The following is a 55336-nucleotide window of genomic DNA, read 5'->3' on the forward strand; positions in this document are numbered from 1 at the left end:
GCACTGCACCGCCGGGCCGTCGCATGGGCCATGCCGGTGCCATTGTGGCGGGCGGCAAAGGCGGTGCCGATGACAAGATCGAGGCAATGCGCGCCGCCGGTATCGTGGTGGCCGACAGCCCCGCGACGCTGGGTGAGGCGGTTCTGGAAGCCATCGGGTGAGCCGGTCGGGGATGTGATGCAAACTCACGTGTCAAATGTGCCGTTGGACCTGCGCCGCCCTTTGCGGCTGCGCGGGCCGATGTCACGCCGGGCCTTTACGAGTCCGGCTAGTTTGACAGGCTTGCGCGCACGGCTCCCACTTCACATCGCTGCGGTTCTCACGGGTATGGTGGCCGTGGCGTCGCTGTTCAATCGCCCATTCGCGTCGCCCCCTGGCAAGGACGCGGTGGCATGACGTTCGGGGAGGCCATATCCCACAATATCCGGAACATGTTCCGGTTCGCCGGGCGTGACCCGCGCTCGTCCTTCTGGTGGTTCGTGCTGTTCGTGTTCCTGGGCTCCATCGTGGCCAACATGATCGACGGCATCTTCTGGCTGTTCCGGGCGGAGTCCGTGCTGGCACGGCTGGAGCAGCCAGAGGAATTCTTCGCGATGTTCGTGGGCAACCCGTGGATTTATTTCCTGTTCGCGCCAGTTTCGTTGATCTGGATGCTCGTGACGCTGGTGCCGCTTTTTTCCTGCGGCATCAGGCGCAGGCACGATTGCGACAAATCCGGAACGGGGTTCGTTCTGGCGTGCCTCGTCGCTCTGGCCGCGAGTGTGGTGGCGCTCGTCTACATGTTCCAGTTCTTCTCGATCTTCGCCGACTATATCCTCGCCTCCGCCCAGAACCCGGGCGCTTCCGGCTCTCCGTTCGATGACCCGGAGACGTTCGCGATGGTCACGCGGTTCATGGGGATTGTGTCCATCCTGTCGCTGCTGCAATTCGCAGCCGGTATCGTGATCCTGATCATGATGGCCACCAAGGGCACGGCTGGCCCGAACCGGTATGGGGACGACCCGCTGGCCGCTTTACCCCCCGATATTCCAGTGCAGAGTATTTGAGATGACATTCACAGAATCCATTCGACACAACATCGTCCATTGCACCAATTTCAGCGACCGCGATCCGCGCTCCGCCTATTGGTGGTACGTGCTGTTTGTCTCTCTCGGCGCGCTCGTGGCCATGGTCCTCGATTTCATCATTTTCTGGCCCGCCGCCGGCGAAGGGCGGATCGCCGCGTTCCTGTCGGAAAACTTCCAGTCGATCACCGATTTCTACATCAACGTCATGCCGATCACGACGTTCTGGTATCTCCTGAACTACCTGCCGGTCCTTGCCTGTGGCGTTCGACGGATGCGGGACCAGAACAAGCCCGCCTGGTGGTTCATCGTGACAATCATCTTCGTCACGATCATGTCCGTGGTCGTATTCAACGTCACCGGCCCGCAATCGGCGGAGCTGATGATGGTGGCCTTCAACCCCAATGCGACCATGTCCGAGCTGAACCGCGTTCTGGCCGATGCGGAGCAGTTGAACCGCACCTCCACGATCCTGTCGGGCATCCAGACCTTGCCGAGCCTGCTCATCATCATCTGGATGGCCACCCGCGGCACCGTCGGACCCAACCCCCATGGGGAGGATCCGTTGGGATGACATTCGACGAACCCACCCCCATCTGTTGCGACACCCACGCGCAACGTCCGGGCGGCGCGGCGCAGGCCCCCATTCTCCAGGTAAAATTCAGGAGCGATCTGAATGACTGACCAATCCCCCAACGACCAGTTCCACGCCTCCAGCTTCATGCAGGGGCACAATGCGGAATATCTGGAGCAGCTTTACGCGCAATATGCCCGCGATCCGTCGGCGGTCGACGCGGCTTGGGCGGAGTTCTTCAACGCTCTCGGTGATGCCGAAGCCGCCGAGCAGGAGGCCGAGGGGCCGTCCTGGGCGCGCAACGACTGGCCGCCCGTGCCGGGTGACGACCTGACCGCCGCGCTGACCGGCGAATGGCCCGCCGTGCCGGAGGAGGGGAAGGCCGCCGGTAAGAAGATCAAGGCCAAGGCGGAAGAAAAGGGCGTCGAGCTGACCGACGACCAGGTGCAGCGCGCCGTGCTGGATTCGATCCGGGCGCTGATGCTGATCCGCGCCTACCGTATCCGGGGCCATCTCGTGGCGGACCTCGACCCGCTGGGGATGCGCGACCAGACCCCGCATCCGGAACTGGACCCGGCATCCTATGGCTTTGAAGAGGCGGACATGGACCGCCCGATCTTCATCGACAATGTGCTGGGGCTCGAAATGGCCTCCATGCGGCAGATCGTGGAAATCGTGCGCCGCACCTACTGCGGCACGTTCGCGCTGCAATACATGCACATCTCCAATCCGGTCGAAGCCTCCTGGCTGAAGGAGCGGATCGAGGGCTACGGCAAGGAGATTGCCTTCACCAAGAACGGGCGCAAGGCGATCCTCAACAAGATGGTCGAGGCGGAGGGGTTCGAGAAATTCCTCCACGTCAAATACATGGGCACGAAACGCTTCGGCCTGGACGGTGGCGAGAGCCTGATCCCCGCGATGGAGCAGATCATCAAGCGCGGTGGCCAGCTGGGCCTGGAAGAGATCATCATCGGCATGCCGCACCGGGGCCGGTTGAGCGTCCTGGCCAACGTGATGCAAAAACCCTACCGCGCGATCTTCAACGAATTCCAAGGCGGCTCCTTCAAGCCGGAGGACGTGGATGGCTCGGGCGATGTGAAATACCACCTCGGTGCGTCCAGCGACCGGGAATTTGACGGCAATACCGTCCACCTTTCGCTTACTGCCAACCCTTCCCACCTCGAGGCGGTGAACCCCGTCGTGTTGGGCAAGGTTCGCGCCAAGCAGGATCAGAAGAACGACGACGATCGTACCAAGGTCATGGGCATCCTGCTGCACGGTGATGCGGCCTTCGCCGGGCAAGGGGTCGTGGCCGAGGGGTTCGGCCTGTCCGGTCTGCGCGGCCACAAGACCGGCGGCACGATCCACATCGTCGTCAACAACCAGATCGGCTTCACGACCGCGCCGCATTTCAGCCGCTCCAGCCCCTATCCCACGGATATTGCCCTGATGGTGGAGGCCCCGATTTTCCATGTGAACGGTGACGACCCGGAGGCGGTCGTCCACGCCGCGAAGGTCGCCACGGAGTTCCGGCAGATGTTCCACAAGGACGTGGTCATCGACATCTTCTGCTATCGCAGGTTCGGCCATAACGAGGGCGATGAGCCCATGTTCACCAACCCGATCATGTATAAGAAGATCAAGACCCAGAAAACGACCCTCGCGCTCTATACCGAGCGTCTGGTCGCGGACGGCCTGATCCCCGAGGGCGAGATCGAGGACATGAAGGCGTCCTTCCAATCCTACCTCAACGACGAATTCGAGGCGGGCAAGGATTACAAGCCCAACAAGGCCGACTGGCTTGACGGTCGCTGGTCGCACTTGGATCGCGATGACGGGGATGATTACCAGCGCGGCCAGACCGCGATCAAGCCCGAGACGTTCGAGGAGGTGGGCAAGGCCCTGACCACCGCGCCCGAGGGGTTCGCCCTGCACAAGACGGTCGGGCGCCTGCTCGACGCCAAGGCGGAGATGTTCAAAAACGGCAAGGGCATCGACTGGGCTACGGGAGAGGCGCTCGCCTTCGGTTCGCTGATGACGGAAGGTTATCCGGTGCGGCTCTCCGGCCAGGATTCGACGCGCGGCACCTTCTCCCAACGTCATTCCGGCCTGATCGACCAGACCAACGAGGAGCGCTACTACCCGCTCAACCACATCCGCAAGGGTCAGGCCCACTATGAGGTCATCGACTCGATGCTGTCTGAATACGCGGTGCTCGGGTTCGAATACGGCTATTCCCTGGCCGAACCCAATGCCCTGGTCTTGTGGGAGGCGCAGTTCGGTGATTTCGCCAACGGTGCGCAGATCATGTTCGACCAGTTCATCTCGTCCGGTGAGCGCAAGTGGCTGCGGATGAGCGGCCTTGTCATGTTGCTGCCCCATGGCTTCGAAGGGCAGGGGCCGGAACATTCCTCCGCCCGCCTGGAACGGTTCTTGCAAATGTCGGCGGAGGATAACTGGATCGTCGCCAATTGCACGACGCCGGCCAATTACTTCCATATCCTGCGCCGTCAGATCCACCGCGATTTCCGCAAGCCGTTGGTCCTGATGACGCCCAAGTCCCTGCTGCGCCACAAGATGGCCGTCAGCGAGGCGGAGGATTTCACCACCGGGTCCAGCTTCCACCGCTGCCTGTGGGACGATGCGCAAAAGGGCAATTCGGACACGGAATTGGTGGCTGATGACAAGATCAAGCAGGTCGTGATCTGCTCCGGCAAGGTCTATTACGATCTGCTGGAAGAACGCGACGCGCGCGGGATCGACGACATTTATTTGCTGCGGATCGAGCAGTTTTATCCGTTCCCCGCGCTGGCCCTCGTGAAGGAGCTGGAACGCTTCAAGCAAGCCAAGATCGTCTGGTGCCAGGAAGAGCCGAAGAACCAAGGCGCGTGGTCGTTCATCGAGCCGAACCTCGAATGGGTCCTGACCCGTATCGGCGCCGACACGACCCGGCCACGCTATGCCGGGCGTAACGCCTCGGCCTCGCCCGCGACGGGCCTGGCCTCTGCCCATAAATCCCAACAAGCAGCACTCGTCGACAGTGCGCTGACCATCGAAGGGTAATTGAAGATGTCTGTAGAAATTCGTGTGCCCACCCTGGGCGAATCCGTGACCGAGGCGACCGTCGCGACCTGGTTCAAGAAGCCGGGCGACACCGTCGCGGTCGACGAGATGTTGTGCGAGTTGGAGACCGACAAGGTCACGGTGGAAGTGCCTTCCCCCGCCGCAGGCACGTTGGGAGAGATCGTGGCCGCCGAGGGTGAAACCGTCGGTGTCGATGCCCTGCTGGCGACGTTGAGCGAGGGGGATGCAGGATCGACCGCGGCCCCCAAGGGCAAGGAAACTGCCGAAGATGACGGTGCCGCCTCCGCCGCCGCGCGCACCGCGTCCAAGGATGACGGCGGGGACGCGGTTGACGTGATGGTGCCGACCCTTGGCGAGTCCGTGACGGAAGCCACCGTATCCACATGGTTCAAGAAGGTGGGCGACAGCGTCGCGCAGGACGAGATGCTGTGTGAGCTGGAAACGGACAAGGTCTCGGTCGAGGTGCCATCGCCTGCCGCGGGTGTCCTGTCGGAGATCCTGGCTGAGGAAGGCACCACCGTGGAGGCCAGCGCGAAACTTGCCGTGATCGGCGGAGCATCGGGTGCGCCCGCAGTCGCGCCGTCCTCCACCGGCGATGGGGTCACTGGGGGCGATCAGTACACGGCCCCTCCCGCCGGCAGGGACGCGGCCGATGTCGAAAACGCGCCATCCGCCCAGAAGATGATGGCAGACAAAGGGATCAGTGCCGATCAGGTCCAGGGCACGGGCCGCGATGGCCGCATCATGAAGGAAGACGTGATGAAGGCCGCGTCCCAGCCCGCATCTGCGCCCGCCCCCGCCGCACAGGCACCCCGCGCGCCGGTGGCCGCCGATGACGAAGCGCGGGAGGAGCGGGTGAAGATGACCCGCCTGCGCCAAACCATCGCGCGCCGCCTGAAGGACGCCCAGAACACCGCCGCGATCCTGACCACGTATAACGAGGTCGACATGGGCGCGGTGATGGAATTGCGCAACGAATACAAGGATCTGTTCCTGAAGAAGCACGGCGTGAAGCTTGGCTTCATGTCGTTCTTCACCAAGGCCTGTGTCCACGCGCTGCGCGAGGTGCCCGAGGTGAACGCGGAAATCGACGGCACGGATATCGTCTATAAGAACTTCGTCCATATGGGCATCGCCGCAGGCACGCCCCAAGGCCTTGTGGTGCCCGTGATCCGCGACGCCGACGCGATGAGCTTTGCCGATATCGAGAAAGCGATCGCCGAGAAGGGCTCCAAGGCGCGCGATGGCAAGCTGTCCATGGCGGAGATGCAGGGCGGCACCTTCACGATCTCCAACGGCGGGGTCTATGGCTCGCTCATGTCCTCGCCCATCCTCAACCCGCCGCAATCCGGTATCTTGGGGATGCACAAGATCCAGGACCGCCCGATGGTGGTGAACGGAGAGATCGTGATCCGCCCGATGATGTATCTGGCTCTGTCCTATGACCACCGGATCGTGGACGGCAAAGGGGCGGTGACGTTCCTTGTCCGCGTGAAAGAGGCGTTGGAGGATCCGCGCCGGTTGCTGATGGACCTGTGAGCCGGAATTCGGCGCGCGATGCAGCCCTTGCGGCCAACATCGCGCGCCGGCGCGCCTTCGCTTTGCCCGGATATGCCACATTGGCGGAATGCGGGTTCGACGGGGCGTATGTCAGTCCGATCCAGATGAGTTCCGGGTCAGCCGATGGCCCGCTTCTCATGAGCAAGGATTGGCTGGATGCGCCCACGGCCCGCGCGGCCCCTGCGCCGCTTCGCGACATCGGCTATCTGCCGTCCATGCCGTTCAACAAGGTTCTGGATGCGGCCTTGAATATGGCGGGGCTTCGACGGGGTGACATCTATATCGCGCCGGTCTTCTGCCTATTGCCGCCTGTCCGCTCCCACGCGCTGCCCCTGGGCGATGCTCTCGCGTCCTTCGATGCCGTGACACGCCATGAAATCCTCGGGCGTCGGCCCATTGCGCTGGGTCGCGATGCCGCCGCCGTCCTGTCGCGGCGCGGGGTCGATCATATCGCAATCCCGCATCCGTCGGCGCGCGGCAGGGCCTTCGCGGACCGTGCGGCCCTCATCGCCGATGCGCTGCGCCGTGTCGCTAGGTCCTGACACACACGCTCACATCCCCGGCACCTCCCGCGCTCGTGTTTTCCCAGTGATCGCCGCCGCGTGCCACCTTGCTCGCAGGACAAGGAGTAACGGGACATGACACATCACCCCAACCGCCGGGCGTTCCTCGGCACCGCTGCGGCGACCGCGCTCGCCGCTCCCATGGCGCAAGCACAGACGCTCGCATCGGGCAATGACGCTTTCACCTACGAAGTCACGCGCACCGACGCGGAATGGCGCGCGATGCTCAGCGAGGATGAATACCGCATCATGCGGGAGTTCGGGACGGAGCCGCGCTTTTCCTCCGACTTCTGGGATACGGAAGACGCGGGCCATTACCATTGCAAGGGCTGCGATCTGACGATCTACGACAGCGACCAGAAGACCCTGCGCCTGATCGGGTGGGTCTTCTACTACCACGCGCGGCCCGACAGCGTGCTTCTGGGTATCGACGAATGGCCCGCCCAGATGTCGGAGGCCGAGGAGATGGGCGAACCCCGGCAGGTCACGGAGGTACATTGCCGCCGCTGCGGAAGCCATCTGGGCCATCTTTTGCAGGTCCAGGGCGACATGCTGCATTGCATCAACGGCGCCAGCCTGACCTTCGCGGCGGACGAGGCCGGTTGACCGGTTGAGGCCCGCCCTTCGCCCGGCCATAGTCGCCGTAGCAAAGGGAGCCCTGCGATGACGCCTGAACTGACCGCCCTGGCCCTGGCCGGATTGCTGCAAGTCGGGCAATTCGTTTTGATGGCCGTGCCCGCCAACCTCGAGATCGGGACGGGCAAGACGCTGTCGCCCCGGGACCGGGACCGGTTGGGTGGCGACATGCAAGACCTGCTCAGCCCCCGCACCGCGCGGCTCTACCGGGCGATGAACAACCATTTCGAAGGGTTGATCCTGTTCACCATCGCGGTGGTTGTGGTCACGCTTGGCGATGGCTCAACACCGGTGACGGCGGCCTGTGCCTGGCTCTACCTGGCCGCGCGCGTGCTCTACGTCCCGGCCTACGCCTTTGGCTGGACACCTTGGCGCAGTTATATCTGGTTTGTCGGATTTGCTGCCACGACCGTGATGCTGGTCGCCGCCCTGATCCCCGCCTGACCGCGCCGCACCCGCTTTGTGATCACACTGCCCGCCTGCGACCTTGCGCGCGGTGAAATATCCGCTGAAATCCGTGCTAAAGACCCGCAAGCTTGGGTTGTGCGCCCGTCCTGGCACACATACCTTCGCCCCTGAGAAGCAGCGCCGACGGAGGCCCCATGTCCAGCTATGACGTTATCGTAATCGGCTCCGGCCCCGGCGGCTATGTCTGCGCCATCCGCTGCGCGCAACTGGGGCTGAAGACGGCCTGTGTGGAGGGGCGCGAAACGCTCGGCGGCACTTGCCTGAACATCGGCTGCATCCCGTCCAAGGCACTGCTCCACTCCTCGCACATGTTGCACGAGGCGGAGCATAACTTCGCCAAGATGGGCTTGAAGGGCAAATCACCCTCCGTCGATTGGAAGCAGATGCTGGCCTACAAGGACGACGTGATCGGCCAGAACACCAAGGGCATCGAATTTCTTTTCAAGAAGAACAAGATCGACTGGCTGAAGGGCTGGGGCTCCATCCCCGAAGCGGGCAAGGTCAAGGTGGGTGAAGAGGTTCACGAGGCCAAGCACATCATCATCGCGTCGGGCTCCGAGCCGTCGAGCCTGCCGGGGGTGGAAATCGACGAGAAGGTTGTCGTGACCTCCGAAGGCGCGCTGAGCCTGCCGAAGATCCCCAAGAAGATGGTGGTGATCGGCGCGGGCGTGATCGGGTTGGAGCTTGGGTCGGTCTACGCGCGCCTCGGTGCGGAGGTTCAGGTGATCGAATTCCTCGACCACATCACTCCGGGCATGGATGCGGAGATTTCCAAGGTCTTCCAGCGCACCCTCAAGAAGCAGGGGCTGGACTTCACCATGGGCGCCGCGGTGCAGAAGGTGGACGCCACGAAGACCAAGGCCAAAGTCACATACAAGCTGCGCAAAGACGACAGCGAACACGTGATCGACGCCGATGTCGTGTTGGTCGCCACGGGCCGCAAACCCTATACCGACGGGCTGGGGCTCGACGCACTTGGCGTAAAGATGTCCGACCGCGGCCAGATCGAGGTCGACACCCAATACAAGACCAACGTGCCCGGCATCCTTGCCATCGGCGATGCCATTGACGGCCCGATGCTGGCCCACAAGGCCGAGGATGAGGGCATGGCAGCGGCCGAAGTCGTGGCGGGCAAACATGGCCACGTCAATTACGGCGTCATCCCCGGCGTGATCTACACCCATCCCGAGGTCTCCAATGTCGGCGCGACGGAGGAGCAGTTGAAGGAAGCGGGCCGCGCCTACAAGGTCGGCAAGTTCTCCTTCATGGGCAACGGACGGGCCAAGGCCAACTTCGCGGGCGACGGGTTCGTGAAAATCCTTGCCGACGCCGAAACCGACCGCATCTTGGGCGCCCATATGATCGGCCCGATGGTGGGCGATCTGATCCATGAGGTCTGCGTGGCGATGGAATTCGGTGCGTCGGCCCAGGACCTCGCCATGACCTGCCACGCCCACCCCACCTATTCCGAAGCCGTGCGCGAAGCGGCGCTGGCCTGCGGCGACGGGGCGATCCACGCCTGACACGCACATTGCATTCTGACAAGCGAAACGGCCGCGGGATCACGCCAGATCCCGCGGCCGCTTGTTTCAGGTAAGGGCGCTCATTCGGCGGGGATCTGCGCGACCTCCTCGCCCCGATCTTCCGGTACGGGCTGCGCATCCGCATTATCCTTTTTCGGCACGAACAGGCGGAAGGCATCGCGGAACGGTATGAGGTAGAGGTTCAACACGCTGTCGAGGTTGCGGCCCTCCTCCTCCGGGACACCGAACTTCACGTCGCGGTTGTCGTCGGGCATCGTGTAGGTGCCGAAGATCACGTCCCAGACCGGGAACATGAACGCGAAATTCTTGTCGATGTGATCGGGATGGCAGGAATGGTGCACGTGGTGATGGGCGGGCGAGGGGAAGATCGCCGACCAGATGCCCGGCCAGCGCAGCCAGACATGGCTGTGGCGCAAATTGTAGCCCACGATATTGAACACGAACATCGCAAGGGGCACGCCGAACAGCGTCGGCATCGACGGCGTGAAGCCGAAGAATTGCACCGCCAGGCCATAGGTCGCGCCGAAGCCAAGGCTGATGAAGAAGGCATAGACAAGGTTGTCGACCGGATGCTCCCGGAAATTGGAGATCGGGTGCATCACCTCCGCCGAATGGTGGACCTTGTGGAATTGCCACAGGAGCGGCACCTTGTGTTGCAGGTAATGTAGGCCCCAGGCGATGAAATCGCCCACCAGCATCAGCAGCATCATGAAGCCGAATGCGATCGCGAAATCGCCGTAGGTCCAGATCGTCTCCTGCCCGGCGACATCGGTGATCGACAGGCCATCACTGGCCAGGCGGAAGCTGAACGTCAGGGCAAATGCGCCAAGGGCCACCACCGCCGCGTTGGAGACGACCTTGTGAAACAGCGCGTAGCGCAGATCGAGCCAGGCGGACGGGTGGCTCCACACCGATTTGGGGAACAGGAAGCGCAGAAAGCTGCCCTTCGCGGCTTCCGCATCCTTTTCGGTGGCGTGATCGCCCTTTCGACGGATCGCCAGATAGACGAAATAGGCCGCCACGACAGAGGTGATCAGGTACAGCCAGAAAATCCGGTTTCGGGGGTCGGTCGGGAAAAGGAAAACCTCGATGATGCGATCGAGGACGGCGCCTACACCTGTGAAAATCTGGTCCATCTGCTCTGTCCGTTCTGGCGTGTTTTCAACGGACATGACCTTGAAACGAGGCAAGACTATGGCGGATTGATGCTGTTTCAGTACGCAAAGGGTGATTTTGCGCGCAATTGTAGCGGATAGGCCGGGGCTCAGTTCGCCAGAAGCCGCAGCCCCTGGGTCACATCGGCACGCAGGGCCAGCCGCAGGCCGGGTTCGTCGCCTGCATTGAGTGCCGCAAGGATTAGGCGGTGGTGCGGCGGCGATTCCGTGCGCCCCAACCGCCCGTAAAGCGCGCGCATCGTCGGGCCCAATTGCAGCCAGACCGTTTCCGCGAGCGCCAGCATCGCGGGGGCCTGCGCGCGAAGGTAAAGGGTGCGGTGGAATTCAAGGTTGGCGCGGATGTAACCCACCGCATCGCGGCGCGCGATCACCTGGGCGATCTGGCCGTTGATCGCCTCCATCCGTTCGATCAGGGCGGGGTGGGCGCGGGGCAGGGCGCGGGATGCAAGTTCCGGCTCCAACAACGCCCGGATCGCGGCCAGTTCCTCGATCCGCTCGTTCGACAATTCGGGGGTGGAGACGCGGCCGCTGGCCGACAGGAAGAGCGCACCTTCGCTGACCAACCGCCGCACCGCTTCTCGTGCCGGGGTCATGGAGACGCCGAATTCCTTGCCCAGACCGCGCAGCGTCATCGCCTCACCGGGGTTCACCTCGCCATACATGATGCGTGAGCGCAGGGCGCGGTAGACCCGGTCATGGGCGACGGCGGCGCCGGTTTCGGTGGGGCGGGGGTTCATCAACATGATCTATCCCTCTGGCTCGAAACGCCAAGCCAGAAGCTCCGCGCCATGACGGCGCATCCAGGCGCGGTGGGTGTCGGTGTCGGGGCACAATCGCCGGCAGAGGTCCCAGAACCTGTCGGAGTGGTTCATCTCCACCAGATGTGCGACCTCGTGGGCCACCACGTAGTCCAGCACGGCCGGTGGGGCCATGATCAGGCGCCAGGAAAACATGAGGTCCCCCTTCGAGGAACAACTGCCCCATCGGGACCTTGGATCGCGCAGGGTCATGCGCCCCGGCACTTTACCGATGCGTTCCGCATGAAGCGCCACCGATTGTGACAGGCTGTCACGCGCCATCGCGGTCAGAAGCGCCTTGAGCCGCGGGCCCTGGCGCGGGCCGGGCGGCACTTGCAGGGCGCCGCCGACGAAACGGGCCGCGCGCCCCGTGCCCTCGATCACCGGTCGGGCGATGCCGCAGACCGGAATCTCCGCCCCGATCCGGGCCTGCTGAACCTCTGCCGCGCGGTCGAGATGTCCACGCACCCAATCCTCCCGTTCGCGCAGGAACGCCACCGCCTCCGATGTCCGCGCCCATGTCGGCAAGCTCAACGTGACACGCCCGTCGGCCCGGCTCACCCGGAGCGAGAATCGCTTGGCCCGGGCGTTGCGGCGCAAGAACACCTCCACCGGCGGCTCCCCCGGCAGGACATGGCGATCCGAGGGGGTTGAACTGAACAGACGAGGAGCCAAGTATGGGCCTCCGATATGCGGTCCGGGGCAAGCGCCCGGAAAGGCTTTACAGTCCTACGACTGTATGGCAGACGACCGCATCTCGCCATACCGATGATTGAAGGGGGTGTTATGCCCAAAGAGGAATGGGGCGTTAAGCGCGTCTGTCCGACGACTGGAAAGCGGTTCTACGATATGGGGCGGACCCCGATCGTCAGCCCGTATACTGGCGAAACCGTCGTGCTTGAAACCGGCAAGGGCGGGGCGCAGAGCCTTGTCGCCGACAAATCCGCCGCCCGCGCCAAGGAAGCGGAGACGGAGGAAGAGGATCTGGTCCTCGACGACGATATCGACATCGAAGACGATGACGATGCCGACCTGCCCGATGACGACGTGCTGGACGACGATGATGACGAGGATACCGTCGCATTGGACGATCTGGCCGATGTTGCCGCCGAAGGCAGCGACGACGATTGATCCGGCGGATGGCCGGGGGAAATGCGCCGCTCGCGGGTGATGGATTTTTCACTTGCACGGCGCGCGACCCGGCCTTACACCGCCACCTCGATGGGGCCTTAGCTCAGCTGGGAGAGCGCCTGCATGGCATGCAGGAGGTCAGCGGTTCGATCCCGCTAGGCTCCACCAAGCGCCTTTTCACAGGGTGAAAAGCGCGGGACCCGTAAGGGTATTTTCGACTGAAACGTGTCTCGAACCGCCAGCAGTCGAAACAAGACAGCTTTCAGGTCATGCAACGATGTGGAGATAGGTCTACGCCGGACCGTCTCGTTCGACCGCAATCCCGCCGCTTGAGCGCCCCGGCGACCGCAAGCGGATCGCCGGGCGCGCATGTCATTCGCCGGACAGGCTTTGCGCCAGGCGCATCAACTGCACCGCTTCCTGCCGGTAGCCGAATTCATCCGCGCCGCGATTGGCATTGGCCAGAGCGATCGCCTCCGCATATCCCCAATCGCCCAGGAAGTCGCTGCCGCGCAGAAGCTGGCCGAAGCCCGCGATGGCGGCGGCGAATTGGGCCTCCGTTCCCGGCTCCGACGCGGTGGCGGGGATGGCGAAATCGACCAATTGGCTCTCCTCCGCGCCCGGCTCTTTCCAGCGGAGCGATATGAAGCCCAATTCGTCGCCAAACTCCGTCTCCGCCCCGTCATCAGCGGCATAGCGCAGCGGCGCGACCAATGTGGCGGGGGAGCCTACGGGCGTGACCTCGTAGATCGCCGTCACCGAATGGCCCGCGCCCAATTCGCCCGCATCCACGGCATCATTGGCGAAATCCTCGCGCGCCAGGGCGCGGGTCTCGTACCCGATCAGGCGGTATTCGGCGATCACCTCGGGATTGAATTCCACCTGCACCTTCAGATCGTCGGTGATGGGGAAAAGCGCCCCGGCCAGTTGATCGACCAGCACCCGCTGCGCCTCGTGCAACGTGTCGATGTAGGAGGCCGTTCCGTTGCCGTTCTGGGCCAATGCCTGCATCGTGTCGTCTTGCAGATTGCCGCGCCCGAAGCCCAGAACCGACAGGTAGATCCCGGTCTCGCGCTGGTCGCTGATGTAATCCTCCAAGGCCGTCGGATCGCTGATCCCGACGTTGAAATCCCCATCGGTGGCCAGCAGAACGCGGGACACTTCGCCGTCTTCCGTCATCTCGGCGGCCAGATCATAGGCCGCCTGCAAGCCACCCACGCCATTGGTCGACCCGCCCGCCTGCAACGCCGTCAGCGCGGCAGAGATCGTGGCCGTGTCACTGGCCGATGTCGGCTCCAACGCCACACCGGCGGACCCGGCATAGGTCACGATGGCGACCTGATCCTCGGGGTTCAGCCGGTCCAGCATCAGCCGGAAGGACTGGATCAGCAGCGGCAGCTTGGCGGGGTCATTCATCGACCCGGACGTGTCGATCAGGAAGACCAGGTTGAGGGCCGGGCGATCCTCGATCACGGGCAATTCCCCCTGGATGCCGATATGGACAAGCTGCGTGTCGGGGTTCCACGGGGTTGCGAACACCTCCACCGTTGGCCGGAACGGGCTGACGTCGCCGTCGTCGGGCGTCGGGTAATCATAGGGGAAGTAATTCACCATCTCCTCGATCCGCACGGCGTCCGGCGCGGGCAATTGCCCGCGGTTCAAGCTGGAGCGCAGCAGCGCATACGATGCCGTGTCCACATCGATCGAAAAGGTGGAGACTGGGTTTTCCGCCACTACGCGCAGGGGGTTGTCATCGGCGTTGGCGAATTCCTCGGTCACCGGGGGCGGCGGGGCAAGCACGTCCCGCGGCTGCTGGATCACCGCAAGCGGAGCGGACGACGGCGCAATGACGCCGCCGAAATTTCTGGCCCCGTCCTGAATGATTGCGGCACTATTGCCGGGGTTGATGATGGGGCTGTTCTCCGCCCCGAATTGCTCTGGCGTGGGTGCCGCCGGCACGACCTCCTGATCCGCCGCGACGACGCCGCGCAACTCTGGCGCCTCTCCGCTCTGGGGTTCGACCACTTCATCAAGGTCTGCCAAGGGCGCTTCGGCTCGATCCTCCAACACGACGGGCTCGATGGTGGGGGCCATGACACCCTGCGGGCCGCGCAAGATCTCCTGCCCCTGGGGGCTGAGGAAAAGGAAACCCACGGCGACGAGGGCGGTGGTGGCGGTCAATGCGCCGGTGGTCTTGGTCATGATCATGTCAAATACTCCTGCGAAAAATCCCCGTTTGTCCGGGGTCACAGAGCTTTGACGGGCGCGCATCCGCGTTTCTTGGGTCGCATCGAAATTTGCCTGTGCGCGAGCCAGAACCTCGGCACGCCGCGCCGCGTCCGGGGCGGGCGTGGCCGCCTGCATCGCGGCCTTCAGATCGTGCAATTCATCGCGGGAGGTCATTGTGCCTCCTCCTTCTCTCTCATTTCGCGCAGCTTCTTCCTGGCTTCGGCCACCCGCCACGAAATCGTGCCTTCGCTCACATCCATGATCTGCGCGACCTCCGCATGGGTCAGGTCGTCCAGCACCAGCGCCAGGGTGTCGCGCAAGCTGGGCGACAAATCGGCCATGGCGCGGGTCAGCCAATCAAGCCCTTCGCGCGCCTCGATGGCGCTGGCCTGCCGGTCGACTTCCCAATCGCCCCAACCCTCCGTCGCGCGCCCGTAGCTGGCGGCGCGGCGGCGCCTGTCATGGGCCGCATTGACCGCCACGCGAAAGAGCCACGTCGTGACCTTGGCGCGGCGCTGGTAACCGGCCAGCTTTCCCGGCAGGGCGAGGCAGATGTCCTGGGTCAGATCCTCCGCCTCCGCGCGGCTGCCGGTCAGGCGAAAGCACAGCGCGAAAAGGCGGTCATAGCACCGCTCCAGCAACAGCCCGAAGGCCGTGCCATCCCCGCCCGCGGCGGCCTCGGCCAGATCCTCATCACTCACGTTCATGCGCATCTCATACAATAGGACGGCCCTGCGTGGGCGATCCTTGGGTCCGACAATGAAACTTTTTTCGACAGGACGGTCTTGAGGGCTCCAAGCGTAAATGAGACCAGAATTCTCATTTATCTGCGGAAGATTTCACCGTGTCCGCGCCGGATCGCGGCGTTCCAACGGCCCGTGGCCGCGAACGTGACGCAATTGCCAAAGGGCAAACCGCGCGCTAAAGCGAGCGCAATCCAGCACAAGGCCGCTTCCGACATGCAAATCTACCTGCCCATTGCCGAGGTGAGCGTGAACGCGTTCCTTCTGTTGGGTCTGGGCGGTCTGGTCGGCGTCCTGTCGGGCATGTTCGGGGTCGGCGGCGGTTTCCTGATGACGCCGCTTCTGTTCTTCATCGGCATCCCCCCCGCCGTGGCCGTCGCGACGGAGGCGAACCAGATCGTTGCCTCCTCTTTCTCCGGCGTCCTGGCCCATTTCAAACGAAAGACCGTCGATCTCAGGATGGGCCTGGTCTTGCTTGTGGGTGGCCTGATCGGGGCTGCCATAGGGGTGCAGGTCTTCGCGGCGCTCACCGCCATCGGGCAGGTCGATCTGCTGGTGCGGCTTTGCTATGTGGTGTTCCTCGGGATCATCGGCGGGCTGATGTTCTTCGAGAGCCTCAACGCGATCCGCAAGGCGCGCAGCGCGGGCGGCGTGGTGCCGCCCAAGCGGCGGCAGCGGGGCTGGATCGACGCGCTGCCCTTCAAGATGCGGTTCCGGACCTCGGGGCTCTACATCTCCGTCATTCCCCCGCTCGTCGTGGGCCTGTTCGTCGGCGTCCTTGCGGCAATCATGGGCGTGGGCGGCGGCTTCATCATGGTGCCCGCGATGATCTATCTTCTGGGGATGCCCACGAAGGTCGTGGTCGGCACGTCGCTGTTCCAGATCATCTTCGTGACCGGCTTTGCCACGCTGATGCACGCCACCACGAACTATACCGTCGACATGGTGCTGGCGGTCCTGTTGCTGGTCGGCGGGGTGATCGGGGCGCAGATCGGGGCGCGGATCGGCACCCGGCTGAAGGCGGAGCAGTTGCGCATCCTTCTGGCGATCATGGTCCTTGCGGTCTGCGGCAAGCTGGCCTTCGATCTGCTGGTCATGCCGTCGGAACTCTACTCCCTCGGCGACGGGGCAGGGCATTGAAGCGCGCCGCGCTCCTTCTGCTGGCGGGGATTCTCGCGCTGGTGACGCCCGCATCGTCGGAAACCGTCGTGGCGGGGTTGAGCCGGAACGCCATCAACATCACCGCCAATTTTGAGGGTTCCGAGATCCTGATCTTCGGCGCGGTCAGCCGCAACGCCCCCGCCCCCCAGGGCGCGCCGTTGGAGGTGATCGTGACGGTGGAAGGCCCGTCGTTGCCCGTCGCCGTGCGCCGCAAGGACCGCCGCTTCGGCATCTGGGTCAATACCGACGCGATCGAGGTGGACGCCGCGCCGTCCTTTTACGCGGTGAACACGACCTCCCCGTTCGGGAACGTCATCACGCAGACCGAGGATCTGCGCCACCAGGTGTCCATCCCCCGCGCGATCCGTGCCGTCGGGATCGGCGTGGAGGACGGGGAATCCTTCACCGACGCGCTGATCCGCATCCGCGAGGCCGCCGACCTCTACCAGCTGAACGAAGGCGGCGTGACCCTGCGCGACGAGACATTGTTCGACACATCCGTTCAACTCCCCGCGAACCTGGTTGAAGGCGACTACCGCACGCGCATATTCTTGACCCGTGGCGGCGTCGTGATCGACGTCTACGAGCAGGATATCGCAGTGCGGAAAGTCGGATTGGAACGGTTCATCTACAATCTCGCCCATGATCGGCCCCTGGTCTACGGCATCATGTCGTTGGCCATTGCCATCCTGGCGGGGTGGCTGGCCTCTGCCGTTTTCCGCTACATCCGCACGTGAGCGCCCAGGCCCAGAAAGTCGTGCGCGCATTCTGGAAAGCGATGGCCACCAATGATTTCCACGCCGCAAGCCTCTACCTGACCGAGGATTTTCGCCTGCAATGGCCCCAATCGGGCGAGATGATCGAAGGGCGGGAGAATTTCGCGACGCTGAATACCGAATACCCCTCCAGCGGGCCCTGGACCTTCGATCTGCGCCGCATCGTCGGAGAGGGCGACCAGATCGTAACCGAGGTTGGGGTCGGCAACGGGGAAGTCCGGGCCACCGCGCTGACCTTCCACACCGTGCGCGGCGACCTGATCGCGCTCCAGCGGGAATTCTGGCCCGACCCGTTCGAGGCGCCGGAATGGCGCGCGCAATGGGTGCGGATGCCCGACGCGTGAGTCCTTTCGAAGATCGGGGGGCGCTGCCCCCGCCTGCGGCCCGTAAGGCCACAGCCTCCCCCGAGGTATTTTCGAAGCAAAGAGGGGCGGGCGCGTTAACCTTAACGATGGTTCAGCCGCGGCCCACATAGGGCATGTTCGTCGCCAGAACGGTCTGGAACAGGACATTGGCGCTCAGCGGCATATCGGCCATGTGCAGGACGGATCGCGCGGCCTCGGCCACATCCATCATCGGCATCAGCGGCTTGCCCTCCGCGACCAGCTTGTCGTTCAGGCGATCCACAAGCTCCGTCCGGGCGTTGCCGATGTCGATCTGTCCGGCGGCGATGTTGAACGTGCGACCGTCGAGGCTGAGCGTCTTGGTCAGGCCGGTCACGCCATGTTTCGTGGTGGTGTAACAGACCGAACCTTCACGCGGAGTATGGGCCGAGAGCGAGCCGTTGTTGATGATCCGCCCGCCTTGGGGGTCCTGGGCGCGCATCTGGGCAAACGCGGCGCGCGCGGTGTTGAACATGCCGGTCAGGTTCACGGCAAGGCTGTTGTGCCAATCGGCGGGATCAATCTCGTCGATCGTGCCCTGCGGCGTGAAGATGCCCGCATTGTTGAACACGGCATCCAGCCGCCCCCAAGCCCGCGCGACCTGCGCCACCGCGCCCTCGACCTGCGCCAGATCGGTGACGTCGCCCGCGATGGGCAAGGCATCGGGCCGGTTCCGGGCCACGTCCTCCAGCATCTCCGCCCGACGTGCAAACAACGCCACGCGCCAGCCGCTGTCCAGGAACATCTCCGCCGTGGCACGGCCAATGCCGGAACTGGCCCCGGTGATGAGAATGGTTTTCATGGGCGATCCTCCCTCGGACAACGTGATCTCATGGCGCGGTGCTATCGGGCTCGGGGGCAAGCTCCAGCGGCGCTGTCTTGACCTCCAGCTCGTCGATCCCAAGCGACGCTTCGGGGCGGGAGAGCATGTAGCGCGTGACCCAGATCAGCCGCTCCTCGGCGCGCGTGATGGCGACATAGGCCAGCCGCTTCCACAACGCCTGACCGGCCTCCATCCGTCCGGCACGCGACGCGGCGTAGAGATCGGGTGCAAACACCTGCACCTGCGGCCATTGGGAGCCTTGCGCCTTGTGGATCGTGACCGCAGCGCCGTGCAGGAACGCGGCCCCCATGCGCGCGGCGAAGGGCAGGAACGGCTCCTCCTCGCCGGGCTTTTCGATCTTGACGATGGACGCGGCGGAAAAGCGGGGCGTATCGGCCCCGATCACGTGCAGGCGCGAGAAGCCGGGCCGGTTGCCGGGGCCCAGATAGATCACCGGCGCCCCCTTTATCAGCCCCCGCGCCTCAAGGTCGATGCGCTTCTTGCGGTGCTTCATGGGCAACTCGATCCCGTCGCAGATCAAGGGCTCGCCGGGCAGCATTTCGTCATCGCTGGCCCCGAAAGCGCCGCGAAAGGCCTGGATCAGGCGGATGCGCGTGGCATTGCGCCAGACCAGCACGGGGGAGCGTGCCATCATGTCGGAATTGGCCCGCGGGCTGAGTTGCACGCGGTCATCGCGCGCCGCCGCGTCTTCGATCATCCGCTCGAAATCTGAAAATTCCAACTGCGGATCGCCGAGCGCATGAGCCAGGTCGAGGATCGGATTGTCCGCATCCTGGCGGTGGACACGGCCCAGATGCATCAGGTTGTCGCCCTTGAAGCGGTCGAACACCATCTCTCCCGACTGACCCACCGGGGCGAGCTGCGCCGGATCGCCGAAGAGGACGAGAACCGGAAAGATCTCCTTGAGGTCCTGGAATTGCTTATCATCGAGCATGGAGGATTCGTCGATCAACCCGATGTCGAGCGCATCTTCCCGGCGTTTCCAGCCGGTGATGAAATCCGATCCGCGCAGGCCCGCAGATGCCAAGGCGGCTGGCACGGATTTGTGCGCGTCATAGACCTGCTTGGCGCGGTCCAGAGCCACATCGGTCAGCGCCTCGATCGTCGGGCGCTCGCCCTGACCGGCCAGCCATTCCGCGACCTTCTCGAATTCCGGGTCATAGACGGGGGTATAGAGGATGCGGTGGATCGTGGTGGCCGGCACACCGCGATTGCGCAGGACCGATGCGGCCTTGTTGGTGGGCGCAAGCACCGCCACCGTGCGCCGATCCTTGCGCCGCTTACCCTCCCAATCGCCGGAGATGATGTCGACACCGGATTTCTCCAGCGCTTTCACCAGTTCCGCCAGCAGCAGCGTCTTGCCCGACCCGGCCTTGCCCGTCACGGCCAGAACCGCGCCCTTGCCCTCGGCGGCGGGGGTGATCGTTTCCGCGTCGATGTCCACGCCCATGTCGCGCAAGACTTCCGCGATGCGGTCATGGGCCTGCGCCTGATCGTCGGAGAAGGTGGGGGTGAGGGTGGCCATGGGCCGACCCTAAGGGAGAATTGGGGGGAGGTGAATCGAAAGCGGACAGGTCAGAGTGCCAAATCACGCAAGGTGACGGGGCGGGTCGGGTTTTCGCGCGCCTCATGGGCCTCCGCCACCTCCGCGAGGGTCAGGGCGAAGCCGCTTGCAAGCGCTGCATCGGCGCGTGCGGGGGCATTGCCGTTGAACGTGTCCCGGATGACCCGATCGGCGCTCAGCAGGGCGTGGATCAGTGCGATCACCCGCGCCTCTGGTACTGCGCTGCGCAGATGCATCGCAAGGGTCAGCGCGTCACTGTCGGGTTGCATGACGGCGTGCAGCACGTGTTCGAGAAGCTGTTCGGTCTCGGGTCGCATGATTATCCGGGCGGCAAGGTCGCGGGTTGATCGAGAGAAGGGGGAGACCGGATTTCTTCCGCCATGGCCGCGTTCAACGGCGTCTGCGCAATGCGCGCCCGAGCGATAGCGTGCGCCGCCGGGGCCGCGCAAGTGCCGCTCCGGAAACAGACAATTCGAAACAAAGGGTTAACGGTATACAGGCTCAGGTGAAATCGAGTGGCCCGCCATCGGTGCCGATCACGAACGCGCAATCGCCCGGCTTGATCAGGCCCGGAACATGGCGGGCCGCGATAAGGCCGGGGCGCTGGGCATGGATGGCTTTGCGGACAGTCTGCATGTCGTTGATGTCGTAGATATGGGCCAGCGGCTGGTGGTGTTCGACCGTATCCCCCAACGCCACCTTGGGATGAAGCAGCCCGCCATGGGTGGCGAAGTGGAATCCGTCCGGGTCCGACAGGTCCAGTGCGCGCGATGGTCGTGGCGCATAGGGCCAATCGTAAATGCCGTGGAAGGCGAGCGCGCGCCGCAGACCTGAAATCGCGATCTCAGCGCTTTGGAATGTGGCCGTTCCCCCGCCCCCCAGCTCCGTCGTCACGAAGGTCTTGCCGGCCCGTTCCGCCGCGCCATCCAGCATACCGGTATCGTCGATCTCCCTCAGGCGGGCGGTGTAGGGTGCGGAAAAGGCGCGTGCGGCACTGGCGCAACGATGATCCTGCTCGGCATCGTCGAGGATGTGGCTCACCGCCATCGGCAGGAAATCCAGCGTCTTGCCGCCGGAATGGATGTCGATGATCAGATCGGATTGCGGGATCAGGTGATCGTTCACGAAGGCGGCGATCTTGCGCGTGATCGTACCCGACGCCTCTCCCGGAAAGGCGCGGTTGAGGTTCACGCCGTCGATGGGCGAGGTGCGCGTGGCGGCCATGAAAGCGGGCGTGTTGAGATAGGGGATCGCGATCAGGCGACCCAGGATCGTCTCCGGTTCGGCCGCGTCGATCAGGTGGCGAATGGCAATCGGCCCCTCATATTCGTCGCCGTGATTGCCCCCGATCACCAGTGCCGTGTCGCCGGACCGCGTGCCGTTTACCACCACGATCGGCACCATCACGTGGCCCCACGCGCTGTCATCGGCGGAATGGGGCAGGCGGATATGGCCGTAATGCTTGCCCGGCGCGTCGATATCGAAGGTGAGGGTCATTTCACGAAGACCTCGCGCGGCAGGTTGGACAGGCACTCATGCCCCGTTTCGGTGATCAGGATCGGCTCGGTAATCTCGATCCCGCCATCCTCTAGCCAAAGCGCGGGCATGAAATGGAAGGTCATGCCTGGTTGCAGAACGGTCGTATCCCCGCGCCGGAAGGACATGGTTCGCTCCCCCCAATCGGGCGGGTAGCTGAGGCCGATGGCATATCCGGTGCGGCTGTCCTTCTCGAACCCCAGCGCGTTGAGCGTGCCGTTGAACGCATTGGCGACATCCTCGCAGGTCTGGCCCGGCTTGGCCTGTTCCAGCGCCTTGTGTGTCGCCTCCAAAACCGCCTTCTCCGCCTCCGCGAAATGGGCGGGCTTGTGGCCAAGAAACAGGGTACGGGATTGCGGGCAATGGTAGCGGCGGAAAACGCCCGCGATCTCGAAGAACGTGGCCTCCCCCTCCTGCATCGGCTTGTCGTCCCAGGTCAGGTGCGGGGCGGTGGCGTCCATGCCGGAGGGGGTCAAGGGAACGATGGCGGGGTAATCGCCCCAAGCCTCGTCCACGCCAAGCACGGAGCTGCGCAGGATTTCGGCCACCAGATGATGTTTCGGCAAGCCCGGTTCCGCGACCTCAAGGATGCGTTTGTGCATCGCCTCCACGATCTTCGCGGCCTTTCGCATCCGGTCGATCTCGGCCTCCGACTTCACGGCGCGTTGCCAATTCACGAGGCCGGTCGCGTCCACGAATTGCGTGTCGGGCAGGTGCTGGAGCATCGTCTGGTGGGCGGCGGCGGAGTAATAGTAATTGTCCAGCTCCACGCCCACGCGCGTGCCGGACCCGCCACGCCGCCGGATCAGGTCGGCAAGCGTCTCGTGCGGGTGCTTGGCGGGGTTCTGCACGAAGGTATCGTCGTAACCGATGACGTGATCGTCGGGCATGTAGACGGTCCTGAGCGCGCCGAGCCCGTCCATCGCGCGCCCCCACCACAAAGGCAGGCCCGTGGGCGGGACGATGACCGCCTGGTGCACGTAGAACGACCATCCGTCATATCCGGTCAGCCACGCCATGTTCGACGGATCGGTGACGATCAGCCATTCGGCATCGGCGGCCGCCATCGCTTCTCGCGTCTTGGTGAGGCGGGCGGCGTATTCCTGGGACGAGAAATTCGGGATGCGGTCGGGCATGGGGCTCTCCTGTCGGGGAGCAACGTTGCCGAGGGGGGCGGCTGCGTCCAGTCCCTTTGCGAGGTTGGCCCCCGGACCGGAATCAAGGCCGCAGGCCGCCGGTCCATCGCCGACACGCCCCCCGGGGCGGCGATTTTTCTGGTCGGGTACGCCGCTCATTCATGCAGGAAGGACTTGGCGACCATAAATCGCCATTAATCGACGCGCACCCGCCACCCCGCGTGTCGGCGATCGACCGGCTCGACGTCCGAACCCGCACCTCGGTCCGGGGAGGCTTGAAGGCGGACCGACCTTGCGCCGCGATAATCGGCTGTTAGCCTGCCGCCACCACGCCCCGAACCCGGAAGGCTCCTGCCATGCTGACGAACGACCAACTCGACAAATGGGACCGCGACCATTTCTTCCACCCCTCCACCCACCTGGGCCAGCATTCAAGGGGTGAGGCGCCGGGCCGTATCATCCAGACGGCGGAGGGATGCTGGATCACCGACCGTGACGGCAACCGGATGCTCGATGCCTTCGCGGGCCTGTATTGCGTCAATATCGGCTACGGGCGGCAGGAAGTGGCCGAGGCCATTGCCGATCAGGCGCGCGAACTGGCCTATTACCATTCCTATGTCGGCCACGGGACGGAGGCGTCCGTCACCCTGTCGCGGATGATCGCGGAACGCGCGCCCGAGGGCTTGAACCGGGTTTATTTCGGGCAGGGCGGCTCGGACGCGAACGAGACGAACATCAAGCTTGTCTGGTACTACAATAACATCCTCGGGCGGCCCGAGAAGAAGAAGATCATCTCGCGCTGGCGCGGCTATCACGGCTCGGGCCTGATGAGCGGCTCGCTCACCGGGCTCAGCCTGTTCCACAAGAAATTCGACCTGCCCCTCGACACCGTGCGCCACACCACCGCGCCCTATTACTTCCAGCGCGCGGATGAAAGCCAGGGCGAGGCGGACTTCGTCGCCCAATGTGCCGCTGATTTGGAGGATTTGATCGCTGCCGAAGGGGCCGACACCATCGCCGCCTTCATCGCGGAGCCGGTGATCGGGACCGGCGGCATCGTCCCGCCGCCCGAGGGCTATTGGGAGGCGATCCAGCCGATCCTGAAGGCGCACGACATTTTGCTGATCGTGGACGAGGTCATCACCGGCTTCGGGCGTCTGGGCGCGATGTTCGGGTCCCCGCTTTTCGGGCTGGAGCCGGACATCATGACCATCGCCAAGGGCCTGACCAGCGCCTATGCCCCGCTCTCGGGCTCCGTCGTACATGACCGCGTGTTCGAGGTTCTGGCGCGCGGCACGGACGAAAACGGCCCGCTTGGCCATGGCTGGACCTATTCCGCCCACCCCATCGGCGCGGCGGCCGGGGTCGCCAACCTGAAGCTGCTCGACAGCCTGGGACTGGTAGACAACGCCGCATCGGTCGGCCCCTACCTGACGCAATCCATGGCCGAGGCGATGGCGGATCATCCCCACTTGGGCGAGGTGCGCGGGATCGGCATGTTGACGGCATTGGAACTGGTCAAGACGCACGGCACGCGGGACGGCTTCGATCCTGCCGACAAGATCGTGCCGCAGATCGTGGCCGCCATGGCAAGGCGCGGGGTGATCGCGCGCGCGATGCCCCAGGCCGATATCGTCGGCTTCGCCCCGCCGCTGTGCCTTACGCGGGCCGAGGCCGATACCATCGTCTCGGCAACCCGCGACAGCGTGGCAGAGATCCTGGGCTAGCCCGCGCCCTGATAGGGCAGGAACGCCTCCACCGCCGCCGACGCGATGACCAGCACCTTGCCGGTGTCGGGGTTGGTGACGTCCAGCCCGCCGAAGACCGCCGCGACGCTGGCATTGCCCCTTGGTAACCGGTCCGCCAACGCCTCGCAATCCACCCGCTCGGGTGCCTGCACGCCGATCGTGACCTGCACGCGCATCTCCGAATGGGGCAGACCCGTCGCCTCGAAAAGCGGGATCGCGGAATGGCGGATCGCGTCCTCGATCGCGCGGGCGGCGGCCTTGGTGTAATCCTGCCCGTATTGGTCGTTGCCCATTCCCATCTCGATGATGAACCGCTGGTCACTCATGTCGCCGCCTCCTTCAGGTCCAGCGCCACTGAAATCGCGACATTGGCGATGACCGTGGGATTTCCGCCATCCGTCCTCGGCACGTCCAGCCCGCCGCGCACCGGTCTCACCTCGATCTGGCCGTAGGGAAAGATCGCGGCCAGCGCGTCGCAATCCACGGCATCGGGGTCCTGAACGCCCACCTCTACCGTGATCCGCATCTCCGCCTTGTCCATCCCGTAAAGCTCGGCCAGGTTGATCGAATTGTGCCACAGCGCATCCTTCACCGCTCGGGTCGCCGCCCCGGTGTAATCCTGCCGCCTGAGCGAGGCGCCCATACCAAACTCCGTCAGCAATCGTTTCACGGCCATGGCATCCTCCCTCCGTCCGCAATTTGCGCCAACCTAAGGCGCGCGCCCGCCCCTTGGCCAGAGCGCACCGGGGGAACCCCCGTCGCGGCTTCCCCCTTTACGGCCCCGTCCCGCGGCGGCTAGGGTCAGGCCATTGAATTTCGCATGACTTTTCGCGCACTGACCGCAGACCACAGGCCCCGATGAACGACACCCATGTCACCTGCCCGAATTGCGGATACGGATTTGAAAACCTCCGCAAATCAACGCGGATGTTCGACTGCCCGTCCTGCGACACAACCCTGTTCCGGGAGGCCGACGCCATCGCACAGATCGGCCGGAACGGGGAAATGCACGATTATCCCATGCTCCTCTCCCTCAACGACACTGTCACATCGGAAGGCTCCAAATACACGGTCGTGGGCCACGCGCGTTACGATTACGGGCGTGGTACCTGGGATGAGATGTATGCCGAGAATGCGCAAGGGCAGGGCGTGTGGATCTCCATCGACGAGGGCGACGTCGTCGTACAGCACCCCTATGACGGCAATGCCGGACCCAGGCGCAGCGATCCCGCCGCCATCGGCGAACGGATCAGCTACCAGGGCCGCGACTACATCGTGACGGAGGCCGATACCGCCACCTGCATCGCCGTGCGAGGGCAATTCCCGGAACTGGTGCAGGTTGGCGACGGGCATTACTTCCTCAACGCCTCCGGTCCGTCCGGGCAACTCCTGTCGGGCGAATTCTGGGAAGGTGGCCACAAATGGTACGAAGGTGTGTGGAAGGACCCCTTCTCCCTGAAGGTTGACCGCGCCCATGGGGGAAGTGGACGATGACCGCATCCCATGGCCTGTCCTCCATCAATTGTACGTCCTGCGGTGCGGGCCTGTCTGTTCTGGGCGGCGGGCGCGTGCTCAGCCATGTCTGCGGCTATTGCGGCGCGGTGCTTGACACCCAGGACAATTACAAGGTCCTCGACAGTATCGGAAAGCGGAACCACCCCGCCAGCCCCGTGCAAATCGGCCAGACCCTCAATGTGGACGGCGTGGACTTCACCGTGATCGGGACGCTGGGCATCGTGGAACGCTATGGCGGGCGGGTCTGGAAATGGGTGGAGCATCAGATTTTCTCTCCCACCCACGGCTACCTCTGGCTGAACGTGGAAGACGGCAACCTGACCTTCACGCGCAAGGTCCGTGATTTCAACATGCAGCATTGGCTGAGTTCCTCGACGGTGGAGCGCTCGGAAACCCCGCCGCGGCGCAGCTACAAGGGCGAGACCTACAAATACTACGACAGCGCCGTGACCGAAATCGACTTCATGGAAGGCGAATTCAACTGGGTCCCGAAACTGGGTGAGAAGAAAGAGGTCGTGAACCTGCTTGGCCCCGACGGAATGCTCGGCCTCGTGAAATCGCAGACGGAGCGGGAGGTGGAGCTCACGCGTCTTCTGCCCCGCGCGGAAACGGCGCGCGATCTGGGCTTCGACGAAAGCGCGTTGGGCACGGCCAGCCCGCATCCGCTGGCGCCCTATCTCGCCTGGCCGGAGGAAGGGTTCCTGCGCCGGGCGCTTGCCGTCACGGCGCTTGTGGCGTTGGTCCTGGGGCTGGCCTTCATGTTCAACTCTGGCCGCAACATCCTGACGACGCAGGCGGTTGATGTCGCCTCCCTCCCCGCGAGTTTCGAGTTCGACGTGACCAACACCGCGCAACTGGCCCGGCTGGAATTCCGCACCAATTTCAACAACCAATGGGCGTCCTTCGCGGCCGAAGTGCTCGGGCCCGACGGGGAACCTGTGGTCGCGGGCGCGCGGGCGATCTCCTACTATTCCGGGCGCTCTGGCGGTGAAAGCTGGTCCGAAGGCAGCCGCAGCGGCAATTTCCGCTTCCGCCCCGGCACCGAAGGCACCCACCGGGTGCGCCTGGAATTGATGGAAAGCTCCGCCACCCCGCCCACCGGCACCGTGCAATTACGCGTGGCCCAGGGCAAGCCGACCGCGTTCTGGCTCTTCGTATTGGCGGGGCTTTCGGCCATCGGATACGTCATCGTGCGCGGGCGAAAGTCCGTCCACGAATCCCGCCGTTTCGCGGGTTCGGATTGGAGTGATTGAGACGCCATGACGCCCATTAGACTGATCATCATCGGCGGTTCCGTCGTGGCCCTTCTGGGCGCGGGATACCTGTCCTATTACGGCGTCGGTCGCGAAAGCCGCGACCTGGCCGCTTCCACCCAATCGATCCGCACCGGATCATCCGGCACCGGGGGCGGCTTTGCCGCATTCGGTCGGATCAAGTAACGCCCCTCGGCAAAAGGAGCCCTTGCCCCATGTTTGACGCCATTGTCCTGTCTGAACTGGTTTCCATGCTGTTTTACAGCGTCATCGGCATGGTGCTGATGTATATCGCCTACAAGATCATCGAGATCCTGTCGCCGTTCCCCATCGTCAAGGAAATCGAGGAGGATCAGAACACCTCGCTCGCCATCCTGATCGGGTCGGTCTTCGTGTCGATGGCGATCATCATCGCGGCCGTTATCCTGTCGTGACAGGGCCAGGCGGGGCGGCGGATGCCCGCCCTGAGCTGACACCCAAGGTCGCGTGGCTTCTGGCGGCCACGTTCGTTGTGGCCGTTGCGGGCCTGATCTACGAACTGATCGCGGCCACCATCTCCAGCTACCTGCTCGGCGACAGCATCCGGCAGTTTTCCTTCGTCATCGGTGTGTTTCTCAGCGCCATGGGCATCGGCGCGTGGGCGTCGCGCTTCGTGGGCGACGCGCTCAGCGGCTTCGTGCGCGCGCAGATTGCGCTGGGGGCCATCGGCGGCGCGCTCGGCCCGCTTCTGTTCTTCGCCTACGCCATCTACGGCACGGTCGGCCTGCCGCTTTATGGCGGGCTCATCGCAATCGGCATCCTGTCGGGCATGGAAATCCCGTTGATTACCCGCGTGCTGAAGGAAATCGGCGCGGCGGAGTTCCGGTTCGAAAACGTGCTGACGGCCGATTACATCGGCGCGCTTGCGGCCTCGCTTGCCTTCCCGCTCCTGATCGTGCCGAACCTGCCGCTGATGTCGGCGTCGCTGGCCTTCGGTATCCTGAACCTGCTGGTCGCGGGCTTCTCCCTCTATCTCTTTCGGGACCGGTTGAGCCGCGGCCTTTGGCTGCCTTGGGGCGCGCTCCTCCTCGCTTCGCTCCTCGCATTTGCCATGAGTGAGCGCCTGGTCTCCGCGGTCGATGCGCGGCTTTTTCAGGACGAGGTGATCTTTTCCGAAACGACCGCCTATCAAAGCATCGTCATCACCCGCTTCGACGACCGCTATCGCCTGTTTCTCGACCATGCCATCCAATTCGACAGCCTCGATGAGCACCGCTATCACGAGGCGCTGGTCCACCCCGCCATGGGCCTCGTCGCGAATGCGCGCAGTGTTCTGGTTCTGGGCGGCGGCGACGGCATGGCGGTGCGCGAAGTGTTGCGCCATGACGGGGTGGAGCGCGTCGTTCTCGTCGATCTCGACCCCCGCGTGACGGAATTGTTCCGGACCAACCCCGACCTCGTGGCGCTCAACAACGGCGCGCTCAACGATCCACGGGTGGAGATCGTGAACGAAGATGCCTGGGTCTGGGCGGCGGAGGGTCACGGCGATGAAATCTTCGATGTCATCATCGCCGATCTGCCCGACCCGAAAAGCATCGCGCTGTCGAAGCTCTATACCGTCGAGTTTTACGCGCTTCTGATCGAACGGCTGGCAAGCCACGGCCTTCTGGTCACGCAAGCGGGCTCCCCCACCTTCGCGACGGAGGCGTTCTGGATCATCGACGAGACACTGGCCCAAACCCGCAATCCGCTCGCGCCGGGGCAGGGGCTGTCGACGATCCCCTACCACACCTATCTTCCGAGCTTCGGGAATTGGGGCTTCGTTCTGGCAGGACCTGCCATGCCCGACACCGCCCGTGCGCCCGACCTGCCCCTTGGCCTGCGCTACTTCACCCCCGAACTCTGGCGATCGGCGCAGGCCTTCGGCGTCGATCAGGCCCGCCCCGCGGACCTGCCTGCCAACACGATCCAGGGTCACCCGCTTGCCGCCGCCTACCAGCGCGGCTGGGATTTCTGGTTCCGCTGACCGGCCCTGCCACTGCGGGAATAGCGTAGCTTGCCGGATCGCCAATTTGGGATAGGCTCTGCGCACCCCTTCTCAAACGGACCGCAATTTCATGATACGTCTTTTCGCCCTCGCCCCGCTCCTCCTTGTCGCCGCCCCCGCCGTCGCCCAACAGGCGATCGAGGCCGGCCCGATCTGGAACCAGAACCACGCCAACCAGGTCTGCCCCGCCGTCGCCGCCTCCCACGGGGGCAGCTGGACCGGGCAATGGTGGACAACGATCCCGAACCAGATGTCGGTTTGCCAAGTTACCGTCGCCGCACCCACCCGCGCGGTGGAGGCCGGCCCGATCTGGAACCAGGGCCACGCCGATCAGGTCTGTCCCGCTGTGGCCGCCTCCCATGGCGGCACATGGACGGGTCACTGGTGGACCACGATCCCGAGCGAAATGTCCGTCTGCCAAATCCGCTAAGGCTCTGGTGCAGAAACGCCGACCGTGCCACGGATAGGCATGGCAGAGAACCACGCCCAGGCCGTCTTCCTTGAAGGATCGCTCTTCCGCCACATCACCGTGATGTCGCTGACCTCCTCTGTGGGTCTGATGGCGGTGTTCCTCGTCGATCTGGTGGACATGCTCTTCATCTCGATGCTCGGAAACGAGGAGCTGGCCGCCGCCGTCGGCTATGCGGGCGCGATCTTGTTCTTCACCACGTCCTTCGGCATCGGCATGGCGATTGCGGGCGGTGCGCTGGTCGCCCGGGCGCTCGGCCAGGGGGATGAGGCCCTAGCGCGTCGCCGGTCCAGCACGGTCCTGACCTACGGCGTGATGTTCGGCGCGATATTCGCCGCCGTGGTCTGGTATTACGTACCCGATCTCGTGGCGCTCCTGGGGGCTAGCGACGCGACCCAGGACCTCGCCACCGGCTATCTCAGGATCATCGTGCCGACCTTGCCGTTGCTGCTGGTGGGTATGGTCGGCGGTGCGATCCTGCGGGCCCACGGCGATGCGCGGCGCGCGATGATGGCCACGATCGCGGGCGGCGTGGTCAATGCCGTGCTGGACCCGATCCTGATCTTCGGCTTCGGGTTGGAGCTGACGGGCGCGGCACTTGCCTCGGCCGCCGCGCGGGTGGCCATCGCGGCGGTGGCGCTCATCCCGATCTTCCGCCATCACGGCGGCCTGGCGCGGCCCGCCTTGCCCGACATGGCGCTGGACCTGCGCCCGATTCTGGGCCTGGCCGCGCCCGCGATCCTCACGCAACTGGCCACGCCCATCGGGCAGGCCTACGTCACACGCTCCATGTCGGAATTCGGCGAAGACGCCGTGGCGGGCATGGCCATCGTCGCGCGCCTGACGCCCGTAGCCTTCGGCGTGCTCTTCGCGCTCAGCGGCGCGGTCGGCCCGATCGTGGGGCAGAATTTCGGCGCGGGCCTGCAAGATCGCGTGCGCCGCACCTATACCGAGGCGCTGCTGTTCACCGCCATCGTGGTTGTCGTCATGGCTGCCCTGCTCTTCGCGCTGCGTGCCCCCATTGCCAACATGTTTGGCGCCGAGGGGGAGGCGCGCGACCTGGTCTTCCTCTTCTGTGGCCCCCTGGCGCTTGCGTTCTTCTTCAACGGAATGCTGTTCGTCTCCAACGCCAGCTTCAACAATCTGGGCCACCCCTTCACCTCCACCTGGGTGAATTGGGGGCGGCACACGATCGGCACGATCATCCCGGTGATCCTCTTCTCCGCGTGGCTGGGGGCGGAGGGGGTGCTGATCGGCCAGGCGGTCGGCGGCGTGGTCTTCGGGCTCCTGTCCGCCGTGCTGGTGCGCCGGATCATGGACCGCGCGCCCGACGCCCCGCCGCGTGATCCCTTCGCCCGCCAGATCCGCCAGATCACGCTCTTCCACCACCGGCGCTAGAACGGGGTTAACAAATTAATTGGAACCTTTTGTGTCACCGGGCGGTTGACCCAACAGACATGACACACAGGAGCTAAATCCAATGGAATATGGTATCTTCGGCTTGATCGTCCTGATCGCCAACATCTACGCGATCTTCAAGACCTGGACCTCTGCCGCCTCCACGCTGGCCAAGGTCATCTGGACCGTCGTTATCCTGGTCCTGCCGATCCTGGGCTTCATCGCCTGGCTGATCGCCGGTCCCAAAGGCGGCGACTCGATCAACGTGTAAACGCCTGACACGCAAATCAAAGGCCATCCGCGGCGGAAAAGCTGCGGGTGGCCCTTTTGCGTGGGCGGTCCGGCTCGGGCGTCGATGCCATTCCTCCAAGCCCGCTTTCGCTATGAACCGGGCGTCTGCACGCCCATCGGCAGGACACGGCCCCACCGGGTTTCCATCTCAGGGCCGATCGCACGGAACCCGGCCTTCTCGTAGGCACGGATCGCGCGCGTGTTGTCGGGATGCGGATCGGTGGCGACCATCGGCACGCCCTCGCGGAACAGCATCTCGGTGAACGCGCGAAGGAAACCGGGACCGTGCCCTTGCCCAAGGTGATCCGGCGGCCCGATGAACTGGTCCACCCCGCGCGATCCCTCCGGCAGATGGTGGAAGTGATGGTCGAAATCCCATCCCCGGACCGTGTAGGCTTGCAGGTAGGCGAACGGTGCGCCGTCGGTTGAGACGACCCACAATGCAAGGCGCGGATCGTCCAGATCGTCCTGGTCGAACAGCACGTCCTTGTCCCACCATTGCGCGACATGGGGCAGGGCCTTCCACCCCTCCAGCATCGGCAAGTCTTCGAGTTTCGCGGCAGTGAACGTATAGGCGGGCGGCACGATCGGGGCGTCCGCGCTCACGCGAAAACCACGCCCCACCGCTCGATCAGCGCCTGTTGCAGGCGTTTAGCGGCGCGGTTGTAGGTGCGGGTGCCTTGGGGCCGTTCCCTGTCGCCTTCGGGGATCGCATCGCGCCGGTCCATATCCGCACAGAAGATCGTGAAGGCCAGGTCGCGGCCCGATGGCGCGCGGGCATATCCGGCCAGCGTGGAGACGAAATTGAGCGTGCCGGTCTTGGCCACGACCTCGATCGGGTGATTTTCGATCACGTTGCCGCCCTCGTCCCGCATGGGGATGTCTTTCATCAGGTTGCGCAAGCGGCTGGACGGCCCGGCATTGATAAGTGCATGGGTCATGTCCTGTGGCCGGATGCGAGAGCCGACGCCAAGCCCGGAATGATCCACGAAGCTCACATTGCGCGCGCCCAGGCGTTCGCGCATCCACGCGCCCATGGCCGCACCCGATTCGGGCAGGCTCGATGGTCGCGTCCCGCCCGCCTGCGTCGCCATCAGCCCGATGACCTCCGCCGTCAGGTTGGTGGACCAACGCATCATCCCGCGCAGGATCTCGTCCAGCGGGGCGGATGTATGCTCGACCAGCACAAGCGCGGTCTCCGGCGCGGCGGTCTCGTAGGTGGGGGAGGACAGGCGCACGCCCTGATCGGCCATCAGCGTCTGGAACACCTCCGCCATGTAGGCCGCTGGACGCCGGACGGGGAGCCAGCGGGATCCGGCATTGCCCAATGCGCCGCGCGCGACGGTCCACGCATCGTGGCTTTCGGCGTCGGTATAGGTATAGACCGGCACCGTCCGCTCCTCGATCCGCATCCGCGACACGCGCACGGCGGGCCGCAGGCTGGCCGAGCGGGCATCCATCGAAATCGTGTAATCCTCGCCTTCCCGCTCCCACTCGAAATGGACGCGGTTGAAGTTGAGGTTCAGGGCGGAGATTGCGGGATTGTACCCCACATGGGGTAGCTGCCCCGGGTCGATCTGCCATATCTCGGGCAGGGCGCCCGTGGCCACGCGGAACCGGCCCGTCACTTCCGTGACGCCCGCCGCCGCCAATTGCTGCGCCATCCCGGCCAGCGCATCGGTGTCGAAGATCGGATCGCCCGACCCGACCAGCCACAAGTCGCCGTCCAGCCGCCCCTCGCTCAACACGCCGTCCGAGACCAAGCGCGTGCGGAACCGATATCCCGGCCCCAACCGGTCCAGCGCATAGGCGCAGGACACCGCCTTGGCCACGGAAGCGGGTGGCAACGGGTAAAGCGGGTTCACGACCTCCAGCATTTCGCCGGTCAGCGCATCGGCCACGGCGAAGCCGACCCGCCCGCCCAAGCCCGCCTCCCGGATCAGGTCGGCGGCGTCGGGGATAGTGCGCGCCTCGAATCCCAGCGGGCGCACCAACGGGCGCAACGATCGCTCCGGCGCGGCGGCCCAAGCGGTCGTCGCGGTACTTGCTAATAGTCCGCCGGCAAAGAATCGTCTGGAAATCATGTTGTCACAATGTCTGGCAGCACGGCACAGAATACCTTGACCCGACCATGACGCTCAACCCCCGGATGTGACACGATTTTGTGCAGGCCCCTTCGGGGTTTCCAGACTTGCACCGGCGCGATAGGGCGTTGATCCATGGACGCTCCGACCCCGCATAGCGCAACCCTGCGCGCGCTGCCGCTGATGCTGGTGGCGATGGCTTTTATCCCCGCAGGCGATAGCGCGGGAAAATTACTGACCGATGAATTGGGTGTCGCGCCAGTTTTCGTGGCGTGGACGCGCTTTGCGCTCGGTGCGCTGATGATCGCGCCGTTCGCGTGGTCCGCCACGCAGGCGCGGCTCTTCACCGATTGGCGCGTCTGGTTGCGCGCGCTGATGCTCGTGGGTGGCATCACCTCCATCCTCACCGCGCTCGGGACGGAGCCCGTGGCGAATGTCTTCGGCGCCTTCTTCGTGGGGCCCATCGTGTCGTGGCTCCTGTCCGTGTGGCTTCTGCGAGAGCCGTTTTCGGCCCGTCGCCTCGGCCTGATCTGCCTCGGATTCGTGGGCGTGATCCTTGTGGTCAAACCGGGCTTCGGCATGACGCCGGGCCTCGGTTTTGCGGTTCTCGCGGGGCTTTTCTACGGCCTTTATCTGGTGATGAGCCGCTGGATGGCCGATGTCGCGCCGCCCCGGGCGCTGCTGCTGTCGCAACTGGCCATAGGCGGGGTGGTCCTTGCACTGCCCGGTCTGCTGACAGTGCCGGAAATCACGGGCCGCGTCGCTGTCCTGACACTGGTATCGGCGTTCTGCTCCATGGCGGGGAATTTCCTGCTCATCATCGCCTACCGGTGGGCGCAGGCAAGCCACATGGCCCCCTTCGTCTATACGCAGCTGATCTGGGCCACCCTCTTTGGATGGGTGATCTTCGCCACGCTCCCGGACGGTCTGTCACTGGTAGGGCTGGCGCTTCTGGTGGCGTCGGGCCTTGCGTCGCTGGCGGTGCGCCGCGGGTAGCGAACGGACCGGGGCCGCCCCTATCCCCAATCGCCCCGCGCGCGGATCGCGGAACTGGACACGTCCAGCATCGGCACGTTCAGGAAACACCACGCCGGCGCCTCCATCCGTCCCAGAAGATGCGCGGCGGCGGCGGGCAGCTTCGCCCCGCGAAACCGCTGTGCCGCCACCGAAGTCCGCGCCGAGATCCGCTGACCGGGGCGCGCCAGAACTCCAACCGGCACCCGCTGCATGATCTGGTCCCAATCCTGCCAATGGTGGAACTGCGCCAGGTTATCCGCCCCCATGAGCCAGACGAAATGCACGCCGGGATAAAGCGCCTGCAAACGCGCGATCGTCTGGGCCGTGTACCTCGTGCCAAGCCGCGCCTCGATATCCGTGACCTCCACGCGCGGATGGCGCACCAGCGCGCGGGCGGCCTCCATCCGGCGGGGCAGGGCGACGGGGCCACGGGATTTCAGCGGATTGCCCGGAGAGACAAGCCACCACACCCGGTCCAGCCCGAAGCGTTTCAACGCCTCCCGGCTGACATGGACATGACCCCTGTGGGGGGGATCGAACGACCCCCCGAACAGGCCGATCACTTGACCCGGCAGGGCAAGGGGCAGGGTGTGGCGCAACACTTCACGGCCTTTCGCGACGGTCGCGTCTTGATGGGGACAATGGGGGAAGCTGTCAATCGACGCGCCCCCCGCCCCCTCCGGTCACAACAGGCGGAATGGATCGCGCAGGTTGGGCGGATCCTTGGCGCTGTGTCGGGCCGTCTCGTCGGGCAACAGGCCGATATCACGCCGCAGGTAATCGGGCACATCCTGCGCCCGAACGCGCGGTCCCTTGCTCTTGGGACGCGCGCGCAGGGTCAGCAAGGCGCGCAGCCGCGCCAAGGGGGACAGTCTCGTGAACTTGGTATGCATCGTGCTTTCCTCTGGATGGGAAAGCCGCCGCGCAAATCGGACATTCGTTCAGCACAAGACCTTGCAGGAGATGGACAAAAGAAAAGGCCGCTTGCGGGCGGCCTTCGGGGTTGGATGCCATGCATCCGCCGTTGACCGCGCCTTCAGGGGGCGAGCACTGCGCCAGACGCGCAGATCGGGAACGGACGGAGGGTCATCATGGCAATCACTTTCATACAGTCGGTTTCGTGTGGCCGTACCGCTATCGCCTTGGCTGTCGTAGGGTCAACCTGTTCCTTACCGGTTCCTCCAATCGGCGATGTTCCACCTGCCGCATCCCGACGATCGGGCCAATTTGACCGAAATCCTTGGCAGTTTGTCGGTCCGCAATCCCACGCCCTTAACCCTCGCTTTGCGTCACGGCGCCTAGATTGCGCATCTGCGAAATGCTGTGTCGGGGCCGGATCGAATGCATCAAATGTTCAGTGTGCCGTGGTCTCTCGCGCCGAATTTCCTCGGGCTCGATCCGCGTGAACAACTGATCGGCCTGGAACTGATGCTGATCGTGCTGCTGGCGACGAATATCGTCGTGCTTTTGATGAAGCTGCGCGTCACCCGCAATGCCCGTCTGTCCTTGCAGGAGGTTGAGGACACGCTCGAAGATGTCTCGGCGCAGGAGGCGGTTCTGCGCGAAGTGGCAAAGCACGCCAATGACGGGCTGGTCTACCAGGACATGAACGCGCGTATCCTGTGGGCCAACCCCGCCTATTGCCGGACCATGGGGTGGGAGCTTGAGGATATTCTCGGCCGCCGCCCGCAGGAATTCTGCTTCCCCGAAGAGGTGCGCCCGACCGCTGAAGAGGTGGAGAATTTCGTCTTCGACCCGGAAAGCTACGAATTCAAGCAACTGGTTCGCCGCCTGAATATCCGCAAGAACGGCGAACGGTTCTGGCATGAATTCAACCTGTCGCTGGTGGAGCCGCGACCGGGGGATCGCCGCGTGATCCTCGTGTCACGGGATGTGACCCCTCAGGTGCTGCGGGAACAGGAACTCGAACGCGCGCGCGCGGAATTGCACCACGCCGCCCATCACGATGCATTGACCGGGCTGAACAACCGCACGGCCTTTCTCGATGCGACCGACAGGATTCTTTCCGCACCCCGCGCGCAGGATCGGACGATGGGGCTGCTCTATATCGACCTCGACCATTTCAAGGCGGTCAACGACACCCATGGCCACGGGGCCGGGGACAGGCTTCTGTGCCATGTCGCCGCCGCCATTCGCGCCATGTTGGGGGAGCGGGATCTGGCCTGCCGCATGGGCGGGGACGAATTTGTCGTGGCCTGCCCGGGCGTGACGGATTTCGACACGCTGCAACACGTGGCCGATGGCCTGCTTGACCGCATTCGCACGCCGATCCCTTGGGGTGAAACGACGCTTGTGTGCAACGCCTCACTCGGTATCGCGCTCAGCGACGGCATGGCCATGACGGCGGAAGATCTGATCCGCTCCGCCGATTTCGCATTGTACGAGGCAAAGCGCCCCGGCGCGCCCAATATCGCGCGCTACGACGCCGAACTGCACAGCCGTCAGGAGGCCGAGAATGCCCTGATGGAGGAATTCGCCACCTGTCTGGACCGCGATGCGGTCGATTTCGTCTATCAGCCGATCCTCGATGCGCGCACCGGCAAGATCCGCTCTTTCGAAACGCTCGCCCGCTGGACCCGCGAAAGCGGAGAGGTCGTGGCCCCCGACCGGTTCCTGCCCTACGCCGCCCGGCTCAATCGCATGGCCGATATCGACTTCGCCGCGATCCGCGCGACCTCCGCCCTCGTGGCCGACCTGGAAAAGCGCGGCCATCGCATCCGCGGCGCCTTCAACACCTCGTCCGAGGCTTTGGCCCACCCCGATTTCATGGCGCGCCTGGAATTCGAGGCGCGGGAGGCCGGCCTGTCGTCCGAGGCGCTGGTGGCGGAGGTTCTGGAGACCACCTTCTTCGGCCCCGACACCACCGACTCCCTCGCCGCCGCGCGCATCAACGAACTCCGCAAGCAAGGCTTCTCCGTCTATCTCGACGATTTCGGCGTCGGTTACGCGGGCCTCGCCCATCTCGGCCAACTGGATGTCAGCGGCGTCAAGCTGGACCGCAGCCTTGTCGCCAATGTCGTCCACGACCGCTCCGCCCGCATCATCACCACCTCCATCCTGCGGCTCTGTGACGAGCTTGGCGTCGGCACCCTGGCCGAGGGGATCGAGACCGCCGAACAGGCCGAATTCCTCTATCGCCACGGCTGCTATCGCCTCCAGGGCTTCGGCATCGCCCGCCCCATGCCGCGCGACGACGTCATCGCCCTCGTGGAATCCGGCGCCCCCATCGTCATCCCCTCCGAAGGCAGCCAGATCCCCCGCAGCGCCTGACCGCGCGCCCCCGATTGCCGATCCCCGCGCGGCCCGATAGAACCCCGGCAGTCACGTCATTCGCAAGGGGAAGCGCGCCATGGCCGCCTATCAATATGTCTACCACATGGACGGTGTCTCCAAGACCTATCCCGGTGGCAAGAAATGCTTCGAAAACATCCGGTTGAGCTTCCTGCCCGGCGTGAAGATCGGCGTCGTCGGCGTCAACGGCGCGGGCAAGTCAACGCTGATGAAGATCATGGCCGGCATGGACAGCGATTTCACGGGGGAGGCCTGGGCCGCCGAAGGCGCCCGCGTCGGCTACCTGCCCCAGGAACCGCAGCTCGATGAAAGCCTCTCCGTCCGCGACAACGTCATGCTCGGCGTGGCCGAGAAAAAGGCCAAGCTCGACCGTTTCAACGAGCTTGCCATGAACTATTCCGACGAGACGGCAGACGAAATGGCGGCCCTCCAGGATGAGATCGACTCGAACAACCTCTGGGACCTCGACAGCCAGATCGACGTCGCCATGGAAGCCCTCCGCTGCCCCCCCGACGATGCGCCCGTCGAAACCCTCTCCGGCGGGGAACGCCGCCGCGTGGCGCTCTGCAAGCTGCTCCTCGAAGCGCCCGACATGCTCCTCCTCGACGAGCCCACCAACCACCTCGACGCCGAAACCATCGCCTGGCTCCAGCAGCACCTGATCGACTACAAGGGCACCATCCTGATCGTCACCCACGACCGCTATTTCCTCGACGATATCACCGGCTGGATCTTGGAGCTCGACCGCGGCCGCGGCATCCCCTACGAAGGCAACTACTCCGCCTGGCTCGAACAAAAGGCCAAGCGCCTCGAACAGGAGGCCCGGGAAGACAAATCCCGCCAGAAAACCCTCGAACGCGAACTCGAATGGATCCGCCAGGGCGCCAAAGCCCGCCAGGCCAAGCAGAAGGCCAGGATCAACGCCTACGAGGATCTGGCCAGCCAATCGGAGCGCGAAAAACTCTCCCGCGCCCAGATCGTCATCCCCAACGGCCCCCGCCTCGGCTCCAAGGTCATCGAGGTCAACAACCTCAAAAAAGGCTACGGCGACCGCCTCCTGATCGAAGACCTTACCTTCGCGCTGCCTCCAGGCGGCATCGTCGGCGTCATCGGCCCCAACGGCGCGGGCAAATCCACCCTCTTCCGCATGCTCACCGGCCAAGAACAGCCCGACGACGGCACGCTGGAATACGGCGACACCGTTGACCTCAGCTACGTCGATCAGAGCCGTGACGCCCTCAACCCCGACGCCACCGTCTGGGAGGAAATCACCGGCGGCGCGGAAATCATCCAACTTGGCGATGCCCAAATCAACTCCCGCGCCTATTGCTCCACCTTCAACTTCAAAGGCGGCGACCAGCAAAAAAAGGTCGGCCTCCTCTCAGGCGGCGAACGCAACCGCGTCCACATGGCGAAACTGCTGAAGAGCGGCGGCAACGTCCTCCTGCTGGATGAGCCCACCAACGACCTCGACGTCGAAACCCTCCGCGCCCTCGAAGACGCGCTCAGCGACTTCGCCGGCTGCGCGGTGATTATCAGCCACGACCGCTTCTTCCTCGACCGCCTCTGCACGCACATCCTGGCGTTTGAGGGCGAGGCCCATGTCGAATGGTTCGAAGGCGATTTTTCGGCTTATGAGGAAGATAAGAAGCGGAGGCTTGGACCGGATGCGCTTGAGCCGAAGCGGCTGAAGCATAAGAAGTTTGTGCGGTAGGGATCTCAATTCTTGGAGCTGCCAGCGTGGGTCATGCCGCCAGCTGCGCATAACTGATTGGTGAGGATTGCATACGATTGCAATCGACTGCCATTGAATCCCGAGCGATGTGATTGCTTTGCAGCCGACGTCAGTGGTCAGTAGACAAAAACAGAGGAGCCGAGTCCTAACAAAAGACGGCAAAACACCCAATATCGGGTTCTTTTGTTGCGCACCTAAATCGGTATTGTGAGGGTGTTGTTGACGCAACACCCTCACAACTGGAGACACCCATGTTCTACGCGATCGTTGGATGCCTCTATCTGGCGTTGGGCTTGGCATACGTAGCCCACTTCGCCGGATTCTTTTGATGGTATCCTCAGGGGTCGCCGTCGGCGACCCCTGAAACCGTCCTAAAAGCGGTTGCATTATACCATATACTTATTTACCGCCATTATGAAGGATTTGTGATGACTTGCAACGATAGCGAAACAACATATGGCGGATACGACAAACGAGGTTCGGTTCCTGAGTGCAGTCGAGCTGACCGAAGAAATCACAGATCATAATGGTATTCAGACGACCCTTAAGCTATTTCAATGTGGAGTGTTCCACGTCTACAAGCTTGGTGGTCCGACTGGAAAAACCAAACTCACAGAAGAGCGATCTGCAAAAATCAGGTATCGTTTGTGTAGCTTGCTTCGAAGCCGCGGCATGACCATTGCGCAGGCCGGTGGGCAGATTGCTACGGTGTGCGGAGATGAGGATGTAGTGATCACTACGTTTCTTGAGAATGGCGAAGACGACGACGATATTTATGACGCCTTAAAGGCAGAGATAGCCAAGTTGTAATTGATCCAATTTTGTAAACCGGGGCCTTGGCCGGGGATCCAACCGTTGCAAACCCGGGCCAAGGCCCGGTCTACGCTCTCACGCCATCTACCCAAACGCCCTCATCGGCTCATCCCCACACCATTCCGCCTCAACCCGCCGCAACCGCATATCCCGATGAATCGACGACGCCGCCCAATCGGCAGGCCTCTCGACATACCCATGCTTCACCGGGTTCAACCAGCATTAGCAAATATGCGCCCCCAGGTCGTGATCATGGCCAAGCACAGCCACCGACGGGCCTGGGCGCGGCGATCGAAACCTCTCTTCGTGGCACTTTATCCCAGCCACACCAGCACTCCCCAACAATGCAGCACCAAGCCCAACCAAATCGCCGGGCCCGGGGCAGGCCCGTCGATGGCGGGGCGGGCAAGCCCGCTGTTAACCCGCTTGCGCACTACCGAATGAACGTTGAGATTGCGCACCGAAATACACCAGCTACGCTGCCCCCATGCGCCACCTCCTCCCACTCCTCCTCGCCTTGACCCTCACCCACCCGGCCCACGCCGACGACACCCCCACCGTCGCCGACGACATCAACGCCCTGAACGAGGCGCTCCAGATCCTCCTCACTGACCCCGGAGACACCTTCGCGGACCCAGATGGCACGCCGCCCGACATCACCATCTCCCTCCGCGCCCAAGCTGGCACCTGGTCCACCGACGACGCGCCCCTCACCGATGGCCGCCTCTCCCTCCCCGTCGACACCGCAATCGCCCTGCACATCATGGCGATGGACCTGATATACGAGATGTCCTTCCCCGACCTCCAACTGGAATTCGAGGCCATCCCCGGCCGTCTGGAGGTCGTCTACATCCGCTTCGCCCAGACCGGCCAATATGCCGGAAATTGCGCCTATACCTGCGGTTCCGCGGGTGCGCCCCTCGTTTTCGACGTGCGCAACTAAGGGCCGACCCACCCGAAAAACGGCTGGCAAATCCTTACCAAAGCCTTAACAGAGTCCCTCATTCCAAACAAAAACAATCACTTAACCCCATTATCACGCGTGATAACCCCTCGGCTCCATTCCGCCGACCGGTCTCATTTTCCTTGCCTTTCGCCGCGATCCGCCCCATATGCAGCCCTGCGACCGTTACCGCACCTCGTCCGCTGTCTCCTCTACCAAGGCCTCAGTCTCGATCTGCTACCCAACTGACGCCACGCCGCCGCACGCACGCGGGCGGAACTAAATGACTTAGGAGACACACGATGGCCAATGGCACCGTGAAATGGTTCAACTCTACCAAAGGCTTCGGCTTCATCGCACCCGAGACGGGCGGCAAGGACGTGTTCGTGCACATCTCGGCCGTTGAGCGTTCGGGCCTGACCGGCCTCGCCGACAACCAGAAAGTGACATACGATCTGGAAGCCGGCCGTGACGGTCGCGAAAGCGCGGTGAACCTGCAGCTCGTCTGAGCCCGCAGCTTCATGCGAAACGATTGGCGCGCCCGGCTTCGGACGCGCCTTTTTTTTGACCGGACGTCCGGGGGGGGCGAAAACCCGTTCAGGTCCGGTCGTAGATATCCTCGTAACGGGTGATGTCATCCTCACCCAGATAGCTGCCGGTCTGCACCTCGATTAGGTACATCGGCAGGTGGCCACGATTGGCCATGCGGTGTTTCGCGCCGAGGGGGATGTAGACGCTCTCGTTCTCGGTGACGAGCTTCACGTCGTCCCCGATCGTGACTTCTGCCGTCCCCTCCACCACGATCCAATGCTCCGACCGGTGCATATGACTTTGCAGTGACAACACGCCGCCGGGTTTGACCTTGATGCGTTTGACCTGGAACCGGCCCCCGGCGCACAGCGTCTCATACCAACCCCACGGTCGGTGAAAGCGCGGGTAATCGTCGGCTTGAGCCGTCTTGGCCGCGCGCAGATTTGCCACGATCGCCTTGACGTCCTGCGCACGAGATTTGTCCGCGACCAGCACCGCATCGCGCATCGCAACGGCGACCGTGTTCGTCAGACCAAGGCCCACGAGATGGATATTCTCATCCTCCGAGCGAAGGTAGGATTCCGAGCAGTCGAGCGCGGTGACGGACCCATCCGTGACCATGCCGTCCGCGTCCGGCTCCAATGCCTGCCACAGCGCGTCCCAGGAGCCGAGGTCGGACCAGCCGCCGTCGAAGGGGACCGCCGCGACACGGGCCACGTTTTCCATGATCGCATAGTCGAAGGAGATTGCGCGGGCCTCCGAATAGGGGCCGGGGGCGAGGCGCAGGAAGCCCAGGTCTTCTTTCCCCTGCGCCACGGCGGCGGTGCAGGGCTCCACGAGGTCCGGCGCATGGTCCGCGAAGGCTGCCAGCACGTCGCGCACGGTGAAGGCGAAAATGCCGCCGTTCCAGAGGTAACGTCCCGCCGTCACCATCTGCTCGGCGGTCGCACGGTCGGGCTTTTCGCGGAAGCTGCGGACGAGGTTGGGACGTTCCGGATCGGGTGGGCCGGTCAGTTCGAGATAGCCATAGCCCGTTTCGGCCCGTGTCGGCGGGATGCCGAGCGTGACCATGGTGCCGTCCTGCGTGGCCCCGACGGCAACATCCAATGCCCTGTGGAAGGCAGCCAGGTCGCCGATCACGTGATCGGACGGGGCCACCAGCATCACGGCATCTGGCGTGTCCTTTAACAGCAGGGCCGCCGCAAGGATCGCGGGTGCGGTATCGCGGGTATCCGGTTCGATTACCACGCGCGCGTCGGTCAGGCCAATCGCGGCCGCCTGCTCCGTCGCCATGAAGCGGAATTCGTCGCCCGTCATCACCAAGGGGGCGGAGAATTGCGGGCCGGTCAAGCGCCGCAGGGTCATCTGGTAAAGGCTCTCGTCGCCAAGAAGATTGGTGAATTGTTTGGGATACGCCTTGCGCGACGCTGGCCAGAGCCGGGTTCCCGAACCGCCGCACAAAATGACCGGTACAATCATGACAACGGGTCCCTCTGGCTGGATCGGCCACGCTTGCAACTTGTCGCAAAGGCGCGCCGATGGCTAGTCACCGGGCGACGGTCGTCCCCCGCATGGCCAGCACCTTCACGCAATCGAAACAATATAAGGTTAATGCGGGGAAAATGAGCCACCCCGCCCGACGCGCTGGCGACGAACGGGGGTGGAGGTCAATCGTCGAGGACGAATGTAACCTTCAAGGTCACGCGATACTCGTCGATCTTGCCCTTCTTGACCGTGACCTTCTGGTCCTGAACCCAGGCACCTTGCACCTTGTTGAGGGTCTTGCAGGCGCGGGCGATTCCCTTCTGGACGGCGTCGTCGAAGCTTTTGCTGGACGAGGCGATGATTTCCGTGATGCGAGCAACGCTCATTTTCATTCTCCGATCTGGTGAATTCAGGCCCGATACGCGGGCCGAAGGGGGCCATCCTAGCACGATTGGCCATTTTGCGCCTAGCCCGGCATGCAATCGGCCAACTTCCGCCAAGCGCCTGAAATTGGGGAGGAATGTGCGTCAGCTATCGGATAGCAGGGCGCCGATATTGTGTGGCGAAACCCAGGCGAGTGATGGTGGAGCCACATTGAAACCAACCCACTGGATCACATTATGACCCGCCCTGCAAAAGCGCCCAAGAAAGTCCTTCGCCCTGCATCCCCGATCCCCGGACGCCCGATGCCCGCACCGTTCAAGTTTACCGATTGGGCGGCCATCTGAGTTCACGCCGATATGCGCCGGGGGGCCATGTCAAGTGGGCAGACCTGCCACAGACAGGGACGGGCCCGCGGCGTAAGTTGGGATCACGAAAGGACCCCTCACCATGACTCCGCGCCACACCGTTCCGCATAAGCAACGCAAGCCCCGTCCGACCCCGTTCAGGTTCACCGATTGGGCCGCGATCTGAGACCCTGACGGGTTTGCTACACGAACTTTCCCCGTGCACCGGCACGCAGGACGCCCCATCTTTCTCCCGTTGCCGCGATCCATGCGGTCCGATCAGAAGCGGAAAGAGACGACGAGGGCCACGGCGATGATCATGATTGCCCAGATGCAGAAGATCATCGCGATCCGGCCGAAGAACAGCCATTCGCGCACATCCTCGTCGTCGGACACGCGCGCGACCTTGCTGTTGGCCGCCATCGCGGAAATCCGCGCCTTGATCTTCTCGTCCATATTGGCCATTTCGAGCCTCCAAACCTCTGTCATCTCAGGAATTAGGGCAAGTGACCGCCCTTTCCACGGCTGGGGATCAAGATTGTTTTGCGCAATCTGAAAATCCCACTACCCTCCATCCCGACACATCCGCATAGGAGTTCCCGAACCATGCGCAAGATTACCGCGACCCTGACCACGCTGGCCACCCTTGCCGCGCTCGCGACTGCCCCCGCTGCCCACGCGCAGGACGCGCGGGAGACGGCGTTCGTGATGGGCCTGATGGAATCGATGAACCAGCTGAGCGTGCGCTTCAATCGGGAGGTCTGTGGCTTCATCTTGCAAGATGCGGAGGGCAATTATTCGTCCACCAAGGTGTCGTGGGGCGGGGAGGCCAGCTGCGCCTCCCTCCCGCTGGAGCCGGGGATGCGCGCGGTGTCATCGTGGCACACCCATGCGGCCTGGGGCCTGGGCTATGACGGGGAGGTTCCGTCGATCCAGGACGTCGAAGGCGACATGCGGTTCGGCGTGAATGGCTGGGTCGGCACGCCGGGCGGGCGGTTGTGGTTCGTGGACGGCACGACCGGGTTCATGCGCCAGGTCTGCGGACGCGATTGCCTGCCGGTGGACCCGAATTTCTTCCCCGAAGAGCACGGCCCGGTGGCCGAGACCTACACGCTTGACGGCCTGTACCAGAGATTTGGCCGGTCGCGGTAAGGTTGGCGCTTGGGGGCCAGCCCCCAAACCCCCGAGGTATTTTTGAAGCAAAGATGGGCCGTTACGGGGGACGTGGCGGCCCCTCTTCGTGGATCATGGGAACGGCGCACCGATTTCGAGAATATGGCCGTCTGGATCGGTGGCGCGGAACAGGCGTCCACCCCAGGCCTGGATGCGGATCGGGTGGAGGATGTCGGTGGCCGCGGAGAGGCGGGTGAAGGCCCCGTCGAGGTCGCGCGTCTCGAAATAGAAGATCGTGCGCGGATGCCCGGGCCTGTCCTGCATCGGGGCTGCACCGAAAATGTCAGCATGCAGGGCCTCTGCATCGTGAATGGCAAAGCCGGTCTCAAAACGCACAAAGGTGGGGTGGGCTTCCGCCACGCGGAGGCCCATCACATCTTCATAGAACCGAGTGGCGCGGTCGATGTCTGAAACGTAGGCCAGCGGATTCGCGAAGCGCATCGGTTCATCCCGGCCAGTTTTCTGGTGTTCCGCAATCGCAGCTACTCCGCCGCTTCCATGTAATCCTCCACCGGGGGGCAGGTGCAGACAAGGTTGCGGTCACCGGCGACATTGTCCACGCGATTGACCGGCGGCCAGTATTTGTCGACCCGGAATGCGCCCGGCGGGAAGCAGCCCTGTTCCCGGCTATAGGCGCGGTCCCAGGTCTTGATCAGGTCCTCCATCGTGTGGGGGGCGTGGTGCAGCGGGCTGTCCTCGGGCGGGGTGCCGGCTTCCACCTCAGCGATCTCGGCCCGGATCGCCCGCATCGCGGTGATGAACCGGTCCAATTCTGCCTTGGTCTCGGATTCCGTGGGCTCCACCATCAGGGTGCCGGCTACGGGCCAGCTCATCGTCGGCGCGTGGAAGCCGTGGTCCATCAGGCGCTTGGCGATGTCGTCCACGGTGATCCCCGCCTCGGCGAAGGGCCGGGTGTCGAGGATGCATTCATGGGCCACGCGCCCCGTCTTGCCCTTGAAGAGGATGCCGTAGCCGTCCGACAGCCGGGCGGCGATGTAATTGGCGTTCAGGATCGCGACCTTGGTGGCCTGGGTGATGCCCACACCGCCCATCAGATGCACGTAAGCGTAGGAGATCGGCAAGATCGAGGCAGAGCCATAGGGGGCCGCCGAAACCGGCCCCTCCGTGCCACCGGTTTCCGGGTGGCCGGGCAGGTGCGGGGCCAGATGCGCCTTCACCCCGATGGGCCCCATGCCGGGGCCGCCGCCGCCATGGGGAATGCAGAACGTCTTGTGGAGATTCAGGTGGCTGACATCCGCCCCCAGATCGCCGGGCTTCGACAGCCCCACCATGGCGTTGAGGTTCGCGCCATCGAGATAGACCTGGCCGCCGAATTCATGGGTGATCGCGCAGACATCGCGCACCGTCTCCTCGAACACGCCATGGGTGGAGGGATAGGTGATCATGCACGCGGCCAGCTTGTCACCCGCCGCCTCCGCCTTGGCGCGGAAATCGTCCAGGTCGATATCCCCGTTTTCCGCCGACTTCACCACGACCACCTGCATCCCCGCCATCTGGGCGGAGGCCGGATTGGTGCCGTGGGCTGAGACCGGGATGAGGCACACATTACGCTCCGCATCGCTCTGCGACCGGTGATAAGCCGCGATGGTCAGAAGCCCCGCATATTCGCCCTGCGCGCCGGAATTAGGCTGCATGGACATGGCGTCGTAGCCGGTGATCTCGCACAGTTTGGCGGAAAGATCCTCCAGCATCTCGGCATAGCCCTCAGCCTGATCGGCGGGGGCAAAGGGGTGCAGGCCCCCGAATTCCGGCCAGGTGATCGGAATCATCTCCACCGCCGCGTTCAGCTTCATGGTGCAGGAGCCGAGCGGAATCATCGCGCGATCGAGCGCAAGGTCGCGGTCCGACAGGCGGCGCATGTAGCGCATCATCTCGGACTCGGCGCGGTTCATGTGAAAAATCGGGTGGGTCAGGTAATCGGATTGGCGCAGCAGGTCGTCGGGGATGGCGTGAGCCTTGAGCTTGGGCGCGACAAGCACCCCGAAGGCGCGGCAGACGGCCTCGATATGTGCATCGGTCGTGACCTCGTCCACAGCAATGCCGATCCGGTCCGCGCCCACGTCACGCAAGTTGATGCCCCGGGCCACAGCGGCGGCCATGATGCGCGACTGCTTGTCCCCGACCTCCACCGTGATCGTGTCGAAGAATGTGTCGTTCAGCGGCGCGAAGCCACCGGCGCGCAAGGATGCGGCCAGCCACGCGGCGCGCGTATGGACCCGCTCCGCGATAGCGCGCAGGCCGAGGGGGCCATGGAAGACTGCGTAGAAGCTGGCCATGACGGCCAGAAGCGCCTGGGCCGTGCAGACATTCGAGGTCGCCTTCTCGCGGCGGATATGCTGTTCCCGCGTTTGGAGCGACAGGCGGTAAGCCTTGTGCCCGTGGCTGTCGATGGACACGCCGACGATGCGCCCGGGCAGGGACCGCTTGAGCGCATCGCGGCATGACATGAACGCGGCATGCGGCCCGCCATAGCCAAGCGGCACGCCGAAACGTTGTGCCGAACCCACCGCTATGTCCGCCCCCATGGCACCGGGCTCCTTCAGCAAGGTAAGCGACAGGAGGTCCGTCGCCACAATGGCCAGCGCGTTGGATGTGTGCAGGGCGTCGATCTGCGCCGATGGATCGGACAGGCCACCCAGCGTGCCGGGATACTGGAAGATCGCGCCAAAGACTGCCTCCGCCTCCAGCGCGTCGAGCGCGCCGGTGATGATCTCGATCCCGAGGGGGGCCGCGCGGGTCTCGATCACGGCGATCGTCTGGGGGTGGCAGTTTTCATCCACGAAAAACGCGCGCGCCTTGGATTTGGACGCGCGCTGCGCCATCACCATCGCCTCCGCCGCCGCGGTGCCTTCATCGAGCAGCGAGGCGTTGGCGACGTCGAGCCCAGTCAGGTCCGCCACCATGGTCTGGAAGTTCAACAAGGCCTCCAGCCGACCCTGCGCGATCTCGGGCTGATAGGGGGTGTAGGCGGTGTACCAGGCCGGGTTCTCCAGCACGTTGCGCTGGATTGCGGGCGGGGTGTGGGTGTTGGAATAGCCCTGTCCGATCATCGAAATCATCGGCTTGTTCTTGGCCGCGATCGCGCGCATATGCTCCAGCAATTCCGCTTCCGACAGGGCCGGCCAATCCAGCGCGCCTGCCTGCCGGATGGAGGCGGGCACGGTGTCGTCGATCAACGCATCGAGGCTTTCGGTCCCCACCACGGCAAGCATCTCCTCCATCTCGGACGGGGACGGGCCGATATGGCGGCGATTGGCGAAATCGGTCGGGTCGTAATCGGTGGTCGTCCAGGGCATGGGGCGCTCCTTGGGACGGGCATGGGCCCATCTTTGCTTCAGAAATACCTCGGGGGGTTTGGGGGGCTGGCCCCCCATGGATCAAACGGGTCTATTCCCCGATATGGTCCTTGTATTCATCCTCGGTCATGTAATCGTCGACGCTGGCCGGGTTCTCGACCTTGATCTTGAAAAACCACGCGGCGCCCATCGGATCCTCGTTGACGAGCGCGGGCGTGGCCACGAGCGCCTCGTTCACCTCCACGATTTCCCCGTCGAGCGGGGCCACGATGTCGGAGGCGGCCTTCACGGATTCGATGACAACAACCTCGTCACCCTTGGACACTTGCGTCTCCAGTTCCGGCAATTCGACATAGACGACATCGCCCAGTTGTTCGGAGGCATGGGCGGTGATGCCCACGGTCACGATGTCGGCGTCGGGGCTGAGCCATTCGTGGTCTTCTGTGAATCTCATTTGGTGTCTCCGTCGTGATCAGCGTTTGTAGCCGGGGGGTGTGAAAGGCAGTTTGGTTTGGGTGACGTGCAGGCGCTTGCCACGGACCTCGCCGAACAGGGGCGCGTCCTTGGGCGTTGCCGCGTCGATCAGGGCCAGAGCCATCGGCGCGCCGAGCGTCGGGCCGAAGCCGCCGGATGTTACAGTGCCGATGGGCGTGACTGACGTCTCATCAGCGAAAATCTGAACTCCCGCCCGCATCGGCGCGCGACCTTCCGGGCGCAGGCCTACGCGGCGGCGCGGCGCGCCGTTCGCGATCTGGTCAAGGATGATATCCGAACCGGGAAATCCACCCTCCCGGTCCCCGCCCGCGCGCCGCACCTTGCCGACGGCCCAGGCCTGTCCAGCCTCCACCGGGCTGATCGTGGTATCCATGTCCTGCCCGTAAAGCGGCAATCCCGCCTCCAGCCGCAGGGAATCCCGCGCGCCAAGGCCGATGGGCTCCACCCGTTCGTCCGCCAGAAGCGCGCGGGCGAAGGCGTCGGCACGATCATTGGGAACGGAGATCTCGAACCCGTCCTCCCCGGTATAGCCGGAGCGGCTGATCCACAGCTCCGCCCCGGTCCAGTCGTGCCGTTGGCTGTCCATGAACCGCATAGCCGCGACGGCGGGGACCAGATCGGCCAGGGCCGCCTCGGCCTTGGGGCCTTGCAGTGCCAGAAGGCACCGGCCTTCGATGTCTTCCACCCCGTCGATATGGGCGCGCAGATGCGCGAGGTCGGCGTCCTTGCAGGCGGCATTCACCACGAGGAACAGACCGCCCGGCACACGCGCGATCATCAGGTCGTCGAGTATGCCGCCCAGATCATTGGTAAAAAAGCCGTAGCGTTGTCGCCCTTCCGCCAGCCCGATCACATCGACGGGCACCAGCGCCTCCAGCGCGGCGTCGGAGCCGTCCGGCAGCATCACCTGGCCCATATGCGAGACGTCGAAGAGCCCCGCGTTTTCCCGCGTCCATTGGTGTTCGCCCATCACACCGCGGGCGTATTGCACGGGCATCGAATGACCGGCGAACGGCACGAATTTCGCCCCAAGCTCGGCATGGAGCGGCGCAAGCGCCAGTTCGATCGGATTGCTGTCCCCGGCCATCATGTCCCTTCTCCGGGATCTACGACCCGGCACCATTCCGACGCCGAAAATCGGCGCGGTGTGATGCCCCCTCTGTCCTTTGGCCTGAGATCGTTATCCCTTCGGCGGAGGGGATCGCCCCCTCACTCTCCAGAGTATATTCGCGACCGCAGGTCCTTTTGCCTGAGAGATTACCGGGGCGGTTGCTCCTTCGGCCCAGGGGTATCCGTCTGCCGGATGCCCGAGAGTCTCCCTGCGATTGCATGCGAAAGAATACATGGCTTCACACCGCGTTCAAGAGGGCTTGATAGCGATCCTGAATTGCCCCATTCCGGGGCCCATGAATGCCCCGTTTTTCTTCGGCTATGGCAGCCTTGTGAACCGCGAGACCCACGCCTATCCGGACGTGACCCATGCCCATGTCGCGGGCTGGTCGCGGCGCTGGCAGGGGACTGGATTGCGCAAGCTCGCGTTCCTGACGGCGCAACCCGATTCGGGCGGCGAGATCCGGGGCCTGATCGCCGCCGTACCAAATGCCGATTGGGCGGCTCTGGACGAAAGGGAACGCGCCTATGCGCGCCATGGTGTCGCCAGCATAGCCCACGATCACCCGGCTGCAACGGACATTCAGATCTACGCGGTCGAAAAGCTTCACGCGGAGGAGGGGACGCATCCCATCTTGCTGAGCTACCTCGACACGGTGATCCAGGGCTACCTGACGGAATTCGGGGAAGCCGGCGCGGTGGAGTTCTTCGAGACGACGCAGGGCTGGAACCGGCCGGTCATGAATGACCGGAACGCACCCCTCTACCCCCGTGCGACGGGCGTGTCAGCGGCGGAGCGATCCTTCGTGGACGAGAACTTGCAGCGGGTTCAGGCCGCGCTGGCCGGTTGACGGCGTTGCGGCGCGATCAGACCGTCATGTGCCGCGCGCGGGCGCCGCGTTCGATTGCGGCGGCATGCAGGCGGTCGATGTTGAAGACGTGGCGCATTTCCTGAAGGAACCGCAATTCCGCCTGGGCCAGCGCGCCATCGGCGGCGGCGACATCACAGGCGAGCGCGTAGGCGGTCTCGAACAGATGCTCCGGCAAGCCTTCCTTCACAAGCCCGAACAACGCGTCGATGCCGTCCTCTTCCTCGAACAGATCGAAGACGATGTTGGCGATGCGACGCATCCGGTCGGCGTCATAGGCCCCGAATACCGGCAGGAAATTTACCATCTGCTCGATCGACAGCAATTCAGACGTGCGGATCGTCTCATCCGAGACGGAGATGCCGACCATGATGGCCACAAGCGCGTCTTCGGGTGTGAAGGTATGGTCTGTCATGGGCGCTCTCTCATGTCCTGCTCTCCCGCTCATTTATTGACGCGGCGCTGCCAAAACAATAGGTGCGGGCGCGGGCAATTCGGCCCGCCTTTCCGGGAATCGTACCATGACCGATCTGCGTGACGCTGCAATGACCTCCAAGGCCTGGCCTTTCGAGGAGGCGCGCCGCATCCTGAAACGGTACGAGACTGCGCTGCCGGACAAGGGATATGTCCTGTTCGAGACGGGCTACGGCCCTTCCGGCCTACCCCATATCGGCACCTTCGGAGAGGTCTTGCGCACGACGATGGTGCGCCGCGCGTTCGAGGTTTTGTCGGACATTCCCACCAAGCTGATCTGCTTCTCCGACGATCTGGACGGGATGCGGAAGGTGCCGGGCAACGTGCCCAACGCCGAGGGTCTGCACGAACACTTGCAAAAGCCCCTGACCAAGGTGCCCGATCCGTTCGGCACCCACGAGAGCTTTGGCCACCACAACAACGCCATGCTGCGGCGGTTCCTCGATACCTTCGGGTTCGAATACGAGTTCATCTCGGCCACCGAGTTCTACGGCACGGGCCGGTTCGACGAGACGCTGAAGCGCGCGGTGGAACGCTATGACGACATCATGGCGGTGATGCTGAAAAGCCTGCGAGAGGAGCGGCGGAAAACCTATTCCATCTTCCTGCCGATCCACCCCGAAACGGGGCGCGTCCTTTACGTTCCGTTGAAGTCCGTGAACGCAGCCGACCACACGATCACCTTCGATGACGAGGACGGCCGTGAATGGACGATCCCCGTGACCGGCGGCAAGGTGAAATTGCAGTGGAAGCCCGATTTCGGCGCGCGGTGGGCCGCGCTTGGCGTGGATTTCGAGATGTATGGCAAGGACCATTCCACCAACACGCCGATCTACAGCCGGATCTGCGAAATCCTTGGCGCGCCCGCGCCGGTGACATTCAATTACGAGCTGTTTCTCGACGAACAGGGCCAGAAGATCTCCAAGACCTCCGGCAACGGGATCAGCATGGATGAGTGGCTGACCTATGCTTCCACCGAAAGCCTGTCCTATTTCATGTTCGGCAAGCCCAAGACGGCCAAGCGGATGCATTTCGACGTGATCCCCAAGGCGATGGATGAATATCACCAGCAACTGCGCGCCTATGCGGGGCAGGATACGGCGCAGCGTTTGGCCAACCCGGTCTTCCATATCCACGGCCACAACGTGCCGGCGTCGAGCATGATCGTCAGCTTCTCCATGTTGCTCAACCTCGCCTCCGTCGCGTCGGCGGAGGACAAGGAAACGCTGTGGGGCTTCATCCGCCGCTACGCGCCCGATGCCACCGCCGAAACCCACCCCGACCTGGATCAGGCAGCCGGTTTCGCGGTGCGCTACTTCAACGATTTCGTGAAGCCGGGGAAGGTCTTCCGCCTGCCCGACGACAAGGAACGCGCGGCGCTGGAGGATCTGGCCGGGCGGCTCAGGGCCTATGACGGACCGTTGGAGGACGAGGCGTTGCAGACGCTGGTGTTCGCCGTCGGCAAGGAGCACGGGTTCGAGCCTTTGCGCGATTGGTTCAAGGCGCTTTACGAGGTGCTTCTGGGCGCGTCGCAGGGCCCGCGGTTTGGCGGATTCATCGCGCTCTACGGCGTGGATGAGACGGTGCAGTTGATCGAAGACGGCCTGGCAGGCAAACTTCTGGGCTGAAACCTTCGGCCTGCGCCCTACGTGTCTGGCAGGATCACTGGTCGACACCTGCAGGAGATGCCCCCATGACCCGCGCCATTGCCCTTTCCGTATTCTTGGCCGTCGGCCTTGCCTTGATCGCCGCTTTCGTCGCGCCGCGCCCGGTTGCGGCGCAGGAGGTTGTGGCCCCCAATCCCGCGATCGAGGCCGTGATCGGCAGCCAGTTCGACGCCTTCCGCGCCGAAGACGTGCAGGAGGCCTGGCGTTATGCCAGCCCGAACATTCAGGGCATTTTCGGCGATCCACAACGGTTCGGCGCGATGGTGCAGCAGGCCTTCCCGATGGTGTGGTCGCCGGGCCAGGTGAATTTCGTCGATCTGCAAGCCTTGGGCGGGCTTCTCGTACAGCGGGTGGAGGTCGTGGATCAGGCGGGCAACCTCCACTACCTTGGCTACGCCATGGTCGAAACCGATGACGGCTGGCGGATCAACGGGGTGCAGATCCTGCGCGCGCCGTCCTTCGGGGCCTAGCGTTCCTTCACGTAGGGCTCCCCACCTGCGCGCGGCGGGATCGCGCGACCGACGAAGCCTGCCAGGATCACCACGGTCAGGATGTAGGGCAGCGCCTGCATGAACTGCACTGGCAGAACGATCGCGTTCAGCAGCGCGCCCACGCCTGCCGAGGTGTCAAGCTCGGGCAGGCCGATGGCGAAGACGAGCCCTGCAATAAGTGTGATGACGGGAATGGCGAGGTCGCTGGCGCTGGCCTTGCCGCGCAGAAGCGCCACGAGGCGCAGCACGAGCAGGATGCCCCCGATCAATACGACGAAAAGGAAGGTCAGGCTGAGGAAGGTCAGAAGCTCGATATTCTGGAAGCGGTTGCCGACAGCATCGAGGAAACCGAACAGCAGGCACGCACCGAGCGCCTCCCACGGACGCCATTTGGCGAAGATGAGCGCGGCCAGCGCGATGAAGCCGCGGCCCGCGCTCATGTCTTTCACGAAACCCGCCGAAAGGCCGGTGGCAAGATAGGCGCCCGCAAGGCCACACAGCACACCGCAGATGACCACGGCGGCATAGCGCAGACCAACGACGCTGATGCCAGCGGTATCGACGGCGGCGGGGTTTTCGCCCACGGCGCGCAGGCGGAGGCCGAAGCGGGTGCGGTAAAGGACCCACCAGGTCAGGGGCACGATCACAAGCGCGATGTAGACAAGGATCGAATGGCCCGACAAAAGCTCGGAATAGACCTGCCCCACAGGCTCCTGCTGCGCGATATCGCGAATGCGGGAGGCGGCGCCGGGCAAGACAATCTCGGAAAAACGCGCATCGCCGGTGAGCGCGGGGGTGCGTCCGCCCTGGCTGAACCACGTCTGGGAGATCACGACGGTAAGACCGGCAGCAAGGAAGTTGATGGCCACACCCGAGATCAGCTGATTGCCCCGGAAAGTGATGGAGGCCAACCCGTGAAGCAGGCTGAGCACGACGGAGGCGATGATCCCGATTCCAAGGCCGATCCAGACATTGCCGGTGGAAAAAGCGAAGGCGGCCGAGAAGAAGGCGGCGGCGAGCATCTTGCCTTCCAGCCCGATGTCGAAAATCCCCGCCCGTTCCGAAAACAGCCCCGCGAGGCAGGCCAGCAAAAGCGGCGTCGCCAGGCGGAGCGAGCTGTCGGAGAGTTGCAGGATGGTCATGAAATCCATGGCTCAGATCCTCGACGTGGCAAGCTTGAAGGCGGCGAAGGCGAAGAACGCGCCAAGCGCGCCTTCAACGTAGCGGCGCGCGCGGAGATAGGCGGCGCGGACCGGTGTGGCAGAAAGGGCCAAGGCCCACGCGGCGTGGCACGCAAAGCTGAGGACCGCGCAGGAGGCGACGAACAGCGCGATGATCCACAACGGCGCATTCGCGGTCGCGCCGATTGCCGCGATCGCAAGCCAGAAGGCGATCGCCTTTGGGTTGGTAACTTGCAGCAAGTA

The 55336-nt window shown here is 64.1% G+C and carries 58 protein-coding genes, 1 tRNA gene and 1 riboswitch (2 of these 60 only partly in view); of the genes, 33 read left to right on the forward strand and 26 right to left on the reverse strand.

What is annotated here, in order from left to right:
• From sucD to lpdA, 9 genes are all read left to right on the forward strand, one after another.
• On the forward strand, nt 1-161 hold the 3' end of the coding sequence (sucD, locus tag KUW62_RS01260) for a succinate--CoA ligase subunit alpha (RefSeq protein ID WP_224813701.1). 721 nt of this gene lie to the left of the window's left edge; only the last 161 of its 882 coding nucleotides appear in the window; its start codon lies beyond the left edge, outside the window; it ends in the stop codon at nt 159-161.
• 231 nt (nt 162-392) lie between these two features.
• Nucleotides 393-1046, forward strand: coding sequence for a DUF805 domain-containing protein (locus tag KUW62_RS01265; RefSeq protein WP_224813702.1), 654 nt, complete (start codon nt 393-395; stop codon nt 1044-1046).
• 1 nt (nt 1047) lies between these two features.
• On the forward strand, nt 1048-1638 hold the full coding sequence (locus tag KUW62_RS01270; protein ID WP_224813703.1) for a DUF805 domain-containing protein: 591 nt from the start codon (nt 1048-1050) through the stop codon (nt 1636-1638).
• 102 nt (nt 1639-1740) lie between these two features.
• Nucleotides 1741-4701, forward strand: coding sequence for a 2-oxoglutarate dehydrogenase E1 component (locus tag KUW62_RS01275; RefSeq protein WP_224813704.1), 2961 nt, complete (start codon nt 1741-1743; stop codon nt 4699-4701).
• 6 nt (nt 4702-4707) lie between these two features.
• Nucleotides 4708-6261, forward strand: coding sequence for a 2-oxoglutarate dehydrogenase complex dihydrolipoyllysine-residue succinyltransferase (gene odhB / locus KUW62_RS01280; RefSeq protein ID WP_224813705.1), 1554 nt, complete (start codon nt 4708-4710; stop codon nt 6259-6261).
• On the forward strand, nt 6258-6824 hold the full coding sequence (locus KUW62_RS01285; protein WP_224813706.1) for a hypothetical protein: 567 nt from the start codon (nt 6258-6260) through the stop codon (nt 6822-6824). The genes odhB and KUW62_RS01285 overlap by 4 nt, the downstream gene beginning before the upstream one ends.
• Before the next feature lie 96 nt (nt 6825-6920).
• Complete coding sequence (locus KUW62_RS01290) at nt 6921-7451, forward strand: peptide-methionine (R)-S-oxide reductase (protein WP_224813707.1); 531 nt, start codon at nt 6921-6923, stop codon at nt 7449-7451.
• Between the two features lie 57 nt (nt 7452-7508).
• On the forward strand, nt 7509-7925 hold the full coding sequence (locus KUW62_RS01295; RefSeq protein ID WP_224813708.1) for an MAPEG family protein: 417 nt from the start codon (nt 7509-7511) through the stop codon (nt 7923-7925).
• Between the two features lie 158 nt (nt 7926-8083).
• Nucleotides 8084-9472: a dihydrolipoyl dehydrogenase gene (lpdA, locus tag KUW62_RS01300; RefSeq protein WP_224813709.1), complete on the forward strand. Its 1389-nt coding sequence runs from the start codon at nt 8084-8086 to the stop codon at nt 9470-9472.
• An 80-nt stretch (nt 9473-9552) separates the two neighbouring features.
• Here the strand turns inward: lpdA and KUW62_RS01305 are convergent, their stop codons facing one another.
• From KUW62_RS01305 to KUW62_RS01315, 3 genes are all read right to left on the reverse strand, one after another.
• A complete protein-coding gene (locus KUW62_RS01305; RefSeq protein WP_224813710.1) occupies nt 9553-10629 on the reverse strand; it encodes a sterol desaturase family protein in 1077 nt (358 codons plus the stop codon).
• A 128-nt stretch (nt 10630-10757) separates the two neighbouring features.
• The gene (locus KUW62_RS01310; RefSeq protein WP_305038458.1) at nt 10758-11411 is read right to left on the reverse strand and encodes a GntR family transcriptional regulator; all 654 of its coding nucleotides are present in this window, start codon (nt 11409-11411) and stop codon (nt 10758-10760) included.
• 3 nt (nt 11412-11414) lie between these two features.
• Entirely contained in the window at nt 11415-12140 is a 726-nt protein-coding gene (locus KUW62_RS01315) for a M48 family metallopeptidase (protein ID WP_224813711.1), read from the reverse strand.
• Nucleotides 12141-12251: 111 nt separating this feature from the next.
• Here KUW62_RS01315 and KUW62_RS01320 point away from each other — a divergent pair, with 111 nt between their 5' ends.
• Both KUW62_RS01320 and KUW62_RS01325 read left to right on the forward strand, forming a co-directional pair.
• Nucleotides 12252-12596, forward strand: coding sequence for a TIGR02300 family protein (locus KUW62_RS01320; RefSeq protein ID WP_224813712.1), 345 nt, complete (start codon nt 12252-12254; stop codon nt 12594-12596).
• A gap of 92 nt (nt 12597-12688) precedes the next feature.
• Nucleotides 12689-12764 (forward strand) — tRNA-Ala (locus tag KUW62_RS01325).
• 204 nt (nt 12765-12968) lie between these two features.
• Here the strand turns inward: KUW62_RS01325 and KUW62_RS01330 are convergent.
• Both KUW62_RS01330 and KUW62_RS01335 read right to left on the reverse strand, forming a co-directional pair.
• Complete coding sequence (locus KUW62_RS01330) at nt 12969-14999, reverse strand: von Willebrand factor type A domain-containing protein (RefSeq protein WP_224813713.1); 2031 nt, start codon at nt 14997-14999, stop codon at nt 12969-12971.
• Complete coding sequence (locus tag KUW62_RS01335; RefSeq protein WP_224813714.1) at nt 14996-15532, reverse strand: RNA polymerase sigma factor; 537 nt, start codon at nt 15530-15532, stop codon at nt 14996-14998. The genes KUW62_RS01330 and KUW62_RS01335 overlap by 4 nt, the downstream gene beginning before the upstream one ends.
• A 252-nt stretch (nt 15533-15784) precedes the next feature.
• Between KUW62_RS01335 and KUW62_RS01340 the strand changes: the two genes are divergently transcribed.
• Genes KUW62_RS01340 through KUW62_RS01350 form a run of 3 tightly spaced genes read left to right on the forward strand, consistent with a single transcriptional unit; the run spans nt 15785 to nt 17849 of the window.
• Entirely contained in the window at nt 15785-16708 is a 924-nt protein-coding gene (locus tag KUW62_RS01340) for a sulfite exporter TauE/SafE family protein (RefSeq protein ID WP_224813715.1), read from the forward strand.
• Nucleotides 16705-17466, forward strand: coding sequence for a TIGR02186 family protein (locus KUW62_RS01345; protein WP_224813716.1), 762 nt, complete (start codon nt 16705-16707; stop codon nt 17464-17466). Before KUW62_RS01340 ends, KUW62_RS01345 begins: the two co-directional genes overlap by 4 nt.
• Nucleotides 17463-17849 carry a nuclear transport factor 2 family protein gene (locus tag KUW62_RS01350; protein WP_224813717.1) on the forward strand — a complete coding sequence of 129 codons (387 nt, stop codon included), beginning with the start codon at nt 17463-17465 and terminating at the stop codon, nt 17847-17849. The genes KUW62_RS01345 and KUW62_RS01350 overlap by 4 nt, the downstream gene beginning before the upstream one ends.
• Before the next feature lie 112 nt (nt 17850-17961).
• On the opposite strand, the gene KUW62_RS01355 is transcribed toward KUW62_RS01350, so the two are convergent.
• The 5 genes from KUW62_RS01355 to KUW62_RS01375 all read right to left on the reverse strand — a co-directional run bounded on the left by KUW62_RS01355 (nt 17962) and on the right by KUW62_RS01375 (nt 22968).
• Nucleotides 17962-18690, reverse strand: coding sequence for an SDR family oxidoreductase (locus KUW62_RS01355; protein WP_224813718.1), 729 nt, complete (start codon nt 18688-18690; stop codon nt 17962-17964).
• A 28-nt stretch (nt 18691-18718) separates the two neighbouring features.
• Nucleotides 18719-20257 carry an ATP-dependent RecD-like DNA helicase gene (locus KUW62_RS01360; RefSeq protein WP_224813719.1) on the reverse strand — a complete coding sequence of 513 codons (1539 nt, stop codon included), beginning with the start codon at nt 20255-20257 and terminating at the stop codon, nt 18719-18721.
• 50 nt (nt 20258-20307) lie between these two features.
• A complete protein-coding gene (locus KUW62_RS01365; RefSeq protein ID WP_224813720.1) occupies nt 20308-20613 on the reverse strand; it encodes a hypothetical protein in 306 nt (101 codons plus the stop codon).
• Between the two features lie 184 nt (nt 20614-20797).
• Complete coding sequence (locus tag KUW62_RS01370; protein ID WP_224813721.1) at nt 20798-21793, reverse strand: succinylglutamate desuccinylase/aspartoacylase family protein; 996 nt, start codon at nt 21791-21793, stop codon at nt 20798-20800.
• The gene (locus tag KUW62_RS01375) at nt 21790-22968 is read right to left on the reverse strand and encodes a M24 family metallopeptidase (RefSeq protein ID WP_224813722.1); all 1179 of its coding nucleotides are present in this window, start codon (nt 22966-22968) and stop codon (nt 21790-21792) included. The genes KUW62_RS01370 and KUW62_RS01375 overlap by 4 nt, the downstream gene beginning before the upstream one ends.
• A gap of 356 nt (nt 22969-23324) precedes the next feature.
• On the opposite strand from KUW62_RS01375, the gene KUW62_RS01380 reads away from it, so the two are divergent.
• Nucleotides 23325-24695 (forward strand): aspartate aminotransferase family protein, encoded by a 1371-nt coding sequence (locus KUW62_RS01380; protein WP_224813723.1) that lies wholly within the window; start codon nt 23325-23327, stop codon nt 24693-24695.
• On the opposite strand, the gene KUW62_RS01385 is transcribed toward KUW62_RS01380, so the two are convergent.
• Both KUW62_RS01385 and KUW62_RS01390 read right to left on the reverse strand, forming a co-directional pair.
• Nucleotides 24692-25042, reverse strand: a complete 351-nt coding sequence (locus KUW62_RS01385) for a Lin0512 family protein (RefSeq protein ID WP_224813724.1) — start codon at nt 25040-25042, stop codon at nt 24692-24694. The genes KUW62_RS01380 and KUW62_RS01385 overlap by 4 nt on opposite strands.
• Nucleotides 25039-25392 carry a Lin0512 family protein gene (locus KUW62_RS01390; RefSeq protein ID WP_224813725.1) on the reverse strand — a complete coding sequence of 118 codons (354 nt, stop codon included), beginning with the start codon at nt 25390-25392 and terminating at the stop codon, nt 25039-25041. The genes KUW62_RS01385 and KUW62_RS01390 overlap by 4 nt, the downstream gene beginning before the upstream one ends.
• A 182-nt stretch (nt 25393-25574) precedes the next feature.
• Between KUW62_RS01390 and KUW62_RS01395 the strand changes: the two genes are divergently transcribed.
• The 8 genes from KUW62_RS01395 to KUW62_RS01430 all read left to right on the forward strand — a co-directional run bounded on the left by KUW62_RS01395 (nt 25575) and on the right by KUW62_RS01430 (nt 31648).
• The gene (locus KUW62_RS01395; protein ID WP_224813726.1) at nt 25575-26210 is read left to right on the forward strand and encodes a DUF4178 domain-containing protein; all 636 of its coding nucleotides are present in this window, start codon (nt 25575-25577) and stop codon (nt 26208-26210) included.
• Nucleotides 26207-27484, forward strand: a complete 1278-nt coding sequence (locus tag KUW62_RS01400; protein WP_224813727.1) for a DUF4178 domain-containing protein — start codon at nt 26207-26209, stop codon at nt 27482-27484. Before KUW62_RS01395 ends, KUW62_RS01400 begins: the two co-directional genes overlap by 4 nt.
• A gap of 6 nt (nt 27485-27490) precedes the next feature.
• The gene (locus tag KUW62_RS01405) at nt 27491-27670 is read left to right on the forward strand and encodes a hypothetical protein (protein WP_224813728.1); all 180 of its coding nucleotides are present in this window, start codon (nt 27491-27493) and stop codon (nt 27668-27670) included.
• Between the two features lie 29 nt (nt 27671-27699).
• Nucleotides 27700-27918, forward strand: coding sequence for a DUF350 domain-containing protein (locus KUW62_RS01410; protein WP_224813729.1), 219 nt, complete (start codon nt 27700-27702; stop codon nt 27916-27918).
• On the forward strand, nt 27915-29489 hold the full coding sequence (locus tag KUW62_RS01415) for a polyamine aminopropyltransferase (RefSeq protein ID WP_224813730.1): 1575 nt from the start codon (nt 27915-27917) through the stop codon (nt 29487-29489). Before KUW62_RS01410 ends, KUW62_RS01415 begins: the two co-directional genes overlap by 4 nt.
• Nucleotides 29490-29580: 91 nt before the next feature.
• Nucleotides 29581-29940 carry a mannan-binding lectin gene (locus tag KUW62_RS01420; RefSeq protein WP_224813731.1) on the forward strand — a complete coding sequence of 120 codons (360 nt, stop codon included), beginning with the start codon at nt 29581-29583 and terminating at the stop codon, nt 29938-29940.
• 39 nt (nt 29941-29979) lie between these two features.
• Nucleotides 29980-31377, forward strand: a complete 1398-nt coding sequence (locus KUW62_RS01425) for an MATE family efflux transporter (protein WP_224813732.1) — start codon at nt 29980-29982, stop codon at nt 31375-31377.
• A gap of 82 nt (nt 31378-31459) precedes the next feature.
• Nucleotides 31460-31648 (forward strand): PLDc N-terminal domain-containing protein, encoded by a 189-nt coding sequence (locus KUW62_RS01430; RefSeq protein ID WP_224813733.1) that lies wholly within the window; start codon nt 31460-31462, stop codon nt 31646-31648.
• A 110-nt stretch (nt 31649-31758) separates the two neighbouring features.
• On the opposite strand, the gene KUW62_RS01435 is transcribed toward KUW62_RS01430, so the two are convergent.
• Nucleotides 31759-32274 (reverse strand): GNAT family N-acetyltransferase, encoded by a 516-nt coding sequence (locus KUW62_RS01435; RefSeq protein ID WP_224813734.1) that lies wholly within the window; start codon nt 32272-32274, stop codon nt 31759-31761.
• A complete protein-coding gene (gene dacB / locus KUW62_RS01440; protein WP_370632823.1) occupies nt 32271-33659 on the reverse strand; it encodes a D-alanyl-D-alanine carboxypeptidase/D-alanyl-D-alanine-endopeptidase in 1389 nt (462 codons plus the stop codon). The genes KUW62_RS01435 and dacB overlap by 4 nt, the downstream gene beginning before the upstream one ends.
• A gap of 228 nt (nt 33660-33887) precedes the next feature.
• On the opposite strand from dacB, the gene KUW62_RS01445 reads away from it, so the two are divergent.
• A complete protein-coding gene (locus tag KUW62_RS01445) occupies nt 33888-34748 on the forward strand; it encodes a DMT family transporter (RefSeq protein WP_224813736.1) in 861 nt (286 codons plus the stop codon).
• A 20-nt stretch (nt 34749-34768) separates the two neighbouring features.
• Here KUW62_RS01445 and KUW62_RS01450 read toward each other — a convergent pair whose 3' ends face one another.
• Together KUW62_RS01450 and KUW62_RS01455 are read right to left on the reverse strand one after the other, a co-directional pair.
• Nucleotides 34769-35371: a nicotinate-nucleotide adenylyltransferase gene (locus KUW62_RS01450; protein ID WP_224813737.1), complete on the reverse strand. Its 603-nt coding sequence runs from the start codon at nt 35369-35371 to the stop codon at nt 34769-34771.
• 81 nt (nt 35372-35452) lie between these two features.
• A complete protein-coding gene (locus KUW62_RS01455; protein ID WP_224813738.1) occupies nt 35453-35662 on the reverse strand; it encodes a hypothetical protein in 210 nt (69 codons plus the stop codon).
• Between the two features lie 448 nt (nt 35663-36110).
• On the opposite strand from KUW62_RS01455, the gene KUW62_RS01460 reads away from it, so the two are divergent.
• The 5 genes from KUW62_RS01460 to KUW62_RS01480 all read left to right on the forward strand — a co-directional run bounded on the left by KUW62_RS01460 (nt 36111) and on the right by KUW62_RS01480 (nt 42081).
• The gene (locus tag KUW62_RS01460; protein WP_224813739.1) at nt 36111-38060 is read left to right on the forward strand and encodes a bifunctional diguanylate cyclase/phosphodiesterase; all 1950 of its coding nucleotides are present in this window, start codon (nt 36111-36113) and stop codon (nt 38058-38060) included.
• A 79-nt stretch (nt 38061-38139) separates the two neighbouring features.
• Nucleotides 38140-39795, forward strand: coding sequence for an energy-dependent translational throttle protein EttA (ettA, locus tag KUW62_RS01465; RefSeq protein WP_224813740.1), 1656 nt, complete (start codon nt 38140-38142; stop codon nt 39793-39795).
• A gap of 477 nt (nt 39796-40272) precedes the next feature.
• The gene (locus tag KUW62_RS01470) at nt 40273-40626 is read left to right on the forward strand and encodes a hypothetical protein (protein ID WP_224813741.1); all 354 of its coding nucleotides are present in this window, start codon (nt 40273-40275) and stop codon (nt 40624-40626) included.
• Between the two features lie 490 nt (nt 40627-41116).
• A complete protein-coding gene (locus KUW62_RS01475; RefSeq protein ID WP_224813742.1) occupies nt 41117-41572 on the forward strand; it encodes a hypothetical protein in 456 nt (151 codons plus the stop codon).
• 302 nt (nt 41573-41874) lie between these two features.
• The gene (locus tag KUW62_RS01480; RefSeq protein WP_224813743.1) at nt 41875-42081 is read left to right on the forward strand and encodes a cold-shock protein; all 207 of its coding nucleotides are present in this window, start codon (nt 41875-41877) and stop codon (nt 42079-42081) included.
• Between the two features lie 88 nt (nt 42082-42169).
• Here KUW62_RS01480 and KUW62_RS01485 read toward each other — a convergent pair whose 3' ends face one another.
• From KUW62_RS01485 to KUW62_RS01495, 3 genes are all read right to left on the reverse strand, one after another.
• Complete coding sequence (locus KUW62_RS01485) at nt 42170-43582, reverse strand: mannose-1-phosphate guanylyltransferase/mannose-6-phosphate isomerase (protein ID WP_224813744.1); 1413 nt, start codon at nt 43580-43582, stop codon at nt 42170-42172.
• Between the two features lie 188 nt (nt 43583-43770).
• On the reverse strand, nt 43771-43974 hold the full coding sequence (locus KUW62_RS01490; protein ID WP_224813745.1) for a dodecin family protein: 204 nt from the start codon (nt 43972-43974) through the stop codon (nt 43771-43773).
• Nucleotides 43975-44595: 621 nt separating this feature from the next.
• Nucleotides 44596-44781 carry a hypothetical protein gene (locus KUW62_RS01495; protein WP_224813746.1) on the reverse strand — a complete coding sequence of 62 codons (186 nt, stop codon included), beginning with the start codon at nt 44779-44781 and terminating at the stop codon, nt 44596-44598.
• A gap of 141 nt (nt 44782-44922) precedes the next feature.
• Between KUW62_RS01495 and KUW62_RS01500 the strand changes: the two genes are divergently transcribed.
• Nucleotides 44923-45468 carry a DUF4329 domain-containing protein gene (locus tag KUW62_RS01500; RefSeq protein WP_224813747.1) on the forward strand — a complete coding sequence of 182 codons (546 nt, stop codon included), beginning with the start codon at nt 44923-44925 and terminating at the stop codon, nt 45466-45468.
• A gap of 93 nt (nt 45469-45561) precedes the next feature.
• On the opposite strand, the gene KUW62_RS01505 is transcribed toward KUW62_RS01500, so the two are convergent.
• The 4 genes from KUW62_RS01505 to gcvT all read right to left on the reverse strand — a co-directional run bounded on the left by KUW62_RS01505 (nt 45562) and on the right by gcvT (nt 50388).
• On the reverse strand, nt 45562-45930 hold the full coding sequence (locus KUW62_RS01505; RefSeq protein ID WP_224813748.1) for a VOC family protein: 369 nt from the start codon (nt 45928-45930) through the stop codon (nt 45562-45564).
• 41 nt (nt 45931-45971) lie between these two features.
• A complete protein-coding gene (gene gcvP, locus KUW62_RS01510) occupies nt 45972-48806 on the reverse strand; it encodes an aminomethyl-transferring glycine dehydrogenase (protein WP_224813749.1) in 2835 nt (944 codons plus the stop codon).
• A 91-nt stretch (nt 48807-48897) separates the two neighbouring features.
• Nucleotides 48898-49260: a glycine cleavage system protein GcvH gene (gcvH, locus tag KUW62_RS01515; RefSeq protein ID WP_224813750.1), complete on the reverse strand. Its 363-nt coding sequence runs from the start codon at nt 49258-49260 to the stop codon at nt 48898-48900.
• 18 nt (nt 49261-49278) lie between these two features.
• Nucleotides 49279-50388 (reverse strand): glycine cleavage system aminomethyltransferase GcvT, encoded by a 1110-nt coding sequence (gene gcvT / locus KUW62_RS01520; protein WP_224817016.1) that lies wholly within the window; start codon nt 50386-50388, stop codon nt 49279-49281.
• Nucleotides 50389-50528: 140 nt separating this feature from the next.
• Nucleotides 50529-50632: riboswitch (glycine riboswitch) on the reverse strand.
• 75 nt (nt 50633-50707) lie between these two features.
• Here gcvT and KUW62_RS01525 point away from each other — a divergent pair.
• On the forward strand, nt 50708-51262 hold the full coding sequence (locus tag KUW62_RS01525; protein WP_224813751.1) for a gamma-glutamylcyclotransferase family protein: 555 nt from the start codon (nt 50708-50710) through the stop codon (nt 51260-51262).
• 16 nt (nt 51263-51278) lie between these two features.
• Here the strand turns inward: KUW62_RS01525 and KUW62_RS01530 are convergent, their stop codons facing one another.
• A complete protein-coding gene (locus tag KUW62_RS01530; protein WP_224813752.1) occupies nt 51279-51695 on the reverse strand; it encodes a tellurite resistance TerB family protein in 417 nt (138 codons plus the stop codon).
• Nucleotides 51696-51801: 106 nt separating this feature from the next.
• On the opposite strand from KUW62_RS01530, the gene KUW62_RS01535 reads away from it, so the two are divergent.
• Both KUW62_RS01535 and KUW62_RS01540 read left to right on the forward strand, forming a co-directional pair.
• On the forward strand, nt 51802-53382 hold the full coding sequence (locus KUW62_RS01535; RefSeq protein WP_224813753.1) for a lysine--tRNA ligase: 1581 nt from the start codon (nt 51802-51804) through the stop codon (nt 53380-53382).
• Between the two features lie 65 nt (nt 53383-53447).
• The gene (locus KUW62_RS01540; protein ID WP_224813754.1) at nt 53448-53891 is read left to right on the forward strand and encodes a DUF4864 domain-containing protein; all 444 of its coding nucleotides are present in this window, start codon (nt 53448-53450) and stop codon (nt 53889-53891) included.
• Here KUW62_RS01540 and KUW62_RS01545 read toward each other — a convergent pair.
• Together KUW62_RS01545 and KUW62_RS01550 are read right to left on the reverse strand one after the other, a co-directional pair.
• Entirely contained in the window at nt 53888-55063 is a 1176-nt protein-coding gene (locus KUW62_RS01545) for an ABC transporter permease (RefSeq protein ID WP_224813755.1), read from the reverse strand. The genes KUW62_RS01540 and KUW62_RS01545 overlap by 4 nt on opposite strands.
• 3 nt (nt 55064-55066) lie before the next feature.
• Nucleotides 55067-55336: the 3' end of a LysE family translocator gene (locus KUW62_RS01550; protein WP_224813756.1), read on the reverse strand. It continues 369 nt past the right edge of the window; only the last 270 of its 639 coding nucleotides appear in the window; the start codon falls outside the window, past its right edge; the stop codon is at nt 55067-55069.

This window comes from Hasllibacter sp. MH4015, from assembly GCF_020177575.1.
Classification (GTDB): domain Bacteria; phylum Pseudomonadota; class Alphaproteobacteria; order Rhodobacterales; family Rhodobacteraceae; genus Gymnodinialimonas.

Bases quoted from the DNA above. Each gene is read 5' to 3' on its own strand.
- KUW62_RS01265 (WP_224813702.1), top strand. From the start codon at position 393: ATGACGTTCGGGGAGGCCATATCCCACAATATCCGGAACATGTTCCGG.
- KUW62_RS01270 (WP_224813703.1), top strand. From the start codon at position 1,048: ATGACATTCACAGAATCCATTCGACACAACATCGTCCATTGCACCAAT.
- KUW62_RS01275 (WP_224813704.1), top strand. From the start codon at position 1,741: ATGACTGACCAATCCCCCAACGACCAGTTCCACGCCTCCAGCTTCATG.
- odhB (WP_224813705.1), top strand. From the start codon at position 4,708: ATGTCTGTAGAAATTCGTGTGCCCACCCTGGGCGAATCCGTGACCGAG.
- KUW62_RS01290 (WP_224813707.1), top strand. From the start codon at position 6,921: ATGACACATCACCCCAACCGCCGGGCGTTCCTCGGCACCGCTGCGGCG.
- KUW62_RS01295 (WP_224813708.1), top strand. From the start codon at position 7,509: ATGACGCCTGAACTGACCGCCCTGGCCCTGGCCGGATTGCTGCAAGTC.
- lpdA (WP_224813709.1), top strand. From the start codon at position 8,084: ATGTCCAGCTATGACGTTATCGTAATCGGCTCCGGCCCCGGCGGCTAT.
- KUW62_RS01305 (WP_224813710.1), bottom strand. From the start codon at position 10,629: ATGGACCAGATTTTCACAGGTGTAGGCGCCGTCCTCGATCGCATCATC.
- KUW62_RS01310 (WP_305038458.1), bottom strand. From the start codon at position 11,411: ATGTTGATGAACCCCCGCCCCACCGAAACCGGCGCCGCCGTCGCCCAT.
- KUW62_RS01320 (WP_224813712.1), top strand. From the start codon at position 12,252: ATGCCCAAAGAGGAATGGGGCGTTAAGCGCGTCTGTCCGACGACTGGA.
- KUW62_RS01330 (WP_224813713.1), bottom strand. From the start codon at position 14,999: ATGACCTCCCGCGATGAATTGCACGATCTGAAGGCCGCGATGCAGGCG.
- KUW62_RS01335 (WP_224813714.1), bottom strand. From the start codon at position 15,532: ATGAACGTGAGTGATGAGGATCTGGCCGAGGCCGCCGCGGGCGGGGAT.
- KUW62_RS01340 (WP_224813715.1), top strand. From the start codon at position 15,785: ATGCAAATCTACCTGCCCATTGCCGAGGTGAGCGTGAACGCGTTCCTT.
- KUW62_RS01355 (WP_224813718.1), bottom strand. From the start codon at position 18,690: ATGAAAACCATTCTCATCACCGGGGCCAGTTCCGGCATTGGCCGTGCC.
- KUW62_RS01360 (WP_224813719.1), bottom strand. From the start codon at position 20,257: ATGGCCACCCTCACCCCCACCTTCTCCGACGATCAGGCGCAGGCCCAT.
- KUW62_RS01365 (WP_224813720.1), bottom strand. From the start codon at position 20,613: ATGCGACCCGAGACCGAACAGCTTCTCGAACACGTGCTGCACGCCGTC.
- KUW62_RS01370 (WP_224813721.1), bottom strand. From the start codon at position 21,793: ATGACCCTCACCTTCGATATCGACGCGCCGGGCAAGCATTACGGCCAT.
- KUW62_RS01375 (WP_224813722.1), bottom strand. From the start codon at position 22,968: ATGCCCGACCGCATCCCGAATTTCTCGTCCCAGGAATACGCCGCCCGC.
- KUW62_RS01380 (WP_224813723.1), top strand. From the start codon at position 23,325: ATGCTGACGAACGACCAACTCGACAAATGGGACCGCGACCATTTCTTC.
- KUW62_RS01385 (WP_224813724.1), bottom strand. From the start codon at position 25,042: ATGAGTGACCAGCGGTTCATCATCGAGATGGGAATGGGCAACGACCAA.
- KUW62_RS01390 (WP_224813725.1), bottom strand. From the start codon at position 25,392: ATGGCCGTGAAACGATTGCTGACGGAGTTTGGTATGGGCGCCTCGCTC.
- KUW62_RS01395 (WP_224813726.1), top strand. From the start codon at position 25,575: ATGAACGACACCCATGTCACCTGCCCGAATTGCGGATACGGATTTGAA.
- KUW62_RS01400 (WP_224813727.1), top strand. From the start codon at position 26,207: ATGACCGCATCCCATGGCCTGTCCTCCATCAATTGTACGTCCTGCGGT.
- KUW62_RS01405 (WP_224813728.1), top strand. From the start codon at position 27,491: ATGACGCCCATTAGACTGATCATCATCGGCGGTTCCGTCGTGGCCCTT.
- KUW62_RS01410 (WP_224813729.1), top strand. From the start codon at position 27,700: ATGTTTGACGCCATTGTCCTGTCTGAACTGGTTTCCATGCTGTTTTAC.
- KUW62_RS01420 (WP_224813731.1), top strand. From the start codon at position 29,581: ATGATACGTCTTTTCGCCCTCGCCCCGCTCCTCCTTGTCGCCGCCCCC.
- KUW62_RS01425 (WP_224813732.1), top strand. From the start codon at position 29,980: ATGGCAGAGAACCACGCCCAGGCCGTCTTCCTTGAAGGATCGCTCTTC.
- KUW62_RS01430 (WP_224813733.1), top strand. From the start codon at position 31,460: ATGGAATATGGTATCTTCGGCTTGATCGTCCTGATCGCCAACATCTAC.
- KUW62_RS01445 (WP_224813736.1), top strand. From the start codon at position 33,888: ATGGACGCTCCGACCCCGCATAGCGCAACCCTGCGCGCGCTGCCGCTG.
- KUW62_RS01455 (WP_224813738.1), bottom strand. From the start codon at position 35,662: ATGCATACCAAGTTCACGAGACTGTCCCCCTTGGCGCGGCTGCGCGCC.
- KUW62_RS01460 (WP_224813739.1), top strand. From the start codon at position 36,111: ATGCATCAAATGTTCAGTGTGCCGTGGTCTCTCGCGCCGAATTTCCTC.
- ettA (WP_224813740.1), top strand. From the start codon at position 38,140: ATGGCCGCCTATCAATATGTCTACCACATGGACGGTGTCTCCAAGACC.
- KUW62_RS01470 (WP_224813741.1), top strand. From the start codon at position 40,273: ATGGCGGATACGACAAACGAGGTTCGGTTCCTGAGTGCAGTCGAGCTG.
- KUW62_RS01475 (WP_224813742.1), top strand. From the start codon at position 41,117: ATGCGCCACCTCCTCCCACTCCTCCTCGCCTTGACCCTCACCCACCCG.
- KUW62_RS01480 (WP_224813743.1), top strand. From the start codon at position 41,875: ATGGCCAATGGCACCGTGAAATGGTTCAACTCTACCAAAGGCTTCGGC.
- KUW62_RS01485 (WP_224813744.1), bottom strand. From the start codon at position 43,582: ATGATTGTACCGGTCATTTTGTGCGGCGGTTCGGGAACCCGGCTCTGG.
- KUW62_RS01490 (WP_224813745.1), bottom strand. From the start codon at position 43,974: ATGAGCGTTGCTCGCATCACGGAAATCATCGCCTCGTCCAGCAAAAGC.
- KUW62_RS01495 (WP_224813746.1), bottom strand. From the start codon at position 44,781: ATGGCCAATATGGACGAGAAGATCAAGGCGCGGATTTCCGCGATGGCG.
- KUW62_RS01500 (WP_224813747.1), top strand. From the start codon at position 44,923: ATGCGCAAGATTACCGCGACCCTGACCACGCTGGCCACCCTTGCCGCG.
- KUW62_RS01505 (WP_224813748.1), bottom strand. From the start codon at position 45,930: ATGCGCTTCGCGAATCCGCTGGCCTACGTTTCAGACATCGACCGCGCC.
- gcvP (WP_224813749.1), bottom strand. From the start codon at position 48,806: ATGCCCTGGACGACCACCGATTACGACCCGACCGATTTCGCCAATCGC.
- gcvH (WP_224813750.1), bottom strand. From the start codon at position 49,260: ATGAGATTCACAGAAGACCACGAATGGCTCAGCCCCGACGCCGACATC.
- gcvT (WP_224817016.1), bottom strand. From the start codon at position 50,388: ATGGCCGGGGACAGCAATCCGATCGAACTGGCGCTTGCGCCGCTCCAT.
- KUW62_RS01525 (WP_224813751.1), top strand. From the start codon at position 50,708: ATGAATGCCCCGTTTTTCTTCGGCTATGGCAGCCTTGTGAACCGCGAG.
- KUW62_RS01530 (WP_224813752.1), bottom strand. From the start codon at position 51,695: ATGACAGACCATACCTTCACACCCGAAGACGCGCTTGTGGCCATCATG.
- KUW62_RS01535 (WP_224813753.1), top strand. From the start codon at position 51,802: ATGACCGATCTGCGTGACGCTGCAATGACCTCCAAGGCCTGGCCTTTC.
- KUW62_RS01540 (WP_224813754.1), top strand. From the start codon at position 53,448: ATGACCCGCGCCATTGCCCTTTCCGTATTCTTGGCCGTCGGCCTTGCC.
- KUW62_RS01545 (WP_224813755.1), bottom strand. From the start codon at position 55,063: ATGGATTTCATGACCATCCTGCAACTCTCCGACAGCTCGCTCCGCCTG.